47 protein-coding genes (1 of these 47 running past the window's edge) are annotated in these 57671 nt (G+C 33.7%); 27 read left to right on the forward strand and 20 right to left on the reverse strand.

The genetic code is table 11. From position 1 onward, the window contains the following. Positions 1–276 (forward strand): OmpA family protein (locus DMZ43_RS12185; RefSeq protein ID WP_131508618.1); only part of this gene is annotated, 276 nt, incomplete at its 5' end. Positions 277–332: 56 nt separating this feature from the next. Here DMZ43_RS12185 and DMZ43_RS15070 read toward each other — a convergent pair. The 3 genes from DMZ43_RS15070 to DMZ43_RS12200 form a co-directional block, all read right to left on the reverse strand. Beyond that, complete coding sequence (locus DMZ43_RS15070) at positions 333–554, reverse strand: hypothetical protein (protein ID WP_238155818.1); 222 nt, start codon at positions 552–554, stop codon at positions 333–335. Between the two features lie 220 nt (positions 555–774). Continuing rightward, the gene (locus tag DMZ43_RS12195; protein ID WP_129760807.1) at positions 775–2157 is read right to left on the reverse strand and encodes a DUF5689 domain-containing protein; all 1383 of its coding nucleotides are present in this window, start codon (positions 2155–2157) and stop codon (positions 775–777) included. A gap of 35 nt (positions 2158–2192) precedes the next feature. Continuing rightward, entirely contained in the window at positions 2193–4961 is a 2769-nt protein-coding gene (locus DMZ43_RS12200) for a carboxypeptidase regulatory-like domain-containing protein (protein WP_129760808.1), read from the reverse strand. Between the two features lie 138 nt (positions 4962–5099). Between DMZ43_RS12200 and DMZ43_RS12205 the strand changes: the two genes are divergently transcribed. After that, complete coding sequence (locus DMZ43_RS12205) at positions 5100–6158, forward strand: endonuclease/exonuclease/phosphatase family protein (protein ID WP_131508622.1); 1059 nt, start codon at positions 5100–5102, stop codon at positions 6156–6158. 54 nt (positions 6159–6212) lie between these two features. On the opposite strand, the gene DMZ43_RS12210 is transcribed toward DMZ43_RS12205, so the two are convergent. The 6 genes from DMZ43_RS12210 to DMZ43_RS12235 form a co-directional block, all read right to left on the reverse strand. Continuing rightward, on the reverse strand, positions 6213–6659 hold the full coding sequence (locus DMZ43_RS12210; protein WP_131508624.1) for a hypothetical protein: 447 nt from the start codon (positions 6657–6659) through the stop codon (positions 6213–6215). Between the two features lie 63 nt (positions 6660–6722). Continuing rightward, the gene (gene pbpC / locus DMZ43_RS12215; RefSeq protein WP_131508626.1) at positions 6723–9074 is read right to left on the reverse strand and encodes a penicillin-binding protein 1C; all 2352 of its coding nucleotides are present in this window, start codon (positions 9072–9074) and stop codon (positions 6723–6725) included. Between the two features lie 87 nt (positions 9075–9161). Beyond that, positions 9162–9476, reverse strand: a complete 315-nt coding sequence (locus DMZ43_RS12220) for an antibiotic biosynthesis monooxygenase (protein WP_131508628.1) — start codon at positions 9474–9476, stop codon at positions 9162–9164. Continuing rightward, on the reverse strand, positions 9473–10195 hold the full coding sequence (locus tag DMZ43_RS12225; RefSeq protein WP_161566754.1) for a YqjF family protein: 723 nt from the start codon (positions 10193–10195) through the stop codon (positions 9473–9475). The genes DMZ43_RS12220 and DMZ43_RS12225 overlap by 4 nt, the downstream gene beginning before the upstream one ends. 7 nt (positions 10196–10202) lie before the next feature. Beyond that, on the reverse strand, positions 10203–10640 hold the full coding sequence (locus DMZ43_RS12230) for a hypothetical protein (RefSeq protein ID WP_131508632.1): 438 nt from the start codon (positions 10638–10640) through the stop codon (positions 10203–10205). A gap of 81 nt (positions 10641–10721) precedes the next feature. Beyond that, positions 10722–16298, reverse strand: a complete 5577-nt coding sequence (locus DMZ43_RS12235; RefSeq protein WP_131508634.1) for an alpha-2-macroglobulin — start codon at positions 16296–16298, stop codon at positions 10722–10724. Between the two features lie 237 nt (positions 16299–16535). On the opposite strand from DMZ43_RS12235, the gene DMZ43_RS12240 reads away from it, so the two are divergent. From DMZ43_RS12240 to DMZ43_RS12260, 5 genes are all read left to right on the forward strand, one after another. Then, positions 16536–18089, forward strand: a complete 1554-nt coding sequence (locus DMZ43_RS12240) for an aldehyde dehydrogenase family protein (protein ID WP_131508636.1) — start codon at positions 16536–16538, stop codon at positions 18087–18089. 114 nt (positions 18090–18203) lie between these two features. Next, positions 18204–18914 (forward strand): hypothetical protein, encoded by a 711-nt coding sequence (locus DMZ43_RS12245; RefSeq protein ID WP_131508638.1) that lies wholly within the window; start codon positions 18204–18206, stop codon positions 18912–18914. Continuing rightward, positions 18892–19581 carry a hypothetical protein gene (locus tag DMZ43_RS12250; RefSeq protein ID WP_131508640.1) on the forward strand — a complete coding sequence of 230 codons (690 nt, stop codon included), beginning with the start codon at positions 18892–18894 and terminating at the stop codon, positions 19579–19581. Before DMZ43_RS12245 ends, DMZ43_RS12250 begins: the two co-directional genes overlap by 23 nt. Before the next feature lie 156 nt (positions 19582–19737). Continuing rightward, complete coding sequence (locus DMZ43_RS12255; RefSeq protein WP_131508642.1) at positions 19738–21114, forward strand: DUF1800 family protein; 1377 nt, start codon at positions 19738–19740, stop codon at positions 21112–21114. 3 nt (positions 21115–21117) lie between these two features. Continuing rightward, on the forward strand, positions 21118–22308 hold the full coding sequence (locus DMZ43_RS12260) for a DUF1501 domain-containing protein (protein ID WP_131508644.1): 1191 nt from the start codon (positions 21118–21120) through the stop codon (positions 22306–22308). A gap of 159 nt (positions 22309–22467) precedes the next feature. Here the strand turns inward: DMZ43_RS12260 and DMZ43_RS12265 are convergent, their stop codons facing one another. From DMZ43_RS12265 to DMZ43_RS12275, 3 genes are all read right to left on the reverse strand, one after another. Then, positions 22468–23601 carry an ATP-binding protein gene (locus DMZ43_RS12265; RefSeq protein ID WP_131508646.1) on the reverse strand — a complete coding sequence of 378 codons (1134 nt, stop codon included), beginning with the start codon at positions 23599–23601 and terminating at the stop codon, positions 22468–22470. Positions 23602–23641: 40 nt separating this feature from the next. After that, a complete protein-coding gene (locus DMZ43_RS12270) occupies positions 23642–24394 on the reverse strand; it encodes an SDR family NAD(P)-dependent oxidoreductase (protein WP_131508648.1) in 753 nt (250 codons plus the stop codon). Positions 24395–24724: 330 nt separating this feature from the next. Continuing rightward, positions 24725–25588 carry an aldo/keto reductase family oxidoreductase gene (locus DMZ43_RS12275; protein ID WP_131508650.1) on the reverse strand — a complete coding sequence of 288 codons (864 nt, stop codon included), beginning with the start codon at positions 25586–25588 and terminating at the stop codon, positions 24725–24727. A gap of 217 nt (positions 25589–25805) precedes the next feature. Between DMZ43_RS12275 and DMZ43_RS12280 the strand changes: the two genes are divergently transcribed. The 14 genes from DMZ43_RS12280 to DMZ43_RS12345 all read left to right on the forward strand — a co-directional run bounded on the left by DMZ43_RS12280 (position 25806) and on the right by DMZ43_RS12345 (position 41381). Beyond that, positions 25806–26582, forward strand: coding sequence for a DUF4382 domain-containing protein (locus DMZ43_RS12280; protein WP_129760992.1), 777 nt, complete (start codon positions 25806–25808; stop codon positions 26580–26582). A gap of 153 nt (positions 26583–26735) precedes the next feature. Then, on the forward strand, positions 26736–27740 hold the full coding sequence (locus DMZ43_RS12285) for a MoxR family ATPase (protein ID WP_129760824.1): 1005 nt from the start codon (positions 26736–26738) through the stop codon (positions 27738–27740). A gap of 108 nt (positions 27741–27848) precedes the next feature. Beyond that, on the forward strand, positions 27849–28715 hold the full coding sequence (locus tag DMZ43_RS12290; RefSeq protein ID WP_131508652.1) for a DUF58 domain-containing protein: 867 nt from the start codon (positions 27849–27851) through the stop codon (positions 28713–28715). Positions 28716–28744: 29 nt separating this feature from the next. Further along, positions 28745–30370: a BatD family protein gene (locus tag DMZ43_RS12295; protein ID WP_238155819.1), complete on the forward strand. Its 1626-nt coding sequence runs from the start codon at positions 28745–28747 to the stop codon at positions 30368–30370. Then, on the forward strand, positions 30371–31375 hold the full coding sequence (locus DMZ43_RS12300) for a VWA domain-containing protein (RefSeq protein ID WP_129760827.1): 1005 nt from the start codon (positions 30371–30373) through the stop codon (positions 31373–31375). After that, positions 31376–32413: a VWA domain-containing protein gene (locus tag DMZ43_RS12305; RefSeq protein WP_131508656.1), complete on the forward strand. Its 1038-nt coding sequence runs from the start codon at positions 31376–31378 to the stop codon at positions 32411–32413. Further along, the gene (locus DMZ43_RS12310; protein WP_370450276.1) at positions 32410–33273 is read left to right on the forward strand and encodes a tetratricopeptide repeat protein; all 864 of its coding nucleotides are present in this window, start codon (positions 32410–32412) and stop codon (positions 33271–33273) included. The genes DMZ43_RS12305 and DMZ43_RS12310 overlap by 4 nt, the downstream gene beginning before the upstream one ends. Positions 33274–33361: 88 nt before the next feature. Then, on the forward strand, positions 33362–35137 hold the full coding sequence (locus DMZ43_RS12315) for a BatD family protein (RefSeq protein WP_131508660.1): 1776 nt from the start codon (positions 33362–33364) through the stop codon (positions 35135–35137). Position 35138: 1 nt separating this feature from the next. Next, a complete protein-coding gene (locus DMZ43_RS12320; RefSeq protein WP_131508662.1) occupies positions 35139–35888 on the forward strand; it encodes a tetratricopeptide repeat protein in 750 nt (249 codons plus the stop codon). Between the two features lie 68 nt (positions 35889–35956). Continuing rightward, positions 35957–36259, forward strand: a complete 303-nt coding sequence (locus DMZ43_RS12325; protein ID WP_131508664.1) for a hypothetical protein — start codon at positions 35957–35959, stop codon at positions 36257–36259. A gap of 71 nt (positions 36260–36330) precedes the next feature. Further along, entirely contained in the window at positions 36331–37923 is a 1593-nt protein-coding gene (locus tag DMZ43_RS12330; protein ID WP_131508666.1) for a SulP family inorganic anion transporter, read from the forward strand. Between the two features lie 7 nt (positions 37924–37930). Then, a complete protein-coding gene (locus tag DMZ43_RS12335; RefSeq protein ID WP_131508668.1) occupies positions 37931–38731 on the forward strand; it encodes a universal stress protein in 801 nt (266 codons plus the stop codon). 143 nt (positions 38732–38874) lie between these two features. Then, positions 38875–40737: a SulP family inorganic anion transporter gene (locus DMZ43_RS12340; RefSeq protein ID WP_131508669.1), complete on the forward strand. Its 1863-nt coding sequence runs from the start codon at positions 38875–38877 to the stop codon at positions 40735–40737. Positions 40738–40751: 14 nt separating this feature from the next. After that, the gene (locus tag DMZ43_RS12345; RefSeq protein ID WP_129760835.1) at positions 40752–41381 is read left to right on the forward strand and encodes a carbonic anhydrase family protein; all 630 of its coding nucleotides are present in this window, start codon (positions 40752–40754) and stop codon (positions 41379–41381) included. Between the two features lie 86 nt (positions 41382–41467). Here DMZ43_RS12345 and DMZ43_RS12350 read toward each other — a convergent pair whose 3' ends face one another. Both DMZ43_RS12350 and DMZ43_RS12355 read right to left on the reverse strand, forming a co-directional pair. Continuing rightward, positions 41468–42085, reverse strand: coding sequence for an HmuY family protein (locus DMZ43_RS12350; RefSeq protein WP_131508671.1), 618 nt, complete (start codon positions 42083–42085; stop codon positions 41468–41470). A 26-nt stretch (positions 42086–42111) separates the two neighbouring features. Next, a complete protein-coding gene (locus tag DMZ43_RS12355) occupies positions 42112–44187 on the reverse strand; it encodes a TonB-dependent siderophore receptor (protein ID WP_131508673.1) in 2076 nt (691 codons plus the stop codon). Positions 44188–44291: 104 nt separating this feature from the next. Between DMZ43_RS12355 and DMZ43_RS12360 the strand changes: the two genes are divergently transcribed. From DMZ43_RS12360 to DMZ43_RS12375, 4 genes are read left to right on the forward strand one after another with little or no spacing between them, the layout of a single operon-like run. After that, positions 44292–45200 (forward strand): DUF6607 family protein, encoded by a 909-nt coding sequence (locus DMZ43_RS12360; RefSeq protein ID WP_131508675.1) that lies wholly within the window; start codon positions 44292–44294, stop codon positions 45198–45200. A gap of 1 nt (position 45201) precedes the next feature. Beyond that, positions 45202–46683 carry an ankyrin repeat domain-containing protein gene (locus DMZ43_RS12365; RefSeq protein ID WP_131508677.1) on the forward strand — a complete coding sequence of 494 codons (1482 nt, stop codon included), beginning with the start codon at positions 45202–45204 and terminating at the stop codon, positions 46681–46683. An 8-nt stretch (positions 46684–46691) separates the two neighbouring features. Beyond that, complete coding sequence (locus tag DMZ43_RS12370) at positions 46692–47174, forward strand: DUF2271 domain-containing protein (protein ID WP_202865201.1); 483 nt, start codon at positions 46692–46694, stop codon at positions 47172–47174. A gap of 9 nt (positions 47175–47183) precedes the next feature. Beyond that, positions 47184–49367 (forward strand): PepSY domain-containing protein, encoded by a 2184-nt coding sequence (locus tag DMZ43_RS12375; protein ID WP_131508679.1) that lies wholly within the window; start codon positions 47184–47186, stop codon positions 49365–49367. Here the strand turns inward: DMZ43_RS12375 and DMZ43_RS12380 are convergent. Beyond that, the gene (locus DMZ43_RS12380; RefSeq protein ID WP_131508839.1) at positions 49364–49903 is read right to left on the reverse strand and encodes a CvpA family protein; all 540 of its coding nucleotides are present in this window, start codon (positions 49901–49903) and stop codon (positions 49364–49366) included. The genes DMZ43_RS12375 and DMZ43_RS12380 overlap by 4 nt on opposite strands. 203 nt (positions 49904–50106) lie before the next feature. Here DMZ43_RS12380 and DMZ43_RS12385 point away from each other — a divergent pair, with 203 nt between their 5' ends. Together DMZ43_RS12385 and pheS are read left to right on the forward strand one after the other, a co-directional pair. Beyond that, a complete protein-coding gene (locus DMZ43_RS12385; RefSeq protein WP_129760841.1) occupies positions 50107–50463 on the forward strand; it encodes a hypothetical protein in 357 nt (118 codons plus the stop codon). 33 nt (positions 50464–50496) lie between these two features. Further along, on the forward strand, positions 50497–51516 hold the full coding sequence (gene pheS / locus DMZ43_RS12390) for a phenylalanine--tRNA ligase subunit alpha (RefSeq protein WP_131508681.1): 1020 nt from the start codon (positions 50497–50499) through the stop codon (positions 51514–51516). 94 nt (positions 51517–51610) lie between these two features. Here pheS and DMZ43_RS12395 read toward each other — a convergent pair whose 3' ends face one another. The 5 genes from DMZ43_RS12395 to DMZ43_RS12415 form a co-directional block, all read right to left on the reverse strand. Further along, positions 51611–53269, reverse strand: coding sequence for a hypothetical protein (locus DMZ43_RS12395; protein WP_131508683.1), 1659 nt, complete (start codon positions 53267–53269; stop codon positions 51611–51613). A 251-nt stretch (positions 53270–53520) separates the two neighbouring features. Beyond that, positions 53521–54072, reverse strand: coding sequence for a hypothetical protein (locus DMZ43_RS12400; RefSeq protein ID WP_131508685.1), 552 nt, complete (start codon positions 54070–54072; stop codon positions 53521–53523). Positions 54073–54239: 167 nt separating this feature from the next. Then, entirely contained in the window at positions 54240–54902 is a 663-nt protein-coding gene (locus DMZ43_RS12405; protein WP_131508687.1) for a DUF4145 domain-containing protein, read from the reverse strand. Continuing rightward, the gene (locus DMZ43_RS12410) at positions 54899–55375 is read right to left on the reverse strand and encodes a HEPN family nuclease (RefSeq protein ID WP_131508689.1); all 477 of its coding nucleotides are present in this window, start codon (positions 55373–55375) and stop codon (positions 54899–54901) included. Before DMZ43_RS12410 ends, DMZ43_RS12405 begins: the two co-directional genes overlap by 4 nt. Before the next feature lie 181 nt (positions 55376–55556). Continuing rightward, positions 55557–57671: the 3' portion of an alpha/beta fold hydrolase gene (locus tag DMZ43_RS12415; RefSeq protein ID WP_131508691.1), read on the reverse strand. 249 nt of this gene lie beyond the right edge of the window; 2115 of the gene's 2364 nt are visible here — the last part of the coding sequence; the start codon falls outside the window, past its right edge — the gene reads right to left on this strand; its stop codon occupies positions 55557–55559.

Consider the following 57671-nt stretch of genomic DNA (forward strand, 5'->3'; position numbering starts at 1 on the left):
GTACAGGTGATGCAAAAGTATCCAGAGATGGTTATCTCAGTATCGTCACATACAGACAGTAGAGGATCAGCATCATACAACATGGCCTTATCGGACAGGAGAGCAAAGACAACAGTATCCTATGTAGTATCCAAGGGGATAGACAGATCAAGAATAACAGGATCAGGCAAAGGAGAGAGTGAGCCTAAGGAAGACTGTGGATCAGGATGTACAGAGGAACAACACCAGATGAACAGAAGGTCAGACTTCATCATCGTTAGTGGTGGACCTATGTAATATTGCTTTTAAATAAAGAATATAAAAAAGCTCTATCATAAAAGATAGAGCTTTTTTTATGAGATTTTTACCAGAAATAGTATGGCAATAGCTATGGTTACAATTGGTAAAAGTATTAAAGAGACAATACTATATTGAGGATTGTTACTCTTTGTTTTAGTATTAAGAATTTTTCGTTTTTTGCCACTATAGTTCATCCAATTTCTAAAATAAAGTGCTACTGAGACTAAGATAAAAAGTGTCCAAGCTTTAGAGGATGACATAGTATTTACTTTCATTTGGACTAAGAATTCAGAAAAGAAAATACCTAAAAGCAAGACTAATGAACATTGTACTAAAGAAATGTAGGCAACACTAATTGTGTTTGAACGCTGTTTATACCTTTTTTTAATTTGATTAAAAAAGGAAAAGAATAAAGTATCAAAGGTTGTCATTTATTAAATATAAAAAAACCTGCTAAATAATTTTAGCAGGTTTTTAATAAGTTATCTAGCTTAATTAATCTACAGATATTTTTACATTATCAACATGTAATGTCATGTTTTGGTTTGATGTATCACTTCCTGTATATCTAAACGCTATATAAGCTGTTCCTGTATAAGAAGAAAGATCTACAGAACCAGAGCTTACCCAAGTAAACCATGTATCAAAATCTACAATATAACTTTTGTCTACTGTTAAAGTTGTCCAAGTTGCAGTTGTTACTCCATCTTCAGTACCATCAAAATCAGTTGAGATTAATACTTCTAAAGGGTCATGACCTGCATCAGGATAAGCATGCTCAGTTGCAAAAGTAAATGTTTCACCTGTTTGAGCATCCATATCAATTCCTGGAGTGATTAACCAAGCAATATTAGAAGAGTCTCCAGAGTTATAAGGATTAAGCTCAGCATAACCGTTTCCAGAATATACTTGCTCAGTCCAAACTACACTACCAGCTTCAGCATAGTTAATCCAACCATCAATATTAAGTTCAGTATTATCGATTGCCGAACCAAATCCTTCTTCAAAAACAGGATCGCAACGTTGATCGTTAAAGTCAATATCACTAGTGTCATTAAGGCTTAATACTATTTCATCTCCTCCGTAAGTTTGGTAAACAACTCCTGAAATAGTTCCTCTGAATTCAGTTGGAACAGGTAAGTCAGAAAAACTTGCAAATGAGCTAGTAAATACATCAAATTCATAACCTGATTCACAACTAGACATTGCTCTTTGTGTATCAAAATCATCATAAGGATCAACAAATGGTCTACCTTCTAAATCACTTAAAAACTGCATGTTTTCTAAAGACACAAACATTCCTAAGTGTGAAGAGTTAATGTCTGAAGGATCTACAACTAAAGGAACAATGGTTTCAGTAACATCAGATCTAAAAACATAGTCAGGTACCATCGCAGCTGTTATTTCAGTTACTTCATCACCATCTTCTAATCCAATACTTAAAAGTTCGTTAGAGTTTTCTCCAATGTATAATCCATTTAAAGAAACATAAACTTCTCTACCCTTATTAAATTGATTGTATGAATCAACTTGATTTAAAAGTATACCTATTGCTGCTGTAGGGTTTTCAGGTGCATCTTGCATGTAAAACTCTTTATAGAAATTTCCTGTTAAATCTGAAGAAGATACATAACCTTTTACAACAATGTTAGATTCTATTGCAGTAGGTGCGCCATTATATAAGTTTTTTACATCTGCAATACTCATCATTGACCAATTGTCTGACATAGCTACAGAATCTAAAATACGTTGAAGACCTAAGTTTTCTTCAGTTCCTAAATTACTAGGAATAGTAAAGTCGTCATCTTCTACACATGAAGTAATAGTAAATAATACCATTAAGCTTAATGCGTACGTTAATAATTTGTTTGTTTTCATAATTTGTTAATTAATTTTATTTAATTTTTCTTTTTCTAGAATCTAAAATACACATTTACAAAGTAGTTAGTACCACGACCGTACCAATATTTTGGTCCAAACACTCTTTTTGGGTTTGCAGTGTCGTCTCTAAGCTCTCTATAATTCGCGTTTCTACCTTGTTCAAAACCTCCAGTTTTGTACTCTTTGTCTAATAGGTTACCTACACTTGCAAAGAAACCAATGTAGTAATCGTCAATTTTCCAAGATTTTCCTCCTATAAGGTTAACTACCATATAATCGTCAAATTCTTCTTGTTTTAATAACTCAGTAGCAATAGCTTCATCATAGTCATTAAATGGTAATCCATCAGCATCTAAATAGAAATTTTCAGTTCTTGTTAATGGATTAATATCTAAGTATGCGTTTGAGAAAAAGTTTGCTGTTGCACCAAACCACCAGTAGTCTGGATCACGATATTCAAAACCAATTGAAGCAGCACGTTGTGGTCCTCCAGCAATTTTATAATCTTTTAAGTTAGCTTCTCCGTAAGAGATTGAACCATCTTCTGAAGTGAAACTAGCTGATGTTAAGTATAAATTAGGATTGTTATCGTATGTGTATTGTCCTACTGAAGCAGCACCTTTTAACTTAATTGTAGGTGTTACTTGCGCTTCAATACCAAACTCTGCTCCTATATGTCTTTTATCTATACCTTGTAATACTTCTTGAACAAAAGCAGAAGTTTCGTTATCCTGAATATCAAAACCACTTAAACCATCAGCATAGTAAAAAGATACTTCGTTAGCATCTTCTATTTTTGAATAGAAACCTGTAAGTCTAGCTTTTACAATTGGAGATCTAAAAATATAGCTTGCATCAACTGAGGTTACTTTTTCTTCTTCAATACCTCTTACGATATTGTGGTTTTCTCTTGAGTTAGAGTACGTGTTTCTTAAAGAAGGTGCTCTTGTAATGTAACCAGCGTTAACATCAAATAAGTGTTTACCTGTAATTTTATAAGTAAATCCACCTTTAGCACCAAAACCAGTAAATGATAGTTTTTCACCTTTACCGTATGAACCGTCTCCAGCAAATCTACTGTGTTCCCAAAGACCTTCTCTTTGATATTGTGTGCTTGTTAAACTACCAGCAACATAAAAATCAACTTTGTTGTATTTGAATTGCGCTTGAGCATAACCTGAAACGATATCGGCATGTAAGTTATAGTTATATCTAAACTTGTCTCCTTCACCTACACTACGGTCAGGGTTTTGAGCATCAAATTGATAACCATCAAAAGCATCTACGTTTAAAGCTCCAACAGTAGAACCTAAAACATCAATGATTTCACCAAAATTTTCTGATTTTAATTTTCTGTAATTAACAGAAGCATTTAATAATATATTTTGAGAAAGCTCAGAGCTTAAAATAGTATTAGCTGTAATTTGTTTATCGTCACTTCTGTCTTCATATAAAACATAAGCAGCATTATCACCATTAATATTATTGGTAAGGTTGGCGTCTATAATTCTGTTCCAGTCTAACTGACCATCGTTAATAAATTCTTGTTCAGCTGTATAAGCACCTGCATAATCAGGACCATCATTATCTGCTAAAAAGTAACTTGGTAGTTTTTGGTAATAAGCAGGACTTGGGTTAGCTCCACCTGAGAAATCTAATCTACTATTTCCTAATTTACCAAATTGGTAAGCAACATTTGTGTTTAAAGATGTTTTGCTGCTAATATCCCAATAGTGGTTTAACATTAAAATTGGTTCTTCAACTTCTTTTACACGAGAGTTACGCTTTTCACCATCTAAATAACCCCAATATTCATTATACTTAATTCCTTTTAAGTCATAAATTTCTTGTGTGTTAGGAGAAGATTTTCCTCTTCTGTTAGGCGCATAAATTGAAGTAAAGTTTATGCTGTGCTTGTCATTTATTTTTTTCTCTATAGAAGCAAAAAATGAATTAGCATCATATAGTGTTGCATCTTGGAAACCTTCATTTCCCCAACGTCTTCCTACCATAAAAGTGTAAGCCCAACCACCTTTTACTAAACCAGAAGCATAACTAGCCATTAAACGGTTAGTGTAACTTCTATTTGAAGATGAATATGTAATACGAGCACCTTTTCTGTAGCTAGAAGCTCTTAAATTAATATTTGTAGTTCCTAAAACACCACCAAAGTTGTAAGCAGAAGGTGTTAAACCAGTAGTTAATTCTTGGTTACGTAACACGTCATTAAGTCCACCCCAATTACTCCATTGTGGTCTTCCGTCAAAAACTTTGTTCATTTCAATTCCATTAAGTAATATGGAACCGTTTTCAGAATCTAAACCTCTTACTCTAAAGAAAGAAGAACTAAATTCAAATGCAGCAGTACGCTGAAAGATGTCTTGCGATGATTGTAAAAGACCAGAAATGTTATCAGCAGCACTGGTATCATCGTTTAACTCATCGTCAGAAAGAGTGATAGTAAATAAATCAACAGAGTCAGAGACATCAATATCTAATGTCATGTCTGTAATATTCACTGTTCTTCCTTCATTTACTACAATAGGATATCTTTTAGTAGTATATCCATTTTTTGAAATTCTTAAAACTTGCTCACCTAGTGGCACGTTTGAAGAAAATGTAAACTCACCAAGAGCATCTGTAGTAGTTGTTTGTTGTGTTTCTTCTATTGTAATCGTTACACCAGGAATTGGTTCAGATGTTACTGCATCTTTAACACTACCTTTTACAATTGTGCTTTGAGCATACATTGTAAGAGATGAAAAAATTCCAAATAGAAAAATTAATAAACTTTTTTTCATACTAAATTTTAAGTTAATTGTCTTGTCTACATTAAATAATTATTATTTAAGGCGTGCAAATTTACATTATTTATAATAAATATATACTTTTGGCCTGAGTTTTGTACTCATATTAATGATAACATAACATAGCTATAAATGAAATACTTGAAAATTTGTGCTGCATTACTACTTGTAGCATCTTTTTTTACCGCTAATGCGCAAGAGAAAAAGAAATTTAAAATTCACACAGTTGCTTTTTACAATTTAGAAAATTTATTCGACACCATTAATGACCCATTAAAGTTTGACGAGGCGAGTCCAATTATGGAAATGAGCGCTAACAGACAAGAGGTTTATGAGAAAAAGGTTAAAAATATGGCGAGAGTAATTTCTGAAATTGGTGCAGATGTTACAGGAAACGCTCCAGCTATTATTGGTGTTTCTGAAATTGAAAACAGAGATGTACTTGAAGATGTTGTTAACGATCCTCAATTATTAGATAAAGATTATGGTATTATTCATTACCATTCACCAGATGCTAGAGGAATTGACGTCGCTTTATTGTATCAAAAAAAGTTATTCAGACCAATAAGTACAAGTTCTCACGAGTTGAAACTCTATGATGATATTAGTAGAAAACGTGTGTATACTAGAGATCAACTTTTAGTGAGCGGAGAATTAGATGGTGAGTTAGTACATGTTGTGGTTAATCACTGGCCTTCTCGTAGTGGTGGTGAAGCACGTAGTAGACCAAAGCGTGTTGCAGCAGCTAAACTTAGTAAGCGTATTGTAGATTCGCTCCAGTCTATCGATCCTTATGCTAAAATATTCATTATGGGCGATTTAAATGACGATCCTACCAATGAAAGTGTAAAAAAGGTTTTAAAGGCTGAAAACAGTAAAGACAAAGTAAAACTTAAAGGAATTTATAACCCTTATGAAGATTTTTTCAAGAAAGATGGCTTAGGAACAACAGCATATAGAGATGCATGGAGTTTATTTGACCAAATTTTGGTTACTAAACCTTTAATTGAAAAAGATTACGATTCATTTAGAATGTACAAAGCAGGTATTTTTAACAAAAACTACTTAACAAATAAGTATGGACGTTATAAAGGATATCCATTAAGAAGTTTTGCAGATGGTGGATTTACCGATGGCTTTAGTGACCACTTTCCAGTATATGTTTATGTCATTAAAGAAGTAAAAGAATAAGAAGAATTTTCTTCAAATAAAAAAAGCGCAAATATTTATTTGCGCTTTTTTTATTTAAGCTATACCCAACCAAATTTTCCATGGTATCATATACAATACAAATGCTAACGCAATAGTATAAAATATAGCCAAAAGTTTAAACTTAGGTTTAGAAGTTAATTTCTTTTTATGTTTGGAATAGCCAATTGTAATAAGTACAACAGCAATAATCATCGCAAAAGGATGCTCAATAATTTTAGAACGTAAATCATCATTTCCCATGATACTATTCATTCCCATATCACTAATCAAAGCCATATAATCAGATACAAAAAAGAATATTAACCCTAATAAGAGCTGTATATGAGAAGTAATAAGAGTGAATAATGAAACTCTAAAATCAAAGGCTTGAAATTCTTTGTTGCCAAAAAACTTAACAAGAGCATTAACAGTAGCAATGATTAAAACCAAAAGCACCAAGTAAGCCCAATAGGAATGTAAAAATTTAATAGTATCGTACATAGTTAGTATATAAAATGTTTGTAAAACAAAAATAGCGATTTTATGGCATCAATAAGCATAAGCTTATTCTGAAATTGTAAAATGTCGCTTCGCTTCATTACCAAATTCATCTACCACAGTAATTAAGTGCTTACCTTGTTTAGGGATAATGGCGAGTTCGTGGATGTCTTTCGTGCTTCCCATATAAATATCATCAACATACCAAAACACAGTAGTTTCAGGTTTTGAATGGGCGATTTGGAGCACTAAATCGTTGGTTGAACCGTCAAAATCTTTTGGCAGAAAAATACTGTTGTTTTCCTTCGGATAAATAAATGCCATTGAAATACTGTTTTCACCCAAACAATCACTTCTAAATTTGGGCAAAGGCTTGTAAAACGGGTTTTTGGTTTTGTAATAATACCCCATCAAAGGTGGCAGCACAAACCACGATTTATGTATAATATTGCTTGTGCTTTCGCAGGAAGAATTCACTTGAAAGGTTTCGCTTTTATCCAAATGCACCAACACATGATATGGACAAGGTTTGGTTTTCAATCCGCTAATTTGAATGAATTTATTTTCGGTATCATCACAATTTGGCGATGCTCTATGACCACTTTTTTTACAGATAGTAACCTCTTGCATTTCATCAAAAGGTTTTGCAAACCATGGGCTGTTGGGTAACACATCAAACACATCAAATAAAATAGGAGCTGCAGCTTGTACTCCAACCAAACCTGGTCTGCCTTCTCCATCGGCATTTCCAACCCAAACACCAACCACGTAATCTGTTGTAGTGCCAATAGCCCAAGCGTCACGAAAGCCAAAACTGGTGCCTGTTTTCCAAGCAATTTGTTTAGAACCATCAAAAAACTCCCAGTTTTCATCACCTTCTGGTCGGTTTACTTCTTTTAAACTTTCGTAAGTGAGATAAATGGAGCCTGCATCAAACAGTGTTTTTTCGTTGGTTTTTTTTCCGAAGTCAATCGTTTCCGAAGCTAAAAATGTAGGTTCACAAAATTCGTTGGAATAATATTCGCTCGACGTTTCAGAAAAATGATTTAAGGTCGAAGACAATGCTGCGTAGCTTTTGCACAAATCCCAAAGGTTGCTTTCGGCACCACCAAGAATAAGCGATAAACCGTAATGATTAGCGTTGTATTTTAAATCTTTAAGCTGAAGTGTTTTTAGGTAATGATGAAATCGATCCAACCCAAACTCCTGAAGCATCCTAACAGAAGGTACATTCAGCGAACGAGACAAAGCTCTACTTGCTGGTATGGCACCATCATAAGTTTTGTTGTAATTCTCGGGATTGTAACTGCCAAATTGTGTCGGTACATCTGCCACTAAAGTGTTGGGTAAAATATCGCCAGCATCAAGCATTGCAGCATATAAAAACGGTTTTAAAATACTACCTGTACTTCTTGGTTTGTCAATAATATCCACATCTTTTTGGTGGGATTTATCGGTAGGCGTGTTGCCCACATAAGCCAAAACCTGTCTGGTTTTTACATCTAGAACCAAAACTGCAGCATTGTAAATTTCATTCTGACTTAATTCATTGTAATGTCTTTTTACAATACGATTAACCTGCTGCTGCAATGGTGTGTTGATGGTTGTTTTTATGTGTTTACCAGAATAATTTTGAGTCACTTTTTGCAACAAATGAGGTGCGATTTGTGGCAACGGAAACGGTTTTTGTGGCAAACTTTCGGCAACGGATAAATTATAAGTTAACGAATCAATAATTTGGTTTTGAAGCAATTTTGCTAAAAGACGGTTGCGTTTTTTAAGTAAGCGCTCCTGATTTTTCCCAGGGTAAATTAAACTAGGAGCATTAGGTAAAACAGCTAAAGTGGCACTTTCAGCCCAAGAAAGTTCATTCGAATTTCTGTTAAAATAACGCCACGAAGCAGCATCTAAACCAACGACATTGCCTCCAAAAGGTGTATTGCTGCTATAGTAAGAGAGAATTTTATCTTTGGAAGTTCGTAATTCTAAACGTGTTGCCAGAACAATTTCAATGGCTTTTTCAAAATAGGTTCTGTTTTTACCTTTTCTGGATAATCGAATCACTTGCTGCGTAATGGTGCTTCCGCCACGTTTTATACCATCAGATTTTAGATTTTCGCGTAAAGCCTTAAAAATGGAAACTGGATTAAAACCAGGGTGTTTGTAGAAATATTCGTCCTCAAACTGAATAATACAAGTTTTGAATTTCTCTGGAATACTATCGTTATGCGGAAATCGCCATTGACCGTCTTTTGCAATTTGAGCACCTAATAATTCGTCGTTTTTACTAGTGATAACCGTTGCAGTTGGGTCTTTGAAAAGTTGTTTTGGCAAACAGAAATAATAGGCAATCAGTAATACAAAAAGTACTACTGACTTTATTTTGTTGTTTTTTATGTAAGATAAGAGGCGTTTCAAATTAAGTGCTAGATTTTGTCATTCTGCGCTGCGACGCAGAATCTATTTTATTTGGATTCCGCATCAAGTGCGGAATGACAGCTTTGATTATATTTCTCCAAACTTATACTCACGCTCTACCTTACAAATTTTCACATTATACCAACTGTACCAATCTTGTCTGCCTTTTTGTTGCGCTACTAGATGATCGGTGTGCTGTTTCCAGTTTTTTATAGCTTCCAGACTTTCCCAATAGCTCACTGTAATTCCAACTTCGTTTCTTGCGCTATCCATACCTAAAAAGCCGTCTTGAGTTTTGGCAAGTGCTTCCATTTGGTTTGCCATTTCTGCATAACCTTCAATATGCTCTTTTTGAGTTGAAGTGAAAATGACTGCATAATATGGTTTAAAATCTTTCTTCATAATATGAGCTTTCTTTTGTCCCAAGTTAAAACTTGAACTCCTTTAGAGTAGTGTATTCTATCAGGTTTGTTATTAATTAAGTGATTGAATTTAGTGTAATCTAGTTCTAACTTTTTTATAGAAATAGATTCCATTGGCCATTCTACGTGATGCACATCGTACTCAATAATATGGTTTTTATAATCCTGAAAAACCGCATAACGTTCGGTTAGCCAAATATCGGTTTCATCTTTTATAATCTGTTTGTTGTCAAAACGATATTCAGTGTAAAATGAATTGTCGTAATTCTTGTTTATGGAAGTAAAGCTAAAGTCCGTTCGTTCCATTTTAGAATAATAATACGGAAATTTAGACATTGCTTTTAAAACCTTGCACGAGGAGCGTTTACCGCCTTCCATACTTAAAAAGTAAACACTGGGTTTGCCATTGCAAGTAATATAAACCCGTATGTTTATTTCATGAAAATCTGATATATGTGGGACTTTAGGCAAACTTCTTACACCAATATTATTCATATTAAAAGCCACCAAACTAACCCAAGTTTTTCCGTTAATCGTATCTACCGATAAACCTTTAGGTAGAAAAGGTGTTATTTGCTCTAGAGTAACTTCCCAATGCAAAAAAATGGCTTTGTTCCATTCCTGATAATATTTCCAAGAGCGCGAAGGAACTTCAAAAGGCCTGTGTTTGGTATGTTTTAATATTTCTTTTGCTTTCAAAACGAGATTAATGATTTATATAATTATACAACTTCGGGAATTCATCTTTAAAACGTTTATCATCCATTTTACCATCATAATCATTATCGCCATATTCTAATCCTACATCGATTAATCCTTCGAAATCTTGTTCGTTTTCAGGAAATCTTTTAACTAAACTTATAAATTCCTCCTCACCTAGTCTGTAAATAATTTGTGTTATTACATAGCCTAAATCATAACTACTAGCAGCACCTCCATTAGGAAAATTTTTCAAACTAACTAAAGCATTAGTATCCTTGTTCAAGGATTGTTGAATCAACTTTTTCATTTTTTTGTTTCTACTAAAGCTTTGATGAACAAATAAAGTGTCACCTATAACAATCCCATCAACATTATCAGTTTTACAACCGACTAAAAGAGAAGTTGTAAATGCAAAAATTAAATAACAAATTACCTTTCTCATATTATGAGTTTAATTTTGTCATTCTGCGCTACGACGCAGAATCTATTTCATTTGGATTCCGTATCAAGTACGGAATGACAATTACTTCTCAACAGTTATCCATTGTCCTTTAGTTCTCACCAAATACTCATTATCATACATCGCTTCGGCTTGAATTCCTGGTAAATAATAGGTTCCTAAATAGGAAGCGTTCAACATCACGTTAAAGGTTTTGGTGTCATGTTTTCCTTTTTTACTTAAATTGAAATAGAAATTCACACGGTCATCTCTTATGTCGGTATAACGTGCTTGACTTGTAGTCGTATCTCCAAAATCGGTGAAACGTGTATTGACGATTTCCCAACCTGAAGGGAAAATTTGCGTTAACGCTACATCGTTAACGCTTTCATTTTTAAGGTTACTTACGCTAACGGTTGCTACAAAATCCTGACCTTGTTGCAGTTTGGAAACATCTATTTTGTTACCTTTTAAATCTTTGTATTGCACCGAAACACTCAATCCGCGTTGTTCTGCAATTTCTTCACCTAAAGGTAATTTTCCTGAATTCAGTACACGCACATACACCACATTATCAATGTTATTGGTAAACGAAAGTGAATTAGCACCATCAATAACCTTGAGTTCGCGTTGCGCAATGGCACTTTTGGTGTTTATGGTTTCGGTTTTACCATTGTTGGTGTAGTTTATGTTCAAGGCTTTTCCGCCATTAGCTTCCACCATTTTTGCCATAGCCAACAAGCTGTAAGCTGTGGTTTGGGTACTCATCCAGCGATTTCCAGATAGTTCTTTGGCAATGTATTGCGCCAATTCGCGCTGTTTTGGATTTTTGGTCAAGACCATAGTCTCTAAAGCCATGGCTCTATTTCTATCTACCGAACCGTAGGTGTAATAGTTGTATCGAGGCGGTTGAAAATTAATATTGGCACGTTGCGAAATGCTTTCACTCGCTTCTTTTTGTCCTGCCAAAGCGTAGGCTGCTGCCAATCGCCATTTGGCTTCGTTGGAAATTTCCGAAAACTCACGCAAACGGTTCATGCTTGCTAAATCGGGTTCACCAGCCAACGCCAAAGTGTATAATCGGTAGGCTTGTGCCAAATCTGAATTGTAGGTTCTGTAACTCGGTCTCCAATCGCGAGCAGCTTGTTTTTGATAACTTAACCAATTGCTTTTGAAGGTTAATGGCAATACAAAACCTTTCTTTTCAGCTTCCAACATAAAATGTCCTGCATAACTGGTGCTCCAATCGTTAGCGGTATTTTCTCCCATCCAATAACTCATTCCGCCATTTGGCTGCTGAAAATGGGCTAATTTTTTAATACCATTTTCAATGTTGGATTGAATGTTTTGCTTTTTATCATAGGTTAAATCGAAAATGTCACTCAAGAATAACTGTGGAAATACAGCCGAAGTGGTTTGTTCCAAACAACCGTGAGGATATTGAATTAGATATTGCAGTCTGCGTGTGAAATCCATTGGAGGCAAGGTTGAAAATTCTACTGTCGCACTATTGGTTCCTTCAACACCAAAGGTTGAAAAATCCAATGAACCTGTAGCTTTAACTTCTAAAGTTTTGTCGATAGCTTTTGAAGTAATTGGATTCGGATTCACCACATCCAGTTCTACTTTGTAAATTGATTTTTCGCCATTTCCGGAAGCAATTACTTCAACGGTATTGATACCTTTTACTTTACTCACATCCAATTCAAAATACGCCATTTGCTCATCAGGTTTTGTGAAACTCAAGTTTTGGGTTTGCGCACCAACTATGGAAATGCCATCGCTTAATTTCAAGCTAATATTGACGTTTTTCACTTTGTTTTCCATCGCAAAAACAGTCACAGGAAGCATTACTTTTTCGCCAGGGCTTAATTTCCGCGGAAGCGAAGCCAACACCATCAACGGTTTTTTCACTAGTACGGTTTTGTCGGTACTTCCGTAAGCTTCTTTAGTATTGTCACCAGCAACCACCATAGTGCGAACCGAACCAATATAATTTGGCAGTTTAATGCTGTGCGTGTTGTTTTCACCAGCCTTTAAGGTAAAAGGCCCTAAATAGGTAACCACAGGTTTAAAACGGTTGGCTTTTTTGTTCTTTCCAGCCAATGCGCTGCCATCACCACCAATGGCAAATACTTGGTCGATACTACCAGAATAAGCGCCAATAACATCGTCGAAAATATCCCAAGTTTTTACGCCCAAAGCTTGACGCTTGTAAAATTCATCCCAAGCATTTGGAGTTTTAAAACGGGTTAAATCGAGCAAACCTTCTTCCACCATCGCAATAGTGTAAGTCATGGATTTGTTGTTTTTTTCTGAAACCGAAACTTTAAATTCTTGTTCTGGTTTTAACACATCTGGCATTTTTAGTTGAGGTTCCAACTTGGTATTTGGGTCTTCCACCATAATTGGAATGACGCCATACAAACGAATTGGTAAATCGTTTGCCGAAATAGCGTGTGGCTGCAACAACGAAATATTTACGAACACATTTGGCGCCATTATATTGGTTATAGGAACATCCACAACCGTTTCGCCTTGTTGGGTTTTTACCCATCTGTAATCGAGAACTTCGGTGCCATTTTCTATACTTACCAAAGCACGTCCTTCGTTACCAGAATTAAAAGTGATTTTTGCCGTTTCGCCAACATTGTACTGTTCTTTATCGGCTGAAAACACTAACATTTTAGCCGCTTCTTTATCGTTTGAAGGTGCTTTTTGCCACCAGTTTTTATAGAAATAAGCGGTTCGTCCTGTGGCGTGACCACTTTTTGGGTCAACCACTCTAATGAGATAACGACCACGTTCGTTATCTGGAATTTTTATGCTGAATGAGCCTTTTCCGTTGGCATTGGTATTGACTTTTGTGTCTAAATACGGTCTGTGGTAGGTGCTCGACACGTAACTCGATAGGTTGTCGTAAGAGGAATTCCACCACCAACGCCATTCAATTTTATAGACTTTTACTTCAAGATTATTGCGTTTAATCGGATTACCATCTTTATCGACCGCAACCACATCAAAGGTTTGGTTTTCATCTGTAAAAAATGAGCCGTAGGCATTTCCTTTAGGTGATTTTAATCCAACAAACGACTCGTAAGGTGCATATTGTTTGGTAAAAGCATCCATTGAGAAATCGCCACCATTTTCAAAAGCGCGAACCAAAAACTGTACGTTCAGCATTCCTGGAGCATTTTTGCCGACTTCCAATTTTTTGTTGATGCTTGCTAAACCTTCGGCATTTACATTGCCTTCAAACACGTTGATTTCTTCGGTGTTGAACTCGCGCGTTGGATCGTTAAAAACGTAATCGGTATAATTTTTAAACCCTGAATACGACGTGCTGAATTTCGCTTTCACTTCAGCTTTCAGATTTTTTCCAGCAGCTCCGTGAAGCCATTTTACGTCCAAAGTTCCGTTTAATGGTTCGTTGCTGGTTAAAATGTCGTTTTCAAAATCGACTTTAAGTTTTAATCGGTTTGGTTTTACGGTTTCAATTTTTAATCCTTTATGAAATGTTGCACCACCAACTGAAACTTTGGCGTTGTATTTTCCGGTTTTGTCTTCGGTTGATGTTGGCACGGTAAACGTGTAAAAATTGTTGAGGTTGTCCGCAGTAATGTTTTTGTAGATCAACTTGCCATTAGGGTCTGTGATTTCTAGTTTTACGGGATGTCCTTTTGGGAGTTTGTTGGCAACATCATTCAACATAAAAGTTAAATGTAGTGTGTCTCCAGGTCGCCACACACCACGTTCGCCATAAATATAGCCTTTAAGTCCGCGTTGCAATTTGTTTCCGGAAACATCAAATTTACTTAACGATAATGAATTGCCATCAGCCAATTTTACATAGGTTTTGTTGGCGCCTTTGGTGACAATGGCAAATGACGCGTGTTTTTCGGCATCAATAGTTACGAGTCCATCTTTGTCGGTAAATAAAGAAGCGATTTCTTGTTGCTGAAAGTTGTAAATTTTCACTGAAGCATTGGCTTCCAGATTGGTGGTTAAAATATCAGTTACCGCAAAATAATAGGAATTGTTGGTGCTTTTTTTAGCAATGACACCCAAGTTTGAACCCAACAGATTTTGAGATACTATACGGTTTTCGTTGTAATAGGCTTCGTGACAAGGGTTATCGCGTTCACGCCAATTGTAAGTGTAATTTCGGTATCGGTAAGTGAGGTTATCCCAATATTCTTCTTCTTTTAATTCTTCATCTTCGGTAAAAGTCTCATTGTAATCGCCTTCGTAATAATAGTCTTCTTCGTAGTAATAATCGTCGTATTCATCATCTTCTGCATTGGTGACAGAGGTGTTTGCAGAGCAATCGTACAACGAATAATTTTTGTTGAAACTCAATTCCACACGATACATTGCGCCAGCATCAGCCTTAAAATAATGGGATAAATCAATGCTGTAGGCTTTCCATTTTCCAGTGTTTTCGGCAGCAGTTTGTAGTTGAATGGTTTGTTTGGCAATGCGACGACCAACTTTTTTAATGTTGTATTCGTTGTTACTGTTGAGGTTGTTATCCTGTAGAAATTGTAAAATATTATCTTCAAAAATCTTGATGATGCGTACATCAACAGCACTTAAATTTACCGCTTCAAAGTTGAATTTTAGTTCCTGTGAATTTGGTAAAATGGTACCATTGCTGATTAATCGAACTTGTGGTTTTAATTCTTCAAAAGCAATGCTTTCAGAAAACGGTTTTTTGAGTTTAAAGCCTTCATCGTTGGAAATGCCTTGAAACACATCAACCAGAATATTACCAACCAGTTTACTGTCTGGATACACTTTTAGCACGTTGCCATCAACAACATATTTTGGGTTTTTTACATTTTGAATAGTGACCAATCCGTCAAAGTTTTGCTGTTTTTTTAATGGGTCGGAAAAGTTTATAGAAAGGTATTGTTCAGGTGATTGAATGACATCTACATCAATAATGGTGAAGTTGTTGATGCCGGGAATAAGCACTTTGTTTTCGCCAGAATTATCTGCTTTTATAGCTTTTCCATTCCATTTTACGAGAATTTCGCTGTCCTCAATTTTTCGGTTGATGCTATCAATTCTAAATTCAAAAACTTTTGAACGCGTGTTGTTTTCATTAAAAACAATGGACAGATTTTTTCCGTCTTGAGATGCTTCAACCAAATTTTTAGCATCTTCTAAATTAATCACATCTGCCGAACGTAAAATAGACTCTAAATACTGCCAGTTTTTGCTGTAGGATTGTAGGTTGTTGGTAACGATACTGAAATTTGGTGTGATGGTTTTAAACTGAAAGGTGTAATCTTCAAACCCTTTCGGAATGTTATCGTAAATCTTGTTCAGCTTTACTGCAACTGTGTATTCTGTTGCAGGTTCTAGAGGTTCATCTGGAGTAAAAATTAGTGTGTGTTTGTTCACTACTGTTAGTTTTCCCTCGGAATGTGGTGAGATAGACACGATCTTATCGGTAATTTCTTGTCCCATTTCCCAACCCTCAACATCGTTTGCCAAATTAATTTGAATAGGATCAACTACCGAAACTAATCCTGAAGAGGTGTAACTTATATAGTCTCTAAATTTAAAAAGGTTGTCGGTTTCTACTTCTTTCTTTTTGCAGGATGCGACTAGCGTAAGCACAGCTACGATAGCCAAAAATTTTCTTAATGGCATAGATTGATGGTTTTAAAAAATTGAACTTAATAAAAAGAAGTGTAGGTAATTCCTTATAAAATAATTACGCTCAATTTTTAAGTTTTAGTCTTTGGGTTTCTGTTAAATAAGTCTTAAAATTTTAATTGAACTTAAAGTTTTAAAGTTACGTTTTTTAAAAATGAACTCTCAAGTTAAAACGACAATTTATTAGTATCTTCGCATAAAAATTTAATAATTCATAAAAAAACGACAAATATGGATGCAATCGCTACCGATTTCGGAATAAAAGAAGCGTTACAACAATTAGGAGTTAAAGATATAAATGAAGGTACATCTACAGGTGTAAATAACTTCTCTAATGGAGATGTTATTGAAAGTTATTCTCCTGTTGATGGAAAATTGATAGCCAAAGTAAAGGCGACAACAAAAGACGATTATGAAAGAGTGATGCAAGCAGCTACTTCAGCATTTAAAACTTGGAGAGTAATGCCTGCGCCACAACGTGGAGAAATAGTACGTCAGTTTGGAGATAAATTAAGAGAAAAGAAAGAAGCTCTTGGTAAATTGGTGTCTTATGAAATGGGTAAATCTTACCAAGAAGGTTTAGGTGAAGTTCAGGAGATGATTGATATCTGTGATTTTGCTGTAGGGTTATCTCGTCAGCTTCATGGTTTAACGATGCACTCTGAAAGACCAGGACATAGAATGTATGAGCAATATCATCCGCTTGGTGTTGTTGGGATTATTTCTGCATTTAATTTCCCTGTAGCTGTTTGGTCATGGAATACAGCTTTAGCTTGGATTTGTGGTGATGTATGTGTTTGGAAACCTAGTGAGAAAGCTCCAATTTGTGGAGTAGCTTGTCAAAACATTGCAGCTGAAGTTTTTAAAGCCAATAATTTACCAGAAGGGATTTCTTGTTTAATAAATGGAGATTATAGAGTTGGTGAAATGATGACTAAAGATACACGTGTACCTTTAGTATCTGCAACCGGATCAACAAGAATGGGTAAAATTGTAGCTCAAGAAGTTGCAGGGCGTTTAGGCAAAAGCTTACTGGAATTGGGAGGAAACAATGCAATCATTGTTACACCTGATGCTGATATTAAAATGACTGTTATAGGAGCAGTGTTTGGAGCTGTAGGAACTGCAGGACAACGTTGTACTTCTACAAGACGTTTAATTATTCACGATTCAATATACGATAAAGTAAAAGACGCTGTAGTAGATGCCTATAAGCAATTACGAATTGGTAATCCATTAGATGAAAACAATCATGTTGGACCATTAATTGATACTGATGCAGTAAAAATGTACCAAAATGCATTAACACAAGTTGTTGAAGAAGGAGGAAATATTGTTGTTGAAGGCGGTGTACTTTCAGGAGAAGGTTATGAAAGTGGTTGCTATGTAAAGCCAGCAATTGCTGAAGCCCGAAACGACATGAAAATTGTACAGCATGAAACTTTTGCTCCAGTGTTATATTTATTAAAATACTCTGGTGATGTAGAAAATGCTATTGAGATGCAAAACGGTGTAGCTCAAGGATTGTCTTCAGCGATTATGACTAATAACTTACGCGAGGCAGAGCGTTTCTTATCTCATGCAGGAAGCGATTGTGGAATTGCTAATGTAAATATAGGAACGTCAGGAGCTGAAATTGGTGGAGCCTTTGGAGGTGAAAAAGAAACTGGAGGAGGACGCGAGTCTGGTAGTGATGCTTGGAAAGTGTATATGCGTCGCCAAACAAACACTATAAACTATACTACTGAGTTGCCATTAGCGCAAGGTATTAAGTTTGATTTATAAACTGTTTTTTTAAATAAATTAAAGCCACATCGAAAGATGTGGCTTTTTTAGTTTTAACACTTTTTGACGCAACCTTTTCTTACAAAATACATCTTTTGTGTATATAAATACTTTATGGCTCAACTAAAGATAATTTTAAGACGCTTTATATTATTTCTGTTATTCACTTTACTTATAGCTTGTGAAACACGGTTTGAAGATAATACCAGAATTTTAGTTAAAGGGAGTGTAAAAGATCAATATGATTTAGCAATACAAAATGCACAAATAAATGTCTACACAAGCCGTGTTACTTCTTTTTTAGGTGGAGAACAAGAGTTTTTACTTGGAAGCGGTTTTTCAGATTCAAATGGTGAATTTTCTGTAGTTTCTCTTTTTGATAAAGATGAAGACTTTTCGGTTGAAATAGATGCAGGTCCAAACTATTCAAAATATGTTTATACAACCAGTACAATTAATTATGAACCTACAAATTTGACTTTTGATTTAGGAAATAGAATTCTATTAGAGTTGACTGCTGTAAACTATACTATCAATAGAATTAGCGAAGAGGGAAATAACATTCAGTATTCATTTAGATTTACTGGTGAGTTTTGCTCAGAAGTATATGATGAAGGAGTATTAAATATTGAAGATTCTCAATGTAATACGCAACAGCTTTTAAATGGTATTTTAAATGACAGTACACCTGATATAGAGGGAGATTTTTATGCTCCCATTGGTACAGAAGTTGTATTTATTTATTCAGTTAATGAAGCTCCTGAAAGCACTGAAACATTCATAGTTGAAAACAATAGTAATAATGAGTTTATATTTTCCTATTAAGACATTTTATGTTGCTGTTTTTGTGTTGTTTGCGTTCAGTGCTTTTTCCCAGTCAAGTTCTGAAAAGGATAGCGTGAGTTCAAATATTTCTTATGAAAATAATAGACAACGTTTTGGATTTTTTTCTATGGGTTATCATAATCCAAACACAACAGGAGATAATTTCATGGGAGATGGTTTACAAGGTAAATCGGGTTTTGATTTTAAATTTCAAATGTATGTTTATAAACAATTTTTTTTAGGTCTTTACACAGGTGCAAGTTATTTTGATGTTAAAGATGTTGAATTGGTTGGCAACTATAAAAAATCAACATTAAATGAAAGTTATCTATATATTGGGTATGAGTTTTTGCCAGCTGATAGAATGCGATTAGGAGCATTAGCTTCGTTTTATGGAGACTCAAGATTTAAAAATTACTATTCCAAAACAAGTAATGTGTATCAAGTAGACAAAGGAAACCTTAATAGTTTTGGAGTCTATTTCAATTATGAATTAAGTAGTCACTTTATGATTTATATTGACTATGCTTATAGAACTACCAAAACGGAAATAAATACTTCAACTGAGCTGAACCAATTCTTCGAAAAAGGCAAATATCATAGCATAGGAATAGGCTTAATTTTTGCATTAGGCAGTAAAGATGTGTTATCTACCTTCATAGACTAGTTTGAAAGAATTCATTGATTAAAAATCAGTGATATTGTTAATCTATTAAGTAAAAATTGAAAGCTTTAACAAACTTTTAGTGTTGTTTTTAAAATTTTTGGAACTGTTTTTGAGTTATTGTTTTAAACGTTTCAGGTTTCTGTAAGTCAAACATATATGAATCAAAAGCACATTCTACACCTGTACTGGAGAGCGGGTTTTGGTATTACACCAAAGCAAATAGAGCAACTTATTGGTAAAACCAAAACACAGGTAGTTGATACGCTCTTTAGGCAATCTTCAAAGACTACTCCTTTAGTAATCGACTTAATTGAACTCGAAAGCTTTTCTGTTGATAGGCTTAAAAAGAGTAAATCCACTAGAATAGATTTCAATAAAATAAGTCGAGAAAAAATACTTGAATTTAATGGTGCTTGGATGCAAAGACTCACTAATACTAATGAGTTGCTACGAGAAAAAATGACTTTGTTTTGGGCAAATCATTTTGTTGTAAAAGAAGATAATGCAGTATTTGTTCAGCAATATAACAATGTTTTAAGACAACATGCTTTGGGTAATTTTGGCGATTTTGTGAAGGCCATATCCAAAGAGCCTGCAATGATAAAGTACCTTAATACCAAACAGAACCGAAAACAAAGCCCTAACGAGAATTTTGCCAGAGAATTAATGGAACTTTTTACTTTAGGAACAGGCCATTACACTGAGCAAGATATTAAGCAGAGTGCAAAAGCATTTACAGGATATAATCATGACTTTGAAGGTGATTTCAATCTTAGACAAAGACAGCATGACACAGGGTTTAAATACTTTTTTGGTAAGGCAGGAAAGTATGATGGTGATGATATAATTGACATTATTTTAGAACAAAAACAATGCGCTAAGTTTATATGTGAAAAGGTGTACAAGTATTTTGTGAATGATAGAGTAAATTCAGTTCATATTGAACAGATGGTGAATCAATTTTATCCTAATTATAACATTGAAAAGTTAATGCGTTTTGTTTTTTCAAGTGATTGGTTTTATGCTGAAGAACATATTGGTTCAAAAATAAAATCACCAGTTGAATTAATTGTTGGGATAAATAATACTGTACCATTTAAGCTGAAAAATGAGCGCGATTCTTTAAAAATTCAACGTGTTTTGGGTCAAGTATTACTTTCTCCTCCTAATGTTGCTGGCTGGAAAGGTGGAAGAAGTTGGATAGACAGTAACACAATTATGATTAGGCTAAGATTAGCTTCGGTTTTATTGAATAATGCGTTTATATCTAGTAAAGAAGATGGTGATTTTGTTGATGCTTATAAACAGCGTTTATTAAAAAGAAATAAAAACAAGCTACCTTTTCAAACAGATGCTAAATGGTCGGTTTTTGAGTCTAATTTCAGCAAAACAAAGGTCAATAACCTTAAAGAGTATATTATTCAACAACCTTTAAACAATGGTACGCTGTCTTATCTTAATAATTTAAACAAATCTTCAAAACAAGATGTATGTATTCAACTTATGTCGTTGCCAGAATATCAAATGTGTTAAGTTATGGATAGAAGAAAATTTATAAAAAACTCAACCTTAGCAAGCAGTTTGTTTTTTGTTCCAAGCTTTGTAAAAGCCTTTGAAACAGTAGCAAGTTCTAAACTAGGCTTTAAACGATTGGTCATTATTCAACTGTCAGGAGGAAATGATGGATTAAATACTGTTGTTCCTTTTAGAGATGATTTGTACCATAACGCAAGACCAACAATAGCATTAGGAAAAGACGATGTTTTAAAGTTGAACGATGATATAGGATTACACTCTAGCTTGGGTCCTTTAAAACGATTGTATGATCAAGGTTACTTGTCTATAATAAACAATGTTGGGTACCCAAACCCTAATCGGTCACATTTTAGAGCTACTGACATTTGGCAAACCGCAAGTGGCTCTGAAGAGTATAAGCAGAGTGGTTGGATAGGTCGTTTTTTGGATAATTATGGCGAACATCCTTACAATGCTATTGAAATAGATGACAGTCTTTCATTGGCTTTAAAAGGTGAAGAGTATAATGGTATTGCAACTAAAAACCCTGAAGCATTATTTAAAACCGCAAACGACCCATATTTTAGAGGAGTACTTAACCACTATAATGATGAACACTTAAGTGAACACAATTTGGGCTATTTGTATAAAAGTATGATAGCTGCAGAGTCATCAGCAAAGTACATTTATGAAACTACAAAAACGATTAGTTCAACTCAAGAATATCCTAATAACCAATTTGGAGCGCAGCTAAAAACAATGGCTAAATTTATTAATTCAGGTATTGATACTAAAGTGTTTTATTCCTCTTTAGGAAGTTTTGATACTCATGCAAACCAAAAAGGCACACATAGTAGATTGTTAGAAATTTATGCAGAAAGTATTGAGGCTTTTGTAAAAGATTTGAAACAGCAAAACACCTTTAAAGACACGCTTATTTTAACGTTTTCTGAATTTGGGCGACGCGTAAAACAAAATGCAGGACATGGTACAGATCATGGTTCAGCAAACAATGTATTTATTGTTGGTGAAAACCTAAAGCGACAAGGACTTTACAATGATATGGCTAGCTTATCTAACTTGGATGCCAATGGAGATATAAAATTTGAAATCGATTTTAGGTCTATTTATGCTACAGTATTAAACAAATGGTTAATGGTAGATGACACTAAAATTTTGAACAAAAACTTTATGAATCTAAAGTTTATATAAAACAAAAACCTTACTTCAATGCCGAACTTTTATCGGGAGAAATAAGGTTGATTTGTAATTGATTAATAGCACTGCTAAAATCATAAAAATTAAATATATAGGTAAAAAAATACTATGAGATGCAGAAAAAAATGTATGAACGGTAAATTCAATAAAAAACTAGCTGTATTTCACTTTTCTTAAAATTCTCATCGTGTCTTTATAAAGTGAATACACGTTGCTTTTATGTGCTTTTAAAAATGGTTTAGCTTCGTCAAGTTTATCAATAGCTTCATGAAAAAGGTTGAGGTAACATATTAAGTATGTTGCTGGTAAGTTTAATAAATCTTCTTCTTCATTTTTATTTAAAAGAAGCCCTTTTTTTAGTTTTTCAAGAATTTTATTGTTGGTGTTGTATATATGATGAAGTACTTTTTTGTCGTATTGTGGAGGCTGAAACAGTAGCTGTGTATTAATGTTGTAGTTTGCGTTGTTTTCAAAACTAATTATGGTTTCCTCTAGAGGATAATACTTATAAGAATTTTGAAGTCCAAGGCTAACGTATTCAATTATTTTAAAAGAACTTTCAGTGTATTCAATAGAAACTTCATCGAGTGTTGAATAAAACAAGCGCACTTCTTCGTTTATCAATTTAATATCTACTCTTGAAAAGAATATTTCATTTTTCACTACTTTTTTCTGCCCTGACCAACACACTACAAAGTATTCTTTAAACACCTTATATTGAGGGTTAAAATCTTTACGTTTGGTCATAAAATCAAACACGCCATCAAGTGTGTGTTCTATATTGTTTTGCGCATGAGATTCAATGGCTTCAACAAGTTTTGAATTGACATCTTTTATTTCAATATCAAACACTTTAGGCATGCTCATGCTACCGTCTCTAAAAAAGACTGAGCCACCATAATATTTCCAAATGTTTTTTCTTAATGAAGTAATTTTATCATTAGGTCTAATGGTTACCAAACCCACAACTTTGTCGTCAGGTAAGTGAGGAAATGGAATGTTTTCGTATTGTACAATAGGAGGGTTTGTAAGATAAGCGTTGATGAGGTTTTGAATTTTACTATCGTCAAAAAAATCAACGCCAATAATAGCATTATCTGAATCTTCAACACCAATAACTATATAAGAATTGTTTTTAGGGTTGCTATTAGATAAGGCGCAAATGTGTTTTAAAAATTTAGCTTTTCCTTCCTTTTGACTAATATCAACTTTTCGCTTTTTGTCATAAAAACTGTTCTCATCGTTATGAGCTAGTAGGTTTTTTATGAGTAAGCGTTTATTAATCATAATTTAAATTTCCTGTGAAAGCAGGAATCTATATTATAGTTTAATGTTCTTTTTTTACAATAGTCGAGCTCGCTTGAGCAGTAGGAAATACAAGTAGGTCAGCAATATTTACATGAGTAGGTCGTGTTACTGCAAAATGAATTATTTCAGCAATATCTTCAGCCTGTAGTGCCTTGTAACCTTTGTAAACAGAGTCTGCTTGCTCACCTCCTTTAAAGCGTACTTTAGAAAACTCTGTTTCAACCAAACCAGGATTTATAGCAGTTACTTTTATTCCAAATTCGTTTAAATCTATTCGCATACCTTCAGTAATCGCTAACACTGCATGTTTGCTGGCACAATACACATTGCCTTTTGGATAGACTTCTTTTCCTGCTGATGACCCAATGTTTATAATATGACCTGATTTTCGCTCAGTCATTTGTGGAATAATCGCTTTGCTAACATAAAGTAAACCTTTTACGTTTATATCCATCATTGCGTCCCAATCGTCGAGACTTCCATCTTGTATTGGGTCAAGTCCATGTGCATTTCCTGCATTATTGATTAATATATCAATGGTTTTAAAATTTTCAGGTAACGAAGCAATAGCATCTAGTGTTTCGTTTTTGTGTCTTACATCAAAGTTAAGAGTCACGACATCGGTTTCTTTTTCTAAAGCCTTTTTTACAATCTCCAAACGTTCTTGCCTACGACCACAAAGTATCAAGTTGATACCATGTTTAGCAAATAGGTGTGCTGTTGCTCGTCCAATACCACTTGTGGCTCCAGTGATTAACGCTGTTTTTTTCATAGTCTCTTTTTTTTATTTTCTGGTGGAATTAGGTACTTAGAGTTTTCAGTTTTATAATATGTGTCGATGATGAAAAACATACAAAAACTAAAAATGCAAGTGATACAAATATGCCACGAAAATGAAACAATTTTACTTTCTGTTTTGTCAGGAAAAAATCTAATGATTGCTGCGGTTAATCCCATTAAAAACATTACAGACCAAAAGAGGTATATATTTTTCTGATAGGGAAGTTTAACCATAAAAAAGCCTATAACTATTGAAATAGAAAAATAAACTAATAACCTAAGCATTAATTTAAAGGCTTTTTTCTTCATTATATTTTTTGTTTTAAGGTACTTTATGGCCTTGGCAAGCGGTTAAAATTAAAAACCAATCTTCAAGCTCTAAATCAATAGTAGCAGCCTTTGAGGCAGCAACAATGCGTTCTTTATTAGTAGTTCCAACAACAGGTCTTATTTGAGCAGGATGCTTTAATATCCAAGCCAAAAGCAGTTGGTCTTTTGAGGCGTTATACTTATCGGTTAATGCTTCTAGTTGCTTGTGTATGCGTTGGGTTTGGTTAGTTTCATCTTTAAAAACTGTTCCTAGAGGAGACCAACACATTGGTTTTATACCGTTGGTTAACATATAATCTAATGTGCCATCGTGCATAGCTGTGTGTTGTGTAAGTGAAAACTCAATTTGGTTTACATCTATATCTATTCGTAACCCAAGAAGTTCCATTTGCGAAGGTGTAAAATTTGAAACTCCAAACGATTTTATCTTCCCTTCTTTTTTTAAGATTGTAATAGCTTCAGCAATTTCATTAGGATGCATTAAAGGACTCGGTCTGTGTAATAGTAATACATCTAAGTAATCGGTTTTTAAATGTTTTAAAGAGTTTTCGGCAGACCAGATAATGTAATCTTTACTGTAGTTATAATGCTTCACTTTATTATTGCGGTTTTCAGTAATATACTGCATGCCACATTTACTTATTAGTTGTATGTGTTCTCTATCAATGCCACTTTCTGCAAAGGCATCACCAAATTGAGATTCATTGGTGTAACCTCCATAAATATCAGCATGATCAAAAGTTGTGATTTGTTGTTCTATGCAATGGTGCATAAAGGCCACCATTTCTTTTTTAGAAAACTGTTTTCCCCAATTTCCCCAGGTCATCGTACCTGCAATAATTTTAGAATAGTTCAAGAGATTTTAATGTTTATTGTAATTATCAGATAAAAATACTTAAAACACATTTATTATTAAACTTTTGTTGGTTTATATATTTATTATGAATTGATTATTAGTTGTTTATTCGTGGTTTCATAAGGGGAAACATCTAAAATGCTATTTAGTGCGTACATATTTATGTAACCAAAAAACAATTAATATGATTTTTATGAGACAAGCTAAATTAATTTTAATGTCAGTTTTAACACTAGGTTTCTTAGCATGTAGTGATGATGATACAACAAGTTCTCCACAAGGAACATCAAAGATTTCAGTAAAATTAATGGATGCACCTGGAGATTATGACAATGTATTTGTTGAAGTGGTTGACGTTATGGTTAAAGTAAATGACGACAGTGATGATGATAGTGGATGGGTAAGCGTTGAAGCTATAAATACAGGAGTTTATGATTTACTAGAACTCACAGGAGGAATTAATGTGCTTTTAGCTGATGATTATGAAGTGCCTTCAGGAACACTTAATCAAATACGCTTGGTTTTAGGCGATGACAATACAATTGTAATTGATGGGGAAACACAACCATTAAATACACCTTCAGCGCAACAATCAGGTTTAAAAATTCAAGTAAACGAAACACTGCTCCCAGATTATGAGTATACTTTTCTTTTAGATTTTGATGTAGATGAGTCTGTGGTAATTGCAGGAAACTCAGGAAATATTAATCTAAAGCCTGTTATTAGAGCTTCGGTTGAAGCTGAAACAGGTATTATTAGCGGAAGTGTTTTACCAATAGGAATCCAAACAGAAGTTAGTGCAACCAATGGTGTTGATACTGTATCTGCCTTTGTAGATGAATCAGGTTATTTCCAATTAGTAGGATTAGCTTCAGGAAGCTATACTGTTACAATAACTCCTGATGTAAGTTCTGAATTGCCAATACAGACTATTGAAAATGTTGAAGTCAATGTAGGCTCAAATACTGATTTAGGCGTTGTAACCTTAGAGTAAATTATTAAAACATATAAATATTTGTTAAAGCGTAGTGCAATTGGCACTACGCTTTATTTTTTAACCAATTATTAACAACAGCACACAAAAAATTTTAACAATTTGCATCACTCAAATAAGCATACTATATTCGAGCTTTTTAAAAACCAAAAAATGATGGAAGATACAAGTACAATTGATATTAAGTCAATTAACGAGAAAATTGAAAAAGAAAGTGCTTTTGTTGATTTACTTACTTTAGAAATGAATAAAGTAATTGTTGGGCAAAAACACATGGTTGAACGATTACTTATCGGATTACTTGGACAAGGACATATCCTTCTAGAAGGTGTTCCTGGGTTAGCAAAAACATTGGCTATTAACACGCTTTCTCAAGCAGTTGATGGTAGTTTTAGCAGAATTCAGTTTACACCAGATTTATTACCTGCCGATGTTACAGGTACATTAATCTACAACATGAAGCAAAACGACTTCTCTATAAAAAAAGGACCAATATTTGCCAATTTTGTACTTGCTGATGAGATTAACAGAGCGCCTGCAAAAGTGCAGTCGGCATTACTAGAAGCGATGCAAGAAAAGCAAGTAACTATTGGTGACGACACCTTTAAATTAGATAAGCCGTTTTTGGTTATGGCAACACAAAACCCTGTTGAGCAAGAAGGAACTTATCCGTTACCTGAAGCACAAGTCGACCGTTTTATGTTGAAAACAGTTATCGATTATCCTAAAATTGAAGAAGAACAATTAATTGTTCGTGCTAACTTAAAAGGTGCTTTCGAAAAAGTAAACCCAGTAGTATCACTTCAACAAATCCTTAATGCTCAAAAAGCAGTTAGAGAAGTGTATATGGATGAAAAAATAGAAAAGTACATCCTCGATATTATTTTTGCTACACGTTATCCTGAAAAATATAAACTAGCCGATTTAAAACCACTAATTTCTTTTGGTGCATCACCTCGTGGAAGTATCAATCTTGCAACTGCTGCAAAATGTTATGCTTTTATAAAGCGTCGTGGATATGTTATTCCTGAAGATGTTAGAGCTGTGGTTTATGATGTGTTACGTCACAGAATTGGAATTACTTACGAAGCCGAAGCCGAAAATGTAACTTCAGTAGACATCATTAATAAAATCGTAAACGAGATTGAAGTACCTTAATTAGTTGGCAGTATTCAGTCGTGAGTCTTCAGTGTAAAACTGAAAACTAATTACTGGATGCTATTTTAGGACTGCTTACTGCATACTGAACACTGCATACTAAAAAAAATGGATACTAAAGAATTACTAAAAAAAGTACGAAAAATAGAGATTAAGACACGTCGATTGTCTGATCATATTTTTGGTGGTGAGTATCACTCAACCTTCAAGGGTCGTGGTATGACTTTTTCTGAAGTAAGGCAGTACCAATATGGTGATGATGTTCGTAATATAGACTGGAATGTAACTGCACGTTATAACGAACCATATATCAAGGTTTTTGAAGAAGAGCGAGAACTTACCATGATGCTTATGGTAGATGTTTCAGGTTCTGAATTTTTTGGAACCGAAGCTCAGTTCAAAAATGAAATTGTAACCGAAATAGCTGCAACACTGGCCTTTTCTGCAACTCAAAACAATGATAAAATCGGACTCATTCTCTTTTCAGATGATGTTGAGCTGTATATTCCACCTAAAAAAGGACGCTCGCATGTACTTCGTATTATACGAGAGCTTATAGAATTTCAACCTAAAAGTAAACAAACCAATGTTGCTGAGGCGTTAAAGTTTCTTTCTAACGTAATGAAAAAGAAAGCCATAGTTTTTGTGCTTAGCGATTTCATTACTGATGACTATAAGCAAACCTTAAAAATAGCATCAGGAAGACACGATGTTACTGGTATTAGGGTTTATGATAAACGCGAAGAAGACATACCAAATATTGGTATGGTACAAATGCAAGATGAAGAAAGTGGCGAGTTAATGCTTGTAAACACTCAGTCTAAAACTGTAAGACGTAACTACAGCAAATATTATAAAGAGCGTGTAGACTATTACAAGGATAGTTTTACAAAATCTGGTGCAGGAACTATTGATTGTCGAGTAGACGAAAGTTATGTAAAAAAGTTGCTAGGGTATTTTAAACGTAGAGGATAAAACAATTTATGATTAACGATTTTAGAAATATGAATTTTAAAATAAAGAACAGAACAATGTTATTGTCTCTGTGCTTTGTGCTTTGTTCTGTATTCTCTTTTGCTCAGGTTACATCATCAATAGATTCTACTAAAATAAAAATAGGTGAGCAAATCACTTATAAAATTCAAGTTGAAGCAGACACCACTGCACTTGTGGTTTTTCCTGAAGGTCAAACATTTTCACCTCTTGAAATGATTGAGTCTTATAAAGTAGATACTACAAAGCTCGATGCCAAGTATAGTCTTATCAAAAAATATGGTTTAACGCAGTTCGATTCTGGTCACTACACCATACCAAGACAAAAAATTGTTATTGGAGATAAAACTTTTTTTACCGATTCGTTAAAAGTTGAGGTTTCCAATGTAGTTGTCGATACGACCAAACAAGGTCTTTATGATATTAAACCACTTATAGGTGTTGAAAAAAGTAAATCCAATTGGATAACAACTCTACTTATTGTAATTGCTATTTTAGCATTAGTTGCCTTTTTACTGTATTGGTTTATATGGCGAAAAAAGCCACTAACCGAAGAAGAGGAAATTGCATTACTTCCACCTTATGACAGAGCAAAACTTGCTTTAAAAAAGCTAGACGAAACTAATTATCTTCAAAACTCAGAGTTAAAAGAATACTATTCAGAATTGACCTTTATTATCAGAAGGTATTTAGATGAAAAGGTGTATGATAAAGCCTTAGAAAGTACTACGGACGAGCTGATTTCAAGATTGAATCTTTTAAAAGATGCTAATCAAATTGACATTTCAAAAGAAGACATTAAAAACCTTGAGAATATTCTTAAGCGTGCCGATTTAGTAAAATTCGCTAAATCTGCTCCAGATGTTGCTCTAGCTGAATTAGACCGAAATACTATTGATCTAGAAATTGACCATGTAAAAGAAGCCTTACCAGAACCTTCTGAAGAAGAAAAACTGCTTGACCAACAGTATAGAGAAACGCAAGAACGTAAGAAAAAAAGAAAGAAAATTGTACTAACTGCTGCAATAGTTTTAGCACTTATGACAGCAACTTTTACAGGGTTTTCAATTAAATATGGGTTTAACTATGTTGTGGATACCATCATAAGAAAAGAAACCAAACAACTTCTAGAAGGTAATTGGGTAACTAGTGATTATGGTGTGCCTCCAATAAGAATTTCAACACCAGAGGTTCTTAAACGCATAGAAGTTCCTGTTCCTGATGAGGTGAAGGATAAAATGAAATTGACCACTTTTGGTTATGAATTACCAAATGAGCTAACTATAGTCATTTCAACCACAACTTTAGCCCAAAAACAAGAAGGTATAGATTTAAATTTAGCTGTTGAAGATAACCTAAAAACGTTAGAAGGTAAAGGTGCAAAAAATATTATCACTAAATCAGATAAGTTTACCACACCTAATGGAGCCGAAGGCTTAAAAACCTATGGAACTTTAGATTTTCCTAAATCGCCAACCGATTTTATACATGGTAAATACACGATTTTGAGTTTTACCAGTAATGGTGTAGTTATTCAACAAGTACTTATCACTTGGATTGAAGATGATGAGTATGCAAATCAAATTGTTGATAGAATAATTAATTCAATTGAATTACAACAAAAAGAAACCGAATAGATGTTTGAAGGTATTGAGTTTTTAAATAAAGAGTTGTTTTGGTTGTTGTTATTACTACCACTGTTGTTGGTTTGGTATATCCTTAAGCACAAAAAACAAACAGCCGAATTAAAGATATCGAGCCTTAAAGGGTTTAAGGTAACTAGTTCATGGTTGCCAAAGCTTAAGCATCTCTTATTTGCGTTTAGGTTAATAGCATTAGGATTATTAATTACTGCATTAGCAAGACCACGAACGGTTGATGTTTCAACAAAAACCAAAACAACTAGAGGTATTGATATTGTAATGGCTATTGACGTGTCGGCAAGTATGTTGGCAAAAGACCTTTCACCTAACCGTTTGGAAGCCTTAAAAAAGGTAGCTGCTCAATTTATAAAAGGTAGGCCAAATGATAGAATAGGGCTTGTTGAGTATGCAGGAGAAAGCTATACAAAAACACCTATAACAAGTGACAAAGCTATAGTGCTTCGTTCGTTAAACGAGATTAAATACAATACTATTATTGAAGGCGGAACAGCAATAGGAATGGGTTTAGCAACCTCTGTTAACCGTTTAAAAGATAGTAAAGCCAAGAGTAAAGTTATCATTCTATTAACCGATGGAGTAAACAATTCAGGATTTATCGATCCAAAAATTGCTAGCGAATTAGCGGTTGAGTATGGTATAAAAACCTATACTATTGGTTTAGGAACCAATGGTATGGCATTGTCTCCTGTTCAAATTTTATCAAACGGAAACTTTCAATACGGAAGAGTTCAGGTTGAAATTGACGAAGAGCTGCTAAAAGAAATCGCTGAGGTTACAGGCGGAAAGTATTTTAGAGCAACTAACAATAAAAAGTTAGCCGAGATTTATGACGAAATCAATAAGTTAGAAAAAACCGAAATAGAAGAATTCAAGTTTTACAATTACGAAGAAAAATACCGTCCGTTAGTGCTACTGGCAGGATTTTTACTGTTGTTAGAATTCTTATTAAAAAATACAGTTTTTAGAAGTTTTATATAGATGTTTCAATTAGAAGAAAAAATATGGTTTTGGTTGCTACTGGTTATTCCGGTAATACTACTGTTCTTTTTGTTACTCCAATTATGGAAGTATAAAACGCAGCGTAAATTTGCTAATAAAACACTTTTAAAACGATTAAGTCCTAATCAATCGTTATTCAAGTCAATTCTAAAAGTATTAGTGCTTTGTTTAGCATTTACGTTTATTACAATTGCATTGGTAAACCCAAAAATTGGCACAAAACTAGAAACTGTAAAACGCTCAGGAGTAGATATTGTTTTTGCAGTTGATGTCTCTAAAAGTATGCTTGCTGAAGATGTTGCTCCTAATAGATTGGACAAGGCAAAACAGCTAGTAACTCAAATCATAAACAATTTAGCAAGTGATAGAGTAGGTATTATTGCTTACGCAGGAAAAGCGTTTCCGCAATTACCAATTACAACCGATTATGCTTCGGCAAAAATGTTCCTTCAGAATATGAATACCGATATGCTATCCTCTCAAGGAACAGCAATCAACGAAGCCATCGAATTGGCTAAAACCTATTACGACGATGAGGAACAAACCAATAGAGTGTTAATCATTATTTCTGATGGTGAAGACCATAGCGATATTGCCACTAATGTTGCCGAAGAAGCTGGAGAAGAAGGTATCAGGATTTTTACAATTGGTGTAGGAGACGAAAAAGGAGGACCAATTCCAATAAAGCGAAATGGAGTGGTTTTAAACTATAAAAAAGATAACCAAGGCGAAACGGTTATCACACGTTTAAATGAAGACACTTTAAAGGAAATTGCCGAAGAAGCAAATGGAGCTTACATTAATGGAAAAAACACAAACGAAGTTGTAGATAGCATTAGAGATATTCTTAACAAGATGGATAAAACCGAGTTTGAAGCAAAAGAATTTGCCGATTTTAAAGACCAATACCAATGGTTTTTAGCTTTCGGAATTTTTCTATTGGTTTTTGATGTTTTGTTGTTAGAACGTAAGACAGGTTGGTTAAAGAAGTTGAATTTATTTAACGAAAACTTATGATAGTAAATGTCAAAAAATTAGTAATATTCGTTGATTTTGAAGCTTATGCCATGAAACAGATTACTTTATTAATACTTATGTTGACCGCTTTTTCTGTCTATTCTCAAGACAAAGAAAAAGAGCAATTATTGGCTTTAAAAAAAGCTAACGACCATGTATATGAAGCTAACGATTTAATAGAAAAAGACGACTATATTTCTGCTGAAATGGAATATAGAAAAGCTATTTCAGAACAGCCGTCAAATGTAGTTGGAGCTTATAATTTAGGAACATCCTACGTTCAAAAAGGGAGTTACGAAGAAGCCTTGTATCGATTAGAACAAGCCACAAAATATTCAACTGATAAAGCAGCAAAACATAGTGCGTTTCACAATATTGGTAATATTTTAATGGAAAACGAACAATGTAAAGAAGCTGTTGAAGCTTATAAAAATGCATTGCGAAACGACCCAACCGATGACGAAACACGTTACAATTTAGCATTGGCTAAAGAATGTGCAGAAAACCAACAAGGTCAAGATCAAGATAAAAAAGACGACGAAAACGGAGAGGACGAAAAGAAAGAAGATCAAGAAAAAGAGCAAGAACAAGACGATCAAGATAAAAAAGACGAAGGCGATCAAGACAAGAAAGAAGGTGACGATAAGAAAGATGAAGAAGGCAAGCCTAAAGATGAAAAACAAGAACAAAAAGATGGAGATAAAGACAAACAGCAGCAAAAACCGCAACCTGGTCAATTATCACCTCAACAAATAAAGAATTTGCTTGAAGCCATGAATAATCAAGAACAGAAAGTTCAAGAAAAAATGAATGCCGAAAAGCAAAAAGGAATAAAAGTACAAACAGAAAAGGATTGGTAATGATAGCTTGAAGCTGGAAGGCATAAGCTAGTAGAAACAAATACAATAACAGTAAACGTTAAATCATAAAATCAAAGAGTTTTACACCATGAAAATCTTAAAAAACATAACATTGTTAATTGCTCTACTTGTTACAAGTATAGGGATTTCTCAGGTTAAGTTTGAAGCTAAGGTGAGCAAAACTAAGTTAGGTATTAATGAACGCTTACGTATTGATTTTGAAATGAATAAAGATGGAGACAATTTTACACCTCCAGATTTTCAAGATTTTACGGTTATTGGTGGACCAAACACATCAGTAAGTAATACATGGTTAAACGGTAAACGTTCGTTTTCTAAAACCTATAGCTACTTTTTAGCACCAAAAAAGCGAGGTAAGTTTACTATTAAACAAGCAACTATTGAAATTGATGATCAGGTGTATAAAACTCAAACGGTTTCAGTAGAGGTTACTGCTGCTGTGAGTAGACCTAATGATCCTGATAATGCCGAAAATGTAGCTAATGAGAATATTCATCTAGTTGCCGAAATTTCTAAAACCAACCCTTACCTTAATGAAGCAATAACAGTAGTTTACAAGCTATATGTGTCGTCTTCAACAGGAGTAAGTAATTGGCGTGAAATTGATAATCCAAGATATAATGATTTTTGGAGTCAAAACATCAATATCAAAGGGTTAAAGGTTCAAAACGGAACGTATAATGGTGAAGATTATCGTTATGTAGTGCTTCGTAAAACAGTGCTTTACCCTCAAAAATCAGGAAAGCTTGAAATAGAACCTTTGTCGCTAGATGTTACTGTAGATGTGCCAACAAACCGAAGAGATATATTTGGAGGGAGATTAATGACCTCTGTACATAGAACAGTATCTGCAGGTAGCAAAACTATAAACGTAAAACCACTTCCTGAAAGTACTAAACCAGCTGATTTTACAGGAGCTGTTGGTGATTTCGATTTTAATATTTCAGCATCTAAAAGTCAATTAAATGCTTCGGAATCTTTACAGTTAAAAGTTGAAGTATCAGGAAACGGAAATTTAAAACTCTTTAACCTTCCTAAAATCACAGTACCTAGTTCATTAGAAATTTATGAGCCAGAGCATTCTGAAAACGTGAGAACCAATTTAGATGGTACACAAGGAAGCATTTCTGATAGTTACACAGTTGTGCCACAATTTAAAGGAAAGTATCCTATACCAAGTGTGTCGTTTTCGTATTTTGATTTAAAGACTGAAACTTACAAGAGAGTATCTTCAAAAGAGATTATAATTGATGTTTTAGAAGGTCCTACAAACAATTCAGCATCAGATAACAGCATTACTACTGCAGCAAATAACAAACAGAAGGTTGTCTTAAGCAACGACCAATTTGCTTTTGTAAAGACTGAAACAAATCTTACGCCAACAACTACTACTCATTTCTTCAAGTCTACAGGATTTTGGAGTGCTTTGTTGTTACCGCTTTTAGCAATTCCTTTAGCAATAGTTTTTAGAAGAGAAAAAGAAAAGCGTAATGCAGATGTGTTTGGTAATAAAATTAGAAAAGCCGATAAGCTAGCTAAAAAATACTTAAGCGAAGCGAAACGTGCTTTAGGTAAAAAAGAAACCTTTTACATAGCTTTAGAAAAGGCACTTCATAATTACTTAAAAGCAAAACTACACATTGAAACAAGCGATTTAAGTAAAGATAAAATACAATCATTACTTGCTGAAAAAAGTGTAGATGCTAGTGTTGTATCAGAATTTATTGAAATCCTTAAAAACTGCGAATTGGCAAGATACACACCAATTTCTAATGTGGAGATGCAACAGGATTATGATAAAGCTGCAAAAACTATTTCGTTAATTGATAAACAAATGCAATAAGATGAAAAAGATATTGGTAATTATAACAGTATTGGTGTCTTCTTTTGGTTTTTCTCAAAACGAAGCATTGTTTGATCAGGGAAACACGTTATACAATGAAGGTAAATATGCCGAAGCAATAGAGAAGTATGATGCTATTTTAAAAAGCGACAAACACTCAGCCGAATTGTATTTTAATTTGGCCAATGCACATTATAAACTCAATAATGTAGCTCCTAGCATTTATTACTACGAAAAAGCATTACAGTTGTCGCCAAACGATAAGGATATTAAAAACAATATGGCTTTTGCAAAGAATATGACCATTGATGCTATCGATGTAATGCCAGAAGTTGGTTTTTCAAGACTAATGAAAAGCGCAACAAATACATTTAGCTATGATAATTGGGCTTATTTATCGGTAGTAGGAATTATATTGTTTGTAATACTTTGTATTGTATATTATTTTAGTCAATCTACTGGTAAAAAGCGAATAACTTTCGTTTCTAGCTTATTGTTTTTAGTATTATCATTAGTGGCTTTAGCCTTTGCATTTCATAAATTTGAAATCGATAAAAACAATAAACCAGCAATAGTGTTTGCTCAAGAAAGCCAAGTTAAGAGTGAACCTAATTTAAGAAGCGAAGAAGCCTTTAAACTTCATGAAGGCACTAAAGTTCAAATTTTGGATACAGTAAACGATTGGAAAAAAATTAAACTTTCAGACGGAAAACAGGGCTGGATTCAGAATAAGGATATCAAAGAACTATAGTTTTAAAATATATTTAACGAATATTTAAAGTTCAAGTTTTATATTTGCAACTTATGTAATTTTCCTTTATGGGTAAGAAAGTCACATCATTAGCTATACTAATAATCTTTTCAGCTTTTTTAGCTGCACCTACAATTATTTCTATTGTGGACAAAGATTTTAATGTAGCTGCTTTCTACAGTGTAAACGAAGAGGAAAATAGCCAAAGCGAAATAAGTAAAAATGTTGAGGTTAAGTTTTTAGACAATTCATTATACGATGATTTAATTGTATTTGATAATAGTATAAAACACAACTCGCATTACCAAATTAACTATTCTTCTCTAAGCCTAGAGAACCTCTCTCCACCTCCCGAACAGCACATATTATAATTAGTTTTTTTACCTATTAGCTTAGTAATAGGTCACATTTTTATTATCAAATTTTAAAAACAAATTTTAATATGTTTAAAACAATTAAAAGTGATTTGCCGGCAAGTATTGTCGTATTTTTTGTTGCCTTACCATTGTGTTTAGGTATTGCTCTAGCCAGTGGAGCACCATTATTTTCAGGATTAATAGCTGGTATAGTTGGAGGTATTGTTGTAGGAGGTTTAAGTGGATCTAAAATTGGAGTAAGTGGTCCAGCAGCAGGTTTAGCAGCTATTGTATTAACTGCTATTGGAACTTTAGGCGGTTATCAAAACTTTCTTGTAGCTGTTGTAATTGCTGGTGGTATTCAAATTTTATTTGGAGTTTTAAAAGCTGGAGTTATTGGGTATTATTTCCCGTCTTCAGTAATTAAAGGAATGCTTACAGGTATTGGTATCATTATTATTTTAAAACAAATCCCACACTTTTTTGGGTATGATGCTGAGCCAGAAGGAGCTGATAGTTTTTTAGAAGCTTCAGGAGAAAACACATTTTCTGCATTGCTTAGTATTTCTGATAATATTATTTGGGGCTCTTTTATTATTGGAGCTGTAGGTTTAGCAATTCTTATCCTTTGGGATAAAGTTTTGTCTAAAAAAGGTAAAATATTCCAATTGATACAAGGACCTTTAGTAGCTGTAATTTTAGGTATTATATGGTATGTGTTTACTAAGGATAACGAAAGCTTATCTATTGCTGAGTCGCATTTAGTAAGCGTTCCAATACCAGAAAGCGCATCGGACTTTTTTGGTCAATTTAGTTTCCCTAATTTTTCTGCTATCACTAATCCTGATATTTGGGTTGTAGCATTTACAATTGCACTTGTAGCAAGTTTAGAAACTTTGCTTTGCGTTGAGGCAACTGATAAATTAGACCCTCATAAAAATGTAACACCAACTAACAGAGAGTTATTGGCTCAAGGTGCTGGTAACATGATTTCTGGTTTCATTGGAGGATTACCAATTACTCAGGTAATTGTTCGTAGTTCTGCCAATATTCAATCTGGAGGTAGATCAAAATTATCGGCTATTATTCATGGATTCTTCCTTTTAATATCTGTAATTCTTATACCTCGTTTGCTTAATATGATTCCATTATCAGTATTAGCAGCAATATTACTAGTAGTAGGTTACAAACTTGCAAAACCAGCATTGTTTAAACAAATGTATAAACTAGGATGGAAGCAATCTGTACCATTTTTTGTCACTGTAATAGGTATTGTATTTACCGATTTATTAGTAGGTATTAGTTTAGGTCTTGCAGTTGGTATAGTAGTTATTTTATTAAAGAGTTACCAAAATTCTCATTTCCTTCATATTGAAGACAAGAGCAATGGAAAACATAAAATAAAAATGACACTTGCCGAGGAAGTTATCTTTTTAAATAAAGGAGCAATCCTTAAGGAGTTGGACAGCATACCAAGAGATACATATCTTGAAATTGATTTAATTAAAACAAGATATCTAGATTATGATATTATAGAAATTCTTGAAGACTTTATCTTAAAGGCTGAAGAACGAAATATTGACATGAAACTAATCTCTAAACGTGGTGTGGTTGAAAACCCTTCGAGCTTTATTAGGTTCTTTAATGAAAGACCTAAATCGAAAATAAGTTTAAGCTAAAAACACCATGTCAAAACAATATAAAATATTAGTACTTACCGATCTTAAAGATTCACCAAGTACTTTACTCAACAACGCTGTCAACCTTGCAAAAAAGGTTGATGGCGAAATTGATCTCTTCTCTGTACAAAAATTTACTGATGTGGTTGAAAGAGAAAGTCAACTTTCAGCCATGAGAACTTTAAATGAGAAGTACAATGCATTTGAAAAAGACATAAAAAATACTGTCGAGCCAATTTCAAAAGCATGTGATATAAAAATCAACTATCAGTTTTCTTTTGGCAATGTTAAAGACGAAATCAAAAACTATATAAGTCAGCAACAACCTGATGTAATAGTTTTAGGTAAGAAAAAGAAAGCCTTTAGCGTGGTAGGAGATAGGATTGCTAATTATGTATTAAAACAGCATAAAGGAACCGTTTTAATTGTACCTTCAAAGAGTACTTTAGAGCCTAATCAAGAATTGTCATTAGGTTTGTTACAAGACTCAGGAGATACAGTAAACAATGCTTTTGTTAAAAACTTGTTTGAGAAAAACACCCAACCATTAAAATCATTTAAGTTGGTTGATGGCGAAATGCATTCCACCACTTCAAGTGCACTATTCAACTCTAAAGTAATTGAATACGTATTTGATAAGAGTGATAATGCAATTAGTAACTTGTCAAATTATTTAACAAAAAGCAATGTAAATCTTTTGTATTTCAACAAAGAAGAAACAAGGTCTGGTAACAGTTCAAAATCGTCTTCAATGTTTAATGCAGAACGATTAATAAATAACCTTAATGTATCACTTTTAATTGCTTAAGTGAATATACACAAGGAAGTATATTTTGGTAAAAATAAGCCACAAAAAACGATAATATAAAACCAAAGCTAATGTTTAGAATTGCTTTTTTCTTTGAGAAATAAAGGTTAAATTAGAAAGCAAACTTTTAAAAACTGCTAAATATGAAGCTTTTTTCAAACATAAGAGGAGATGCATTTGGAGGTATTACTGCAGGTATTGTAGCATTACCATTAGCATTAGCATTTGGAGTATCGTCTGGTTTAGGTCCAAGTGCTGGATTGTATGGCGCAATCTTTATAAGTTTTTTCGCAGCGCTTTTTGGTGGAACTAATACCCAAATATCAGGACCAACAGCACCTATGACAGCAGTAAGTATGGTAATTATTGCTGGTATTATTGCTGCTAACGATGGAGATGTTGAAAAGGCTCTACCTGCTATTTTAACAGTGTTTTTATTAGCTGGTTTAATGCAAATTGGTCTTGGTGCTCTAGGTTTAGGAAAATACATAAGGTACATTCCATATCCTGTAGTTTCGGGTTTTATGACTGCAATAGGTGTTATTATTTTAATTACACAAATTTTACCTGCTGTTGGGTATTACCCTAAAGAAGACCAAGAGTATGTAAATAAGTTTAAGCCTAAGGCCGAAAGTGTAATCCTGAAAAATATTCTTGAAGAGGAAGCAGATGAAGGAATCTTGGTTCTTGAAGACTTTAAAGAAACCATTAGAAGAGCAGAATTAGTAACCGAAGCCGACATACTCAAAGAGTCTAAAACGCTAGCAGCTAAAGAAGCTTCAGGTGTTTTAGGAACATTTAAGGTTTTTGGAAGAGCTTTAAAAAACATTAGTTTACTTGAAGTTTTATTGGCATTAGGCACAATACTTATTATTTATGGTTTTAAACGAATTACAAAAGCGATACCAAGTACACTAGTTGCTTTATTGGTGATGTCTGGGATTGCTGTAGGATTTGGTTTAGACTATAGACCTATTGAGGAAATACCTAGCGGATTTCCAATGCCTAATATAGAAATCATCACTCAGTTTAAACTCAGTAGTATAACACCTTATATTTTTACAGCTTTAACTTTAGCGCTTTTAGGAGCTATCGATTCACTTTTAACAAGTGTAGTAGCTGATAATATGACCAAAACCAAACACAAACCTAATAAAGAACTTGTGGGACAAGGTATAGGTAATACAATTGGAGCTATTTTTGGAGGTATTCCAGGAGCAGGTGCAACCATAAGAACTGTAGTTAATATTCAATCTGGAGGAAAAACAAGATTGTCAGGTATGATTGCAGGTGTAATGCTATTAGTAATACTATTGGCATTAGGTCCAGTTGCATCAAAAATTCCAGCAGCTGTTTTAGCAGGTATTTTAATAACAGTTGGTATAGGTGTAATGGACTATAAAGGACTTAAAGCAATACCTGTATTGCCAAAAGACATAAAACTAGGACCATTAAAATTAAGTTCAGAAGTATTGATAATGTTAGTTGTGTTAACACTTTCAACCTTTTGGAATTTAGTTTACGCTGTTGGAATAGGCTTAGTAATAGCATCGTTGATGTTTATGAAAAAACTTGGAGATTTAACAGCACAACGTTCTGATGTTAAAAAACTTGGAGAAGAAAAAGCTTGGGCAGATGAAGTTGATTTTCCTGTAAAATTGAAAGAAGAAGTCTTTATTAAACACATAAAAGGCCCTTTGTTTTTTGGCTCAACTAGCGATTTTCAAAGTTTAGCAGCTCAAATACCACATACAGCTTCAACAGTAGTCATTCGTTTAGGGCGTATGCAATATATGGATCAATCTGGTTTATATGCTATGGAAGATGTATTACAAGAGCTAAGAAAAAATAATGTTCAAGTTCTTTTTGTAGACTTATTAAAACAACCAAAATATATGATGGAGCGTATTGATATCATACCAGATTTAATACCTCGAGAACACATCTTTAAAAATTTTAAAGAGTGTACACAATGGATAAAAATTAACGTAAAAGACAAATATTAAAAAAACAGAAAATTATGAAAGCACATACAAAAGAATCTCAGGCAACTATGACTCCTGAAAAGTCTTTACAATTCTTAAAAGAAGGAAATATAAGATTTCAAAATAATTTAAAAGCAAATAGAAACTTACTAGAGCAAGTTAACGATACTAGTGATGGACAGTTCCCTTTTGCGACTATCTTAAGTTGTATTGATTCTAGAGTGTCAGCAGAGTTAGTATTTGACCAAGGTTTAGGAGATATTTTTAGTGTTCGTATTGCTGGAAATTTCGTAAATGAGGATATATTAGGAAGCATGGAGTTTGCATGTAAACTTGCAGGAACTAAGTTAATAGTAGTTTTGGGTCATACAAGTTGTGGAGCTGTAAAAGGAGCTTGTGACCATGCTGAAATGGGTAATTTAACAAAACTTATACAAAAGATAACACCTGCTGTTAATGCAACTGAAGAGCCTAAAGATGAAAGCTTAAGAACATCTAAAAACTTAGATTTTGTGGATTCAGTATCAAAAAAGAACGTGGAATTAACACTAGAAAGAATTCATGCAGAAAGCCCTATCCTTTCAGAAATGGAAAAGAATGGAGAAATTAAGATAGTAGGTGCAATGTATGATATCAATACAGGAGGAGTAACTTTTTATGAATAGTTATTTATTATATTAATCTTCAGAAACAAAAAGCCACTCCAATTGGAGTGGCTTTTTTAATTAACTAATTCTAAATATGAGAAAAATTAAAATGTAATCTCACCTTCGTTAGGTTGATATACATAGTTAAAAGTATAGTATCTATATTCGCTCTCCATACTTGGACTATCAGGAGCGTCTTTGTAATAGCTTAAAATTTCTACTTTTGCATATTTGCCATCGTGGGTTTTAATAACCAATACTCTTCCAGCAGTTGGGTTAATAACATGGTTTACTGGGTCGTAACTGTACCAATCACTAAGTACATAGCCTTCTTCAGAGTCTTGTGTTAATAGTTCTGTATTTACAGATGCAATATCATTAAATGTACCTTCTATTATATATCCAGCAGCTTCGCCACTTCTTGCCGGCTCATCAATAGTACCCATAGAAGAACCACCATTTAAGATTATTGATGTACCTCTAAAAGCAATATCCCACTCGGTTTCACTAGTTGTTGTTGTTCCTAAAGAAAAGCTGAATTTTGTAAATTCTCCAGAGATATCTTCTCCACTACCTTGTCCTCCTGTTTGCGGTGCGTATAAATTTGATACAGTTTCTGCCTCAACGTCTAATAATTGTTGACCTCCATTGTCGTCATCGCTACTACAAGATGAGAATCCTATTAAAACGATTGCTAATGCTAAAAATTTAAGTGTCTTCATGATGTTTAAGTGTTATTTAATGTTTATTAAATTTGAATATTAAGTTTTCCGTATATAATGCGACCTGAAATATTGCTTATGTTTTGTGTATCTGTAAAGCCAAAAACATTGTCAATACCAAAGCCTAATGTGTAATTCTTATAAAGTGTTTTGTTAAACGCGATGTCCCAAGTAGAATAACCATCTACAAACTCATCGTATTTATCTAAATAAGTGTTTCCGTTAGTGTCGTAAAGTCCGTATTTACTTCTGTAAGTTCCTCTAAGGTTTGCATCGAGTTTCCAGCGTTCAAACGTGTAGAAAATCTTAAAATTAGCCATGTGTCTCGAACGGTTGTACAACCCAAAGTAATCTTCTTTTTTAAGCTGAAATGAAGGTGAACTAGGAGTTAATCTTGCATAAACTTCACCATTTTCAAAGGCATCAACAGCTGCTTTGTCTTTAGCAAATAGTAATTGATAACCTCCCATTAATTTTAAATTATTGCTAGGTTTCCAATTCACATTAAACTCTAATCCTTGTGTAAATACCTTATGAACATTATAGTAGCTAAATACATTTTGCCCATTGGTTTTATTAGCGATTACTCGAGTATCAATTAAATCTTCAATATTGTTTCTAAATACATTAAGGTCTACTTTTACTGTATTCGAAAGTCTGTAATCTGCACCAACGTTAATACCAATTGAGTTTTCTGGGTTTAATTCGTTTTCAAATTCTGAAATAGGAACAACAATGTTAGCAAGCTCTCCATTAGCTTCCATTTGCGGAATTGCAGTAGTAACAGCATTGTAACCTAAAACCGTATAACCTACTGATGAGTTTGTAAAGTCGAAGTACAACTGTCTAAAATCAGGAGCCTTAAATCCATAACCTACTGATCCTTTTACAGCAATTTTATTAGATAACTTATACCTTAATGCAGCTTTAGGGCTAAACTGTGATTTGTATTCGCTATGGTTGTCAAAACGAGCACCAAGGATAACGTTTAGTTTTTCGGTTGGATTGGTGTCATACTGTAAGTAGGCATAAGGAGAATTAAACTCAGGGTTGGTCGAAAAATCAGTACGCTTTAAGGTTTCATGATTCCAACCAATACCACCAATAAAATCACTTTTTTCTGAAGCTTTATAACTCGCTCTAATCTCTGGTCTTAGTAATAGTTGGTTAAAATCACTTTCACTAAATCTAGAATTGTCTGTATTGTTTAAGTATTCATCTGCCATATAGCGTGTCGCGTAAAACTCAAAATAGCTGCTCCATTTTTCGTTATAGGTATGGCTTAATTTTGCATGAGCATTCCACTCATTAATATCACTTTCGCCTTTTAAATCTTCAGATGCTACATAATCTTGATTTTGTGTATAGTATCTTCCTGATAAAAACAGACTAGTATTTTCGTTAAAATTATAGGTAAGCTTAGTGTTGAACGTGTGGTTTTTAAAAGGTTCAACAGTGTTTAAGGCATCATTTTCATTAAGGTCGTAACCATCACTACTAAAACTATTTACAAAAGCGCTTACAGAAAACTTTTCTTTTCTGTAGCCTAAATTAAAGCTGTTGTCTAGTGTATTGAAGCTTCCAACTCTAGAGTTTAGCTCTCCATTAAACCCATACTTAGGGTTTTCAGTAATTATATTTATAACACCACCAAGAGCTTCACTTCCATATAAGCTAGACGAAGCACCTTTAACAATTTCTATTTGTTTAATGTTTCCAACGGTAATTCGGCTAATGTCTAGTGTTCCTGCAGAACGACCAATAAGAGGTACTCCATCAATTAAAACTAATGTGTATTGAGAGTCTAAACCTTGTAGTTGTATGCCTTCACCACCACCAAAATCAGGCACTGTAATTAATCCTGTTTGCTCGTTTAATATGTCACTTAATCGTAATGAGTTTACACTTTTTATTTCTTTTTTTGAGACTAACTGAGCTGGTAATGGCAACGAAGATAGTTGTCTTACTGTACGTGTTGCAGTAACAATTACTTCGTCAAGTTGCTTTGTTTCAGTAGAATCAGTTTCAACTTCTTGAGCAATCGCTACCAAGCTAAAAAAAAGTGAAAAATAAATACAGATTTTATTTTTATTTAGACTCATTCTTGATTAAATTTGCTGCAAATATAAAATGTTATTTTAAATCAGTCTAAATAAGAACAAAATTTTTTCAATAAAATTTAAAACAGTAAAACAAAACTTTAATAATGAAACAATTAGCCTTAACAACAGTTTTAGCGTTTGCATTTATAATTAATTTAAATGCTCAAAGCACAAAAAAGCAAGACCAGGACGCCATAAAGAGTATGTGTGGTTGTTATGAAGTTACTTTTAACTTTGCTGAAACTTTTGAATATTCAGGAGATTCAACTTATATACCATCAAAAGTAAAACATGATAAAGGTTTAGAGTGGGTTCAATTAGTTGAAGATGATAAAGACAAAATTTCTATGCAACACTTATTAATTGTTGGTCCTCCTAATAATAAAATGATTGTAAAACATTGGAGACAAGATTGGGAATTTGAAAATACCGATTTGTATGAGTACAACTATGATAATAGCTGGAATTATGTTAGTCTTCCTAAAAGTGATGTTAAAGGACAATGGACTCAAAAAGTATTTCAAGTAGATGATAGCCCTCGTTATGAAGGATCTGCTTCTTGGGTACATGTTGATGGTAAAAGCTATTGGGAAAACACAACGTCTGCACCATTACCAAGACGTGAGTACACTAAACGTAGCGATTACAATGTAACTATTAGAAGAAATCGTCATGAAATCGTTGATAATGGTTGGATTCACGATCAAGATAACGACAAGGTAATTCGTGAAGAAGGAAAAGCTGATGTAGTATTAGCTCAAGAAAAAGGGTTTAATACTTACGTTAAAGTTGAAGACAGTAAATGTAAAGCTGCTCAAGATTACTGGAAAGAAAACGAAGCTAAATGGGCTATTGTACGTGCTAAATGGAGTGAAGTTTTTGCAAGACATACAAACTTGTCTTTGGAGGAAAAAGTTGATAATAAAGGACTCTTTAAATATTTATTTGATGAAGAGAACTATAAAACAGCTGAAGAAATCAATCCGTTAATTGAATCATTTGTAAAAAAATAAGATGCAAAATTTTAAACTAAAACTCCTTGGTTTAGCACTTTTGTTTAGTGTTCAAGGATTTTCACAAGACAATATTTTTTTAAGTCGTGATTTTTGGGATACTAAACCTACACCTAAGATTATTGACCAAAAAATAAAAGAAGGCAACAATCCTGCTGAGGCAAACAGGAATAATTTTGATGGTGTAGTGTATGCGATTTTACAAAACGCACCATTAGAAACCATTATTCACCTTCAATCTCAAGAAGGAAATGATGCTAACAAATTAACTCACGATGGTAGAACGTATATTTTTTGGGCTGCCTACAAAGGAAATATAGAGTTTATGAAGCACCTTTTAAAACAAGGGGCAAAAACCGACTTAACTGACGATAAAGGAAACACCATTTTAAACTTTGCCGCTGGTTCAGGTCAACAAAACACTGAGGTATACGAACTTTGTATTAAAAATGGAGCAAACCCAAAAGTAGACCTAAATCCTGATGGAGCTAACGCTTTATTATTGTCGGCTCCTTATGATTCAGATTTTAAATTGTTAGACTATTTTGTGTCTAAAGGTGTAGATTTAAAAAGTACTGACGCCAATGGTAATGATGCCTTTAACTATGTTGCTAAAACAGGAAATATTGATCTAATGGATAAGCTTATAGCTAAAGGGATTAAAGGAAACGACCAAGCATTTATGTTTGCTGCTTATGGAACACGTGGAAAAACCAATGGTTTAGAAGTGTATAAATTTTTAGAAGAAAAAGGATTAAAGCCTAATTCAACAAACCACGAAGGTGTTTCGCCATTGCATGTACTTGCTTCACGATCAAAAGATACTGAAGTCATTAATTACTTTTTAGAAAATGGATTAAATGTAAATGCTAAAGATCACAATGGTAATACACCATTTTTAAATGCAGCTTCTAGAAACGACTTAGCTATAGTAAGCTTGTTGTACGATAATAAACTTGAAAACATTAATCAGGCTAATAAAAAAGGAGAAACCCCTTTAATGCTTGCAATGCAAAACAATAGTCCAGAAGTTGTCAATTTCTTGATAGAAAAAGAAGCTAATTTAGAACTAGTAGATGCTGATGGTAACAATCTAGCTTACTATGTTGTTAGTGGTTATTCAAACAGAAATAAAGACGGTTTCTTAAAAAAGTTAGACCTAGTAAAGACTACAGGGTTAGACCTAAAAGCACCTCAAAAAAATGGAAACACTTGGTATCATTTAGCTGTTGAAAAAAACAGTTTAGAGCTTTTAAAAATGGCTACTGAATTTGGTCAAGACATCAATGCTAAAAACAAAGAAGGAAATACCGCTTTGTTAATTGCAGCGATGAAAGCAAAAGATGATAGCATTTTAAAATTCCTGATAGAGCAAGGAGCTGATAAAAAAATCACTACCGATTTTGATGAAACAGCTTACGATTTAGCTTCAGAAAATGAGCTACTAAAAGAGAATAATGTTTCAATTAGATTCTTAAAATAATAAGTAAAATGAAATTAAAATATATAACCCTTTTAAGCATTTTAGTTTTAGGATTAGTATCCTTTACAACCTTAACAGAATCTACCAAGTATAAATGTATGATTCAAATGACGAATTATACTGGAGAAGGCGCTTACATTGTGATTTCGTTAATCAACCCAGAAGGAGCTTATGAAAAAACCTTGTATGTAAAAGGTGATGACGATGAGTGGTACAATACGGTTGAAGAATGGTGGCAATTTTATGGCAAAAAACGTCATAATATTGATGCAATCACAGGCGCAACAGTTGCTGGTGGTGAACGCGCTATAGAAGTGATAGATATTGAAGACTCTAAAATAGATGCAGGTTACAGCATCCGTTTTGAAACCGCTGTTGAAGATGATGAATATGTTGTTGATGATGTACAATTCCCATTAACAACAGAAAACATCAAAGGAAAACACGAAGGTAAAGGCTTTATTCGCTATATTAGAATGATGCCGAATTAATAATAAATTATGACCATATCCATTTGGAGATACAGTCACCTTGCGTTGGCTGTATCTTCTTTTGTTTTTATCGTTTTAGCTTCTGTAACCGGAATTCTTCTGGCATTTCAGCCTATTTCCGAACAATTAGAACCTTACCATGTTACAGATTTAGACAACATCACACTTGCTGAAACTCTTACAGTTTTTCAAGAGACCTATCCTGAAATTATTGACATAAAAGTTGATGGTAATGATTTTGTTGTTGCCTCTGTATTTACTGAAGAAGGAAACGATTTAAGTGGTTATTTTAATCCTGTTACTGCCCAATATCTTGGCGAAGAGCTAAAACCATCACCTTTTTTTCAATGGGTAACCAATTTCCATAGGTCGTTATTCTTAAAAAGCATCGGCCGATTTTTTGTAGGTTTATGCTCATTCTTATTGTGCTTAATTGCTGTTACTGGAACTGTCCTAATCATAAAGCGACAACGTGGTTTTAAGCGCTTTTTTTCAAAAATAATTAATGAAGATTTTAACCAGTATTGGCATGTCGTTTTGGGACGTTTGTCTTTAATTCCAATCATCATTATTACGGTTACAGGTGTGTATTTGTCGTTAGAAAAATTTGATGCTTTACCAGAAGCTAAAATGTCACATCAAGTAGATTTTGATACGCTTTCTGAAACGCCAAAACAACCGTTATCAGATTTTGAAGTGTTTAAAAACACACCGCTTTCTAAAGTAAAAGCTATTGAATTCCCTTTTTCTAGTGATGTAGAAGATTATTTCACAGTAAAATTAAAGAATAAGGAGTTGCTTGTTAATCAGTTTACAGGTGATGTTTTAAGCGATATACAACTACCTAATGTCACGCTGTTTTCTAATTTAAGTGTGAGTTTACACACAGGAAGAGGCAGCATTTTATGGTCTATCATTTTAGCCATTGCAACGGCGAACATTCTGTTTTTTATCTATTCTGGGTTTGCCATGACTTTAAAACGTCGTAAAAGCCGATTGAAAAATAAGTTCAAACCTCAAGATGCCGAAATTATTATTCTTGTGGGTTCAGAAAACGGAAGCACGATAAACTATGCCAATGCGTTTTATAAACAACTTATTGCAGCAGGAAAAAAAGCAGTAATTACCGAAATGAATGCATACACGCAGTATCCAAAAGCAAAGCATTTGGTAATAATGACTGCGACTTATGGTCAAGGCGATGCACCAACAAACGCCAATATGTTTTTACAAAAACTACAATCGGAAACCAATGCAAGCACCTTGCAGTTTTCAGTAGTTGGATTTGGCTCGTTAGCATATCCTGATTTTTGCCAATTTGCATTTGATGCTGATAAAGCCTTACAGCAATTATTTCAACAAGATGTTTCTGTGTTTACCATCAATGACAAGTCGGTTGAAGCGTTTAATCAATGGGTCAATCAGTGGTGCGACGCTACAGGAATTACTGTGAATATTCCGCAAGAGCAATTAGTGACCAAACCCAAGCAGCTTAAAAAATTTAAGGTAGTCAGCAAAACAGAAACCAATACTGATGACACGTTTTTTATCACCTTAAAACCTAAAAAGCACCATCAATTTACTTCGGGCGATTTATTGGCTATCTATCCAAAAAACGATTATAGAGAGCGTTTGTATTCTATAGGAAAAGTAAACGGAAATGTTCATTTGAGCGTGAAGTTACATAATAAAGGTTTAGGTTCTGGATTTTTATATAACGCTGAAATAGGCTCAAAACTAAAAGCGCGTTTGGTGAAAAATTCTGCATTTCATTTTCCTAAAAAAGCAAAACGCGTGATTATGATTGCAAACGGAACTGGAATTGCACCATTTCTTGGAATGCTTCAGCAGAACAAAAAAACAGAAACCCATTTATATTTTGGACTGCGAACAACGGAATCATTTAAGATGTATAAAACACAAATAGATGACCTTATTTATGAAAAAAGATTAAGTAATTTTAAGTTAGCTTTATCTAGGGAAGGAATGAGACAATATGTTCAGGACAAATTATATAATGACGCAAAATTTATTGCAGAAACGCTTTACAATAATGGTGTGATTATGATTTGTGGTTCGCTAGCAATGCACAAAGGTGTAATAAGTGTTTTAGAGGATATTGTTACGACTTACAATAACAAACCGTTGAGCTATTATCAAAATAATCAACAAATAAAAAGCGACTGCTATTAAGTATCGCTTTGTTCTTGAGTGTCTTCAGGGACAGCTTCTTCATCAACGTCTTTTCCTTTGTTTAAAATACTTGGAAACAACATAGGAGCTAAAGATTTTACAGGTTTGTATAGAATAGACGTTTCTAAATCTTCTTCATCTGCAAACGGAATGGTGTTGTTCATGTTGTCAAAAACAATAAGCAATATGCTTAATATTAACCCAATTTTAAGTGCCCCAAATACAGCGCCTAAAAGCTTGTTCAAAATTCCTAAAGCAGCAAAATCTGCTAATTTAGTTAAGGCTTTTCCTGCTAAAGCAATTGCTAAAACAATAACTATAAACGTAATGGCAAAGGCAAGAATGTTTACATATTTTTCATCCCAATCTACACTATCTTCAAAAAAAGAAGCAGCATAATCACTAAAATGAATGGCGCCATAAACACCAGCAACCAAAGCTACAAGTGAAGCAACTTCAACAAAAAGCCCTTTAAAAAGCCCTCTTACAAGTCCAAAAAGCAACAATGCTCCTAAAACAATATCAATAACAGCCATTATGTTAATTTTTTTCAAATATAACTTTTTAATAGTTAAAAATATTGTGCCTTAAATTTGTCAGTTCTAGCCAAGTCTAGAACAGCTAGATTATAAGTAAAACTTTTTTTAAGGTTTCTGTAACCTTGTAGGTTTAAATATCAAGGTTTTTTAACTTTGCAACTTAATTAAATTGAGATTCCTGCTTTGGTAGGAAAATATATATGTCTAGAGACGAACAGTTAAAACAACGATGGGAACTTTTGGTTAACAAGCTATCTGTACAGTTTGCTGATGGCGACACGTTAGATTTAGATGCCATTATATACCTTATTGGCGTTCAGGAATTAGGACAAATACACCGTCGTTTTAAAAAAGACCACAAACTAGATTTAATGCATATTGCCATATGTAGGCTGTTAGAACCTTATGGGTATTATGAATTTGATTTTTTTGATGACGATGGTTGGCCACATTATAAAGTAAAAGAACAGTTGCCTCACCTTAAAGCAGGTGAGCAAAGTATTTTAATGAAAGAAGCCATTGTCAATTATTTTTTAGAAGCTGAGTTTATTGAATAGATTTACTAAATTTGCACTCATTTTATTGATATCATGATAGACAAGATTAAAGCGCTTATTGCTGAAGCAGAAGCATTCAAAGCTGAAACTAAAGATGAAGTTGAAGCATTTAGAATTAAATACCTTGGAAAAAAAGGGTTGCTTAATGATTATTTTAAAGAATTTAAAAATGTAGCTAACGACCAGAAAAAAGAATTTGGTCAAGTTATCAATGCTTTAAAAAAGACTGCTGAAGATAAAGTAAACGCTTTAAAAGAAGAGTTAGAGAGCAAAGAAGAAGATAAAGGTATTTATGGTGATTTGTCTCGTCCAGGAGAACCTATTGAAATTGGTGCGCGTCATCCAATATCTATTGTAAAAAATCAGATTATTGATATCTTTTCGCGTATAGGATTTAATGTAAGCGAAGGTCCAGAAATTGAAGACGATTGGCACAATTTTACAGCGTTGAACTTGCCAGAATACCATCCAGCACGTGATATGCAGGATACGTTTTTTATTCAAACTGATCCTGATATCTTATTACGTACGCATACCAGTTCGGTACAAGTGCGTTATATGGAAAACAATAAACCACCAATTCGTACCATTTCACCAGGTCGTGTTTATAGAAACGAAGCTATTTCTGCGCGTTCGCACTGCTTTTTTCATCAAGTAGAAGGGTTGTATATTGATAAAGATGTAAGTTTTGCAGACCTTAAGCAAACGCTTCAATATTTCACTACGGAAATGTTTGGGAAAAGTAAAATACGTTTACGTCCGTCGTATTTTCCGTTTACAGAACCAAGTGCAGAAGTTGATGTGTATTGGGGACTTGAAACGGAAGTAGATTACCGTATTACAAAAGGAACAGGTTGGTTAGAAATTATGGGTTGCGGTATGGTAGATCCTAATGTATTAGAAAACTGTGGTATAGATTCTAAAGAATATTCAGGGTTTGCATTTGGTATGGGAATAGATCGTATTGCCATGCTACTACACCAAATAGGTGATATACGTTTATTAAGCGAAAATGATGTACGCTTTTTAGAGCAGTTTAAGTCTTCGATTTAAAATTTAGGGATTGGTTGCGTAAAATCTGATGGATTTCCTATGAGAAAATCGGAAGTAATGAACTATACACGTTGTTGTGTGCAGTTATTATACATTAACGAATATAGACCAAAGTACCAAGGGTAGAAGCAATATTGATTGTATTTTCATTAACAACATAAATTTGCCCACCACCATTACTTGTTGAATAAGTATATGTATTGTTACCATTTGAATTATAATTACCAGCAAGTAAAAGTTGATTTGGATTATTAAAACAAAAGTTAGTATCCGCACATTCATTATTACTGCAAAAATTAAAAATTTGGTTAAATCCGACAGAAAGAGAAAAAGTGTTTTGAGAAAATATTGCTGGTGTGCCATAATATGTAAACCCACCATAGGTTGTGTTCCCACTTTCATCACAAGACTGAGTGCTATTATATTGATTAGCAAAATAATTACTTACCTGAACTAAAGTCCATTGACCTGATAAGTCAATTTCTCCGCATTCTTGTACATCGTTACCGATAGCATTATAACAACATTCTGAAATACTTGTAGTCTGTGCCCATTGGACAGAGAAATTAAACGTATTGGCTCCATTCGAAATAAAATTAAAGGCAGTATTAATAAAATTCCATTGTTTTATAAATTTATTAAACCAACTATAATTAATATTAATACCCGAGTTTGTTCCACAAGTTACTATTCCATCTAGATTGTTTAATATAGTGCTATTTGCGGAGTACAATATTGTCCCTATTCCAGCATTGGAATTGCTTGAGACGTCTGATATAGTTTGTACAGTTGATAAGATATTGTTCCTGATTGTCGACAAACATGCAACGTCGTTGTTATCCAACAATGGTATTAAAGTAAGAAGCAAATTATTGCTGAAAGTACCTAAGTTTTCATAAAATGCTTTATCATGCTCAGTGCTACCATCTCCAAAACCAGGTTTACCTGTATAAAATTTGAATGTAAAATCACCATCTCCCTCAAGTGTATAAATTACTTCGACTGGATCGTCAAATGTTCCTCCATTGCCTGAGAGAATATCCTCCACAGAATTTGGAACTAGTTGTACACCTTTTACCAACAACTCATCTATTTTAACATCATCTTTTAGAACACTTATAACGGTTGAATAGGCATTCGGTAAATTTCCTTGTCCTGGGCTAAAGGATAAAAGTCTTCCGGCACTGTTTACCAAAACAGGAATACCTTCTTGATTGGCTGATCTTGAACTTGCAGATTGAAAAAGTGAAGTTAGAGCATTTTGCAGCTCAGAATTAGTTTGATCGAACAAAGGTCTATTCGTAAGTAGGTTTTCTTCGATTTCTTGAAGCAAAGGCGTGAAGTTACTATCATTTAAAACAGAATCTATAAAATCTTGTTTGCCATTTTCTGACAGAAAGACTATACTTGGAGACATCATCACCAGTGCCAATGCAGTGGAATTTGCATCTATGTTGTTATTCGGTCTGTTTGGATAATGGTATCCCATTAAAATAGTTTCGTTCAATTCGTTTTCAACGTATATACCTGTGAAATCATTACCAATCTTAGTTTGAAATTCCCCATCAACTACATTAGTTTGATCAATAGAGGTACTTACTGTTAATGAGTTCACATTTATCGAACTTTCAGGTGGTAGAATTATCTCACCATTGAAACTTAATAAATTATTATCTGTATTATCCATCGATTTATCATCTTCAGAACAAGATGTTAGAACAACTGATATTAGGATAAAAAGTAATTTTTTCATTATTCAATTTATTGATTAATAGCTCATTAAAAGTAATAAAAATATTAATAACTTAAATACGCCTAAGAGGAGTACTGTCACTCAAAATTGCACACAACGGTCTCGGCTATGATTTCGTTGTGGAATCATTCGCAGGATTGTTCCACTTAGAAATCAGCTTTTTGATTAATAGTTTTATTTTGGTGTGGCATAAAACCGCAATGAATTATAGCCATTGTTGGGCATAGTTTTATTTAAATATTGAATTTTATTTATTTGAGCCCTAATTGTTCCATTTCATAATTCCAATATTCTTTTTCAGAGTTAAATCCTAATAGTTTTAAATTACATGCTAACTCCATGTTATTGTCATTTGCGTTACTTGTGTAATAATTTATATCATCGGAAGTTGCTGTCCAAATTAGTTTTAACTGGTTATCCTCTTTTTGAAATTTAATTTCATTGTTATATAGTTCGCGTGGACTCCAAATTCCATAATGAGCTGCGGAATCATTTTTGGAATTAATTTCATAACCTCTTTTAATTTTAATCGTAGAATTATTTATATCTTCAATGTCCTTAAATTCTGTATGAAATAGTCTAAGTTTTATCCAACATTGATTTGCATCAGTGTGTAATTCCGTATTTAAATATTTCTCTAATGAGGCTTTTTCATTTTCGGAACGATCAAATGAGTCTGCTGAAACATTAATATTTATTACGATTTTATTATTGGGTTTTTTATAATATACAAGCTCCGTTTTATCAAACTTGTTGAAATAAATTAGGCCATCTCTATTTTTGATTTTTATATAGTTATTCATTTAGTCTTACAAGGTTTTGAAATAATTATGCCCAACGGTCTCGGCTATGAGTAGTTGCGTAGTTTAGCGGTTAACTTTGCAAGTACACACCAAACTGAAAATCCGAGAGGATTTTCAGAAGTAGTCGAGAACAAGCAATTACTTATAGCCATTGTTGGCGTTAGTTTTTATTTTGTTCCGTCTCTTTTGTCGATTGCATCTTTTGCTGCTGTAGGTATTTTCAAGTCATAAAACTCTTTTATTTTTTTCGGTTGGGTTATTAGAACATCACAAATAATATTCAAAAAACCGAAAAGCTTGTGAGCAGTTTCAATGTCATCTTTCAAGTCAATCTGTCCAGGATGAACAGCATTGTTTCCAATAACTCTAACACTATCCAAAGCTTGTTGAATTTGTTCAGGAAGTCCCTTATTGACTAAACTTTTAATATCCGTATTTATATTTTTTCCTTTCTCTCCTAAATGAATACATAATTTTTGCAATCCAAGTCTTAAAAGTGCTGCAGCTCCTCTTGGTGATAGATTAACAATTTCTTTCGCCTCGTTGTAATCTTCTTTTACATCAATCGGCATATCTTCATTTGGTGTGGCTACATTACCTGCATTGGGATATATCATTTTTTCTAAATTCCAAAAGCTTACATTTTCACAATGTTTACATTTTGAAACACTATATTGAGGTAAGTCGTATTGTAAAGTGTTAATCTGTCCGTTAGCTGATTTTTCTTTGTAGTAAACCCTAAAAATATGAGACCAAGTCTGTTCTGCAAGAACTCCGCAGTTTGGGCAATTAAATGATTTTCCTTTATGTAATGGTGCTTTAAAACTCATAATTTTTTGTATTCAAGGATATTTGTTTTAACCCAATCTGCATAGTATCTAATGAAAGGTAATAATTCTTTAGAATTGAAGTTTGCTATTTGAGTTCCTCCATCTTCTTTAGAATTGTTGAAAACAATATTATCGACTAAAAAGTCATCTGTTTTTGAGACTATTTCAAAACTTGAATGTGCTATTGAGTTGCGTAAGGCGTGAATTAATTCTCTTAACTTCTTATAATTTGGGTTTATTTCCGATTCCGTTAATCCCATATTTTTCTTAAGTTCCGAAGTAATTCTTGGGTTTGGTATGTGAGTGTATATTCTCTCTTTTGGCAAAACAATAATACCAAGTAAACAGTTTAAAAGAAGAGTGTAATTATACTGTTCTTCAAATGGGTATTTATGAAGAATTGAATCGTATTGCGAAATCAATTTCATTGTTCTATCAATAAAGTCATGTTCTATGTTTTTGTAATTTCCCATTTTTCAAATTAACGCCAACAATTGGATATACGTATTACGTATATTCATACTATATGTCTAAGATAGCAAATCTTTTATTCAGCCAAAGATTAATTTCTCTATCAATATTGAGGACACGTTTAAAAATTGTAATTGTTTCCTCTAAACTTATTGAAAATAGTTCCTCAAAAAATCAAACCGTTTACTCCCTCAACGTTTCTTGAAACAATTTAAAAATACGTCGGTACTCATCGCTCCAGCTAGAGCTTTCTACAAAGCCATGACCTTCTAGAGGAAATACAGCTAACTCCCAGTTTTCTTTTTTCAGTTCAATTAAACGTTGTGATAGACGTACCACATCCTGAAAATGTACGTTAGTATCAATCATACCATGCAGCATCAATAAGTTGCCTTTTAAACCATCGGCAAAATAAATTGGTGAACTTTGTTGGTAGGCTTTTGGGTCTTCAACAGGAGTGTTTAAAATATTTGCGGTATAGCCATGGTTGTAATGTGCCCAATCGGTCACTGAGCGTAAAGCTGCACCACTTTTAAAAGTATCAGGATATTTAAACATAGCCATAAGCGTTATAAAACCACCATAAGAGCCACCATAAATTCCTAGTTTGTCTGGTGAAACACCATGTTCTTCAACCAGGTATTTTGCACCATCAATTTGGTCGTTAAGGTCTTTTCCTCCCATGTGACGGTAAATAGCTGTTCTCCAATCTCTACCATAACCCTTACTTGCTCTAAAATCTATAGCTAAAACAGTGTATCCATTATCGGTTAAAATATTATGGAACATGTATTCTCTATAGTAAGACGACCACCAATTATGAACGTTTTGTAAGTATCCTGCACCATGAACAAAAATTACTGCTGCACCATTGTTTTTGTCAGGACTAGGCTTGTAAAGTGTTGCTGGTACTTGTGCGCCATCTCTAGCGGTAAAGTTTATAATTTCGGCTTCAGTCCAGTTGTAGGATTTAAAAGCATCGGTTGTAGACTCAGTAAGTTGTGTCATTTTTGCACCAGCTTTGTTATCCATAACATACAATTCCCAAGGTTTATTGGTGTATGAATATCTTACAGCCAGTTTACGTTCGTCTGGTGAAATAGAAACTTCATGACCACCTTTTTGAGATGTGATTTGTACCATTTTTCCTCCTTTTACTGGTAGGTGATAAAAATGAGTTTGGTGCGCACTTTCTTTATTGCTAATGATGTAAAAGGTTTTTTTGTCTTTAGAAAGTGTTACTTGCTGAATTTCAAAATTACCTTCGGTAAGAGCTTTTATTTTTCCTGAATTTACATTGGCAGTGTACAAGTGTGCATATCCTGTTTTTTCTGATTTAAACCAAATAGTAGTATTGTCGATCCACTCAATAACACCATTGGCAAACCAACCAATTTCTGGTCCACCAATCCAAGCATCGTCATGTTGATGATCGATAAGTTTTAAGTTTCCGTTGCTAAGGTCTATTAACATAATCCAACGGTCTTTATAATCTTGCGAAGTAATGTTTACCACAGCTTTTCCATCTTGCGAAAACATAGGAGAATCTACATAAACAGGTCTTGGGTTTTCGTATTCAGGATTGTAGTCTTCAGTAGTTTCGGCATAGTCTTTTAAAAATGCAGGTTTGTTTTTAATGCCTTCAATAGTTTCGGTTTTTAGTTGGTGTGTTTCTCCTGTTTTTAAGTTTAAAACCCAGGCCTCAGTAGTGTATTGAGGTCCACCAACTTTTGCACGAGCGTTAAGATCTGTAGTGTAACCACTATCAGTAACATAATCTGGTACTATAGTGTTTTTATCGTTTGCAGGACTGTAAAGCCTGTAAATAGCGTAGTCTAAATTTGGAGAAAGGTCAATATCAAAAAGGCTTTTATCACCTATGTAAACTGCTTCAGGACGATTAAACTGTCTTTGTTCTCTACGGTAACTGCTAGCATCACTTTCGTTTTTACGTTCTTGCAGAATGTCAAAATGCGCCAATTGGTCATCGTAAAGCCATTGGTCTTGCGCGTTGCGTTTACTTTCAGGACGCTCGTTTCCGCTTTTAAAATTAGTAAGTTGGGTAATGCTTCCATCTGCAATTGTCCATTGGAAAAGATTATTGTCTTGTTGGTAAACAATGTGTTTTTGGTCTCCCGAAAACATTGGGTTAGACTCTCTGTTTATAGTATTGGTAATTTGTCGTTTACTAAAATTTGACATGTTAAGTAAAAAGAGGTCTCCTCCTTTTTCGTAAACGCTCCATTTACCGTCTTTTGAGAGCGCTCCAGCATTACTGCGTTGTTTTTCGTCTTCAAA

Origin of the sequence: Meridianimaribacter sp. CL38 (assembly GCF_004328055.1) — a bacterium.
Lineage (GTDB): Bacteria > Bacteroidota > Bacteroidia > Flavobacteriales > Flavobacteriaceae > Gaetbulibacter_B > Gaetbulibacter_B jejuensis.

Excerpts from the sequence above, each read along its gene's own strand:
- DMZ43_RS12195 (WP_129760807.1), bottom strand. The coding sequence starts at position 2,157 with ATGAAAACAAACAAATTATTAACGTACGCATTAAGCTTAATGGTATTA.
- DMZ43_RS12350 (WP_131508671.1), bottom strand. The coding sequence starts at position 42,085 with ATGAAGACACTTAAATTTTTAGCATTAGCAATCGTTTTAATAGGATTC.
- pheS (WP_131508681.1), top strand. The coding sequence starts at position 50,497 with ATGATAGACAAGATTAAAGCGCTTATTGCTGAAGCAGAAGCATTCAAA.
- DMZ43_RS15070 (WP_238155818.1), bottom strand. The coding sequence starts at position 554 with ATGAAAGTAAATACTATGTCATCCTCTAAAGCTTGGACACTTTTTATC.
- DMZ43_RS12205 (WP_131508622.1), top strand. The coding sequence starts at position 5,100 with ATGAAATACTTGAAAATTTGTGCTGCATTACTACTTGTAGCATCTTTT.
- DMZ43_RS12300 (WP_129760827.1), top strand. The coding sequence starts at position 30,371 with ATGTTTGAAGGTATTGAGTTTTTAAATAAAGAGTTGTTTTGGTTGTTG.
- DMZ43_RS12315 (WP_131508660.1), top strand. The coding sequence starts at position 33,362 with ATGAAAATCTTAAAAAACATAACATTGTTAATTGCTCTACTTGTTACA.
- DMZ43_RS12385 (WP_129760841.1), top strand. The coding sequence starts at position 50,107 with ATGTCTAGAGACGAACAGTTAAAACAACGATGGGAACTTTTGGTTAAC.
- DMZ43_RS12270 (WP_131508648.1), bottom strand. The coding sequence starts at position 24,394 with ATGAAAAAAACAGCGTTAATCACTGGAGCCACAAGTGGTATTGGACGA.
- DMZ43_RS12220 (WP_131508628.1), bottom strand. The coding sequence starts at position 9,476 with ATGAAGAAAGATTTTAAACCATATTATGCAGTCATTTTCACTTCAACT.
- DMZ43_RS12230 (WP_131508632.1), bottom strand. The coding sequence starts at position 10,640 with ATGAGAAAGGTAATTTGTTATTTAATTTTTGCATTTACAACTTCTCTT.
- DMZ43_RS12295 (WP_238155819.1), top strand. The coding sequence starts at position 28,745 with ATGAATTTTAAAATAAAGAACAGAACAATGTTATTGTCTCTGTGCTTT.
- DMZ43_RS12210 (WP_131508624.1), bottom strand. The coding sequence starts at position 6,659 with ATGTACGATACTATTAAATTTTTACATTCCTATTGGGCTTACTTGGTG.
- DMZ43_RS12335 (WP_131508668.1), top strand. The coding sequence starts at position 37,931 with ATGTCAAAACAATATAAAATATTAGTACTTACCGATCTTAAAGATTCA.
- DMZ43_RS12405 (WP_131508687.1), bottom strand. The coding sequence starts at position 54,902 with ATGAGTTTTAAAGCACCATTACATAAAGGAAAATCATTTAATTGCCCA.
- DMZ43_RS12265 (WP_131508646.1), bottom strand. The coding sequence starts at position 23,601 with ATGATTAATAAACGCTTACTCATAAAAAACCTACTAGCTCATAACGAT.
- DMZ43_RS12400 (WP_131508685.1), bottom strand. The coding sequence starts at position 54,072 with ATGAATAACTATATAAAAATCAAAAATAGAGATGGCCTAATTTATTTC.
- DMZ43_RS12285 (WP_129760824.1), top strand. The coding sequence starts at position 26,736 with ATGATGGAAGATACAAGTACAATTGATATTAAGTCAATTAACGAGAAA.
- DMZ43_RS12310 (WP_370450276.1), top strand. The coding sequence starts at position 32,410 with ATGATAGTAAATGTCAAAAAATTAGTAATATTCGTTGATTTTGAAGCT.
- DMZ43_RS12330 (WP_131508666.1), top strand. The coding sequence starts at position 36,331 with ATGTTTAAAACAATTAAAAGTGATTTGCCGGCAAGTATTGTCGTATTT.
- DMZ43_RS12410 (WP_131508689.1), bottom strand. The coding sequence starts at position 55,375 with ATGGGAAATTACAAAAACATAGAACATGACTTTATTGATAGAACAATG.
- DMZ43_RS12360 (WP_131508675.1), top strand. The coding sequence starts at position 44,292 with ATGAAACAATTAGCCTTAACAACAGTTTTAGCGTTTGCATTTATAATT.
- DMZ43_RS12250 (WP_131508640.1), top strand. The coding sequence starts at position 18,892 with ATGAGTTTATATTTTCCTATTAAGACATTTTATGTTGCTGTTTTTGTG.
- DMZ43_RS12280 (WP_129760992.1), top strand. The coding sequence starts at position 25,806 with ATGTCAGTTTTAACACTAGGTTTCTTAGCATGTAGTGATGATGATACA.
- DMZ43_RS12345 (WP_129760835.1), top strand. The coding sequence starts at position 40,752 with ATGAAAGCACATACAAAAGAATCTCAGGCAACTATGACTCCTGAAAAG.
- DMZ43_RS12200 (WP_129760808.1), bottom strand. The coding sequence starts at position 4,961 with ATGAAAAAAAGTTTATTAATTTTTCTATTTGGAATTTTTTCATCTCTT.
- DMZ43_RS12320 (WP_131508662.1), top strand. The coding sequence starts at position 35,139 with ATGAAAAAGATATTGGTAATTATAACAGTATTGGTGTCTTCTTTTGGT.
- DMZ43_RS12325 (WP_131508664.1), top strand. The coding sequence starts at position 35,957 with ATGGGTAAGAAAGTCACATCATTAGCTATACTAATAATCTTTTCAGCT.
- DMZ43_RS12340 (WP_131508669.1), top strand. The coding sequence starts at position 38,875 with ATGAAGCTTTTTTCAAACATAAGAGGAGATGCATTTGGAGGTATTACT.
- DMZ43_RS12235 (WP_131508634.1), bottom strand. The coding sequence starts at position 16,298 with ATGCCATTAAGAAAATTTTTGGCTATCGTAGCTGTGCTTACGCTAGTC.
- DMZ43_RS12375 (WP_131508679.1), top strand. The coding sequence starts at position 47,184 with ATGACCATATCCATTTGGAGATACAGTCACCTTGCGTTGGCTGTATCT.
- DMZ43_RS12380 (WP_131508839.1), bottom strand. The coding sequence starts at position 49,903 with ATGGCTGTTATTGATATTGTTTTAGGAGCATTGTTGCTTTTTGGACTT.
- DMZ43_RS12305 (WP_131508656.1), top strand. The coding sequence starts at position 31,376 with ATGTTTCAATTAGAAGAAAAAATATGGTTTTGGTTGCTACTGGTTATT.
- DMZ43_RS12365 (WP_131508677.1), top strand. The coding sequence starts at position 45,202 with ATGCAAAATTTTAAACTAAAACTCCTTGGTTTAGCACTTTTGTTTAGT.
- DMZ43_RS12290 (WP_131508652.1), top strand. The coding sequence starts at position 27,849 with ATGGATACTAAAGAATTACTAAAAAAAGTACGAAAAATAGAGATTAAG.
- DMZ43_RS12395 (WP_131508683.1), bottom strand. The coding sequence starts at position 53,269 with ATGAAAAAATTACTTTTTATCCTAATATCAGTTGTTCTAACATCTTGT.
- DMZ43_RS12370 (WP_202865201.1), top strand. The coding sequence starts at position 46,692 with ATGAAATTAAAATATATAACCCTTTTAAGCATTTTAGTTTTAGGATTA.
- DMZ43_RS12255 (WP_131508642.1), top strand. The coding sequence starts at position 19,738 with ATGAATCAAAAGCACATTCTACACCTGTACTGGAGAGCGGGTTTTGGT.
- DMZ43_RS12355 (WP_131508673.1), bottom strand. The coding sequence starts at position 44,187 with ATGAGTCTAAATAAAAATAAAATCTGTATTTATTTTTCACTTTTTTTT.
- DMZ43_RS12245 (WP_131508638.1), top strand. The coding sequence starts at position 18,204 with ATGGCTCAACTAAAGATAATTTTAAGACGCTTTATATTATTTCTGTTA.
- DMZ43_RS12260 (WP_131508644.1), top strand. The coding sequence starts at position 21,118 with ATGGATAGAAGAAAATTTATAAAAAACTCAACCTTAGCAAGCAGTTTG.
- DMZ43_RS12240 (WP_131508636.1), top strand. The coding sequence starts at position 16,536 with ATGGATGCAATCGCTACCGATTTCGGAATAAAAGAAGCGTTACAACAA.